The following is a 57,671-nucleotide window of genomic DNA, read 5'->3' as shown; positions in this document are numbered from 1 at the left end:
TTCGTCGCGGGCGGCATCGGCATCACGCCGATCCTGCCGATGCTGCGGGCCCTCGAAGCCCGGGGCGCCGACTGGCGGCTGCTGTACGCGGGCCGCACGCGCGCGTCGATGCCGTTCCTGGAGGAGGCGGAGAAGCTCGGCGGCGAGCGGGGCCGGGTGCGCGTCGTCGCCGAGGACGAGGACGGGCGCCCCGATCTGGCCGGCCTGCTCGCGGATTCGGCGCCGGACACCGCGGTCTACTGCTGCGGGCCCGAAGGGCTGATGGAGGCGGTGGCCGCGGCGCTTCCCGGCCACTGCGAGCTGCATCTGGAACGGTTCGCCCCGCACACCTCGGCCGACGGGAACGGGCCGTTCGAGGTCGAACTGCGCCGCAGCGGCCGCACCGTCCCCGTACCGGCGGGCACTTCGGTGCTCGCGGCGGTGCGCGCCGAGGTGCCGAACGTGTCGTACTCCTGCGAGCAGGGGTTCTGCGGGACGTGCCAACAGCGGGTCCTGGAGGGCGAGATCGACCACAGGGACGAGCTGCTCACGGACTCGGAGCGTGACGACTCGATGCTGATCTGTGTCTCCCGGGCGCGTGGGGAGCGCCTCGTGCTCGACCTGTGACCGGCCCGTGCGGACGTGCTCCGCACGAGGCCGGAATCGCTCGGTAGGGTGTTCGTATGACAACCGGGGTGCGCCGCAGGATGGGAGTCGAGGAGCGGCGGCAGCAGTTGATCGGGGTCGCACTCGAACTGTTCAGCCACCGCTCCCCCGACGACGTCTCCATCGACGAGATAGCCGCGGCCGCGGGCATTTCCCGGCCGCTGGTCTACCACTACTTCCCGGGCAAACTCAGCCTGTACGAGGCGGCGTTGAGGCGCGCGGCGGACGATCTCGCGCAGCGCTTCGAGGAGCCGCAGGACGGTCCGCTCGGGGCCCGGCTCATCCGGGTCATGGGGCGGTTCTTCGACTTCGTGGACGAGCACGGGCCCGGCTTCTCGGCGCTGATGCGAGGCGGGCCCGCCGTTGGCTCGTCGACGACGAACGCGCTCATCGACTCGGTCCGGCAGGCCGCGTACGTCCAGATCCTCACGCACCTCGGCGTCACCGACCCGCCGCCCCGCCTCGAACTGGTGGTGCGGTCGTGGATCTCGCTCGCCGAGTCCACGGCGCTGATCTGGCTGGACGGGCGGCGCATCCCGCGCGGTGAGCTGGAGGCGCAGCTCGTGCACGACTTCGCGGCTCTCGCCGCGGTGAGCGCCGCGTACGACGAGGAGATGGCGGGTCTGCTGCGCCACATCCTGGCGGACGAGCCGGCCGACGGGACGTTCGGCGACCTCGTGGGCCGCCTGGTCGCGCTCGCTCCGGCGCCCCTACGCTGATCTTCGTGACGGCACAACTGACGTTCCGCAGGGCGGACGAGGACGATCTGGGCACGCTCGTCGGCCTGTACGACGAGGCGGCGCGCTGGATGGCGAAGCGGGGCATCGACCAGTGGAAGCCCGGTGAGAAGACCGAGGACCACTTCCGCCTCCGGATGAAGGAGGGCGAGGTCTGGCTCGCCCACGACGGCCCCGCCGCGTGCGGCGCGTACGAACTGTGGTGGGACGACGAACCCGCCTGGGGTGTGCGGCCGCCCGACGCCGGCTATGTGCACCGCCTGATGGTGCGGCGCGGCGCCCCGGCCGGCACGGGCCGCGCCCTCCTGTCGCACGGCGAGGAGCGGATCGCCGCCACCGGGCGTGACCTGTGCAGGCTGGACTGTGTGTCGACGAACCCCCGCCTGCGGGCCTACTACGAGTCCGCGGGCTACGCGGTCGTGGGCGAGCAGCCGTTCAAGGCGGGCGCGGGCGGGAGCAAGTACGCGGTGACGCTCATGGAGAAGCGGCTCGCGTGACCTGCACCCACCCGCGCCCGGACCACTACCGGGTCCCGCGCGTGAAGACCGCCACGGAGCGGGCGGGGACCGTGAACGTCCCCGTCCCCTCCTCGTAGCGGGACGTCTTCACCGTGGGGTCGCCGCCCCCGGCCTGCGCCGGATGCAGAGCGTACGGCGTCCCCGCCACGGCCGGGATCCGCTGGGTCGCGCGCTCGGGTGTGGCGTTGAAGACGACGACGAGGTCACCGAGGCGCATGGTGATCACGCCGGGTGTCTCGTCCTTGCCGGAGAGCGGGAAGGACAGCTCGTCCTGCACCTGCCCGGCCGTCGCGAGACCGAAGGCCTTCTCCGTCGTACGGATGCTGAGCAGGTCGCGGTACGCGGCCGATGTCCGCTCGATGTCGCCGCACTTCGCGACGGGCACCGAGGTCAGCAGAGGTGTGGCGTAGGGCCACTTGTCCTTGTTGTCGGCGGCCGGCGGGAGTCCGCGCCCGAAGCCGTTGCCGTCGCGGCAGTCCCAGTGGATGGCGTTGAACCAGTCGCCGCTGTCGAAGGAGTTGCGGTCGAGGGACTTGGAGCGCAGCAGGTCGGTGCCGGCCTGGGAGAGCGCGGGGCCCTGCGAGAGCGCGGCCGTCGCGAGGGCGAGGACCTGCATGCGCGAGCGGTCCGCGGGGGCGGTGGAGGCGGGCAGTTTGTAGGTGAGCGCGTCGTAGAGCGACTCGTTGTCGTGGGCGTCGGCGTAGGCGAGGGCGTCGCCCGGCGCGTCGGCGTATCCGGCGGGTGCGCCGTTGTAGTCGACGTCCGCGCCCTTGACCGTGCGGCCGTCGCTACCGGTGAAGGTGTAGGCGGCGAGGTTCCCCGTCAGGCCGACCTTGATCAGGTCCTGGTAGTGCAGGAGGCGGGCCTTCTGCTCGGCTTCGGTGCCGTTTGCCTTCGAGGAGTTGGGGTCGGTATAGAGGCCGGAGGCGAAGCCCTGGACGCCGGGGTCGGCGTCGAAGGGGCTGCCGCCGCGCACGGCGTCGCGGGCCCGGTCGGAGAAGGTGGCGATGCCGGTGCCCGCCATGTTCTTCTGCGTGGCCTGCACGAAGCGGGCGTCGTCGGCGACCTCGCCGAAGTTCCAGCCCTCCCCGTAGAGGATGATCTTCTTCCCGTCGACGCCGTCCTTCTCGACGGTGAGCGCGTCGAGGGCCTTCCTGACGGCGAGGATGTTGGCCTTGGGGTGGTGTCCCATCAGGTCGAAGCGGAAGCCGTCGACCTTGTACTCCTTGGCCCAGGTGACGATCGAGTCGACGACGAGCTTGCCCATCATCGCGTTCTCGGGCGCGGTGTTCGCGCAGCACGTGGAGGTGGCGACGGAGCCGTCGGCCAGGAGGCGCTGGTAGTAGCCGGGCACGATGCGGTCGAGGACGGACGTCTTCGCCTGGCCGCTCGCGGCGGTGTGGTTGTAGACGACGTCCATGACGACGCGCAGCCCGTCCGCGTTCAGGGACCCGACCATCTTGCGGAACTCGACGGTGCGTGCGGTGCCGTCCGGGTCACTGGCGTAGGAGCCTTCGGGGACGGTGTAGTGGTACGGGTCGTAGCCCCAGTTGTAGGCGTCCTTGGCTGCGCTCTTGGCGACACACTCCTGCTGCTGCTCCGAGGCCGCCCCGTACGAGGTCAAGTCGCAGTCGGGGGTGGCCTGTTCGGACTTCTTCTCGGGGATCGTGGCGATGTCGAAGGCGGGCAGGAGGTGGACGTACGAGGTGCCGGCCTTCGCGAGTTCGCGCAGGTGCCGGCTGCCCTTGCTGTCCTTGTCGGTGAACGCGAGGTAGGTGCCGCGGTGCTTGGCGGTGCGGTCCTCGACTGAGAAGTCGCGGATGTGGAGTTCCTGGATCTGCGCGTCGCGCAGCGGTACCGCCTTCGGCTTCTTCAGGGCCGACCAGCCGGACGGGGCGAGGGACTTGGCGTCGAGGTCGACGACGAGGCTGCGCTCGGAGTCGGCGGTCAGGGCGGTGGAGTACGGGTCGGTGACCTTGTTGGTGACGACCTTCTGGACGCTGGGCGCCCACACCTTCACGGCGTAGCGGTACTGCTTGCCCTGCCAGGAGCGCGGGCCCTTCACGGACCAGACGCCGGTCGCGCTGTCGCGGCGCATGGCGACGGTGTGTCCGTCGAGGTCGAGGGCGACGGACTGGGCGGTGGGCGCCCAGACCGACAGGGTGACCCCGCCCTTGGTGAAGACGGGTCCGAGTGACGCCTTGCCGGCCTTCTGCGCGTACAGGTCGTCGAGAACTCCCGCTGTCTGTACGCCCGTTGCGGTGACGAGCGCGCCGTTGGCGATGCGGCGGGTGAGGATCAGCTGGCTCTTCAGGGCGTCGCCGACCCGGTCGCGGTCGCGGGGGTCGACGGTGTAGGCGTCGTACTTCTTGAGCTGCGGGAAGCGGGCGAGCTGGGCGTCGGTAAGCCCGCCGGCGGCCTTGTTCAGGCGCAGCCACCGCCCCTCGCTGCTGAGCGCTCCGCCCTTGACCGTGATGCCGCCGTCCTGGGCGTAGACGAGCTGGGCGGACAGGGCCGCCGTGCCGTCCGACGGCAGGGCGACCGTGTCGCGGTCGATCCACTGCGCCTCGGACTTCGCGAGGTCGAGGTCGGGCGCTCCGCCGGTCTGCGGCAGGACGGGGCGGGGCTGTCCGGCGAGGAGCCAGACCTCGTTGCCGTTGGCCGCGAGGTCGAGGGACTGGTCGGTGGGCAGGTCCTTCTCGTCACCCTTGTGAAGGATGTAGCTCAGTGAGGTCGCGCCGTCGGCGAGCGGCACCTCGAAGGTGACGCCGTACGCGTCCTTCTTGACAGGCTCCAGGGGCTTGGACCAGTCGGTGGGGTTCTTGGCGCCGGTCCAGGTGTGCATCCCCCAGCCGTCGTAGTCGCCGTCGGCGCGCTGGTAGTGCAGGACGGCCTTGGTCTTGTCCTGCGGCGGGTAGGTGCCGTCGGGGGCGGTCGTGGCCTGGCCGTCCTTGCCCTGCTCGACCCAGACCTCACCCGTCTTGGCCAGGTCGATGGTCCGCTGGGGCCCGTCGGCGGTCCCGCTCTTCTCGACGGTGTACGTGACACTGGCGGGGCTGTCGCCGAGCTTCACCCAGGCGAAGGCGCCGTACGCGTCGCGCCCGGTGAACTCCCCTGTTCCCGCCGGGGACTTGAGCTGCCAGCCGTCGTAGTCGCCGTCCGCCCGCTTGTAGTGCACGACGGCGTAGGCGCGGTCGACGGCGCTGGGCTTCTCGGGCGCGGGCGCGTTGCCCGCCGTCGAGGTGGCGAGGTCACTGGCGGTGCTTCCGGCGCTGTCCACCACAACTGCCTTGTACCGCAGGGGGGTTCCGGCGGCCACCGTGTCGGGGATGTGCTGCGTGATCCGGTACGGGGCGTGGTCGACGGAGCCGAGGGTGCGCCAGGCGCCGTTGCCGGTCTGGGCGGCGAAGACCACGCGGTTGAGCTGTCCGCCGCCGGTGTCGGCCTGGAGGGTCACGGTGCCGGTGGCCCCGGCGGCGGGGGCGTGGAGGGTGACCGAGGGCTTGGCGGCGGGGGCGGGCAGCGGCTTGGCGGCCCTGTAGACGACGGCGGAACCGGCCGGGACGGTGACGGTGACGTCCTTGTCGGAGCCGCTGGTCACGGCCTTGTCGGTGCCGTACACGCCCTCGAAGCGGGTGCCGGACGAGCCGGTCGCGAAGGTGGCGTCCTTGGCCTCGGCGGCGTTGTTGAGCGCCACGACGTACTCGGTGCCGGTCTTCGCGTCCGTACGGGAGAACGCGTACACGGAGCCCTTGGCGTAGCGCTCGGTCTGGACGCCGTCGGCGAGGGCCGGGTTGTCCTTGCGGAGCTTTCCGAGAGCGGCGATCTCCTTGTAGAGCGGTGCGCTCGTGTCGTAGGAGTCCTCGGCGTGGGTGCGGTTGGTGCCCAGTTCGTCGTCGTCGAGGTAGTCGTCGACCTTGGAGGCGAACATGGTCTGCCGGGCGTCCTTGTCGCCGCCGGAGCCGGTGAAGCCCTGCTCGTCGCCGTAGTAGACGACGGGGTTGCCGCGCGACAGGAACATCACGGCGTTGGCGAGCCTGTCGCGGCGCACGAGGTCGGCGTCGGACGCCTTCGGGTCGTCGGCCTTGAGGAAGGAGCCGATGCGGCCCATGTCGTGGTTGCCGAGGAACGTGACCTGCTCGTACGCGTTCGCCTTGCCGGAGGCGTACTTGTAATCGTCGGCGAAGACCTTGGCGAGCCGGTCGGCGGAGGCGCCCTGGGAGGCGTAGGCGCGGGCCGCGTCCTGGAAGGGGAAGTCGAGGGTCGCGTCGAGGCGGCCGCGGGTGACGTACGGGGAGGTGACGTCGGTGTCGGCGGAGTACACCTCGCCGAACATGAAGAAGTCGGGCCTGCCGTGCTTCTTCGCGTACGCGTCGAGTGCGGTGGCCCACTGGGTCCAGAAGTCCAGGTCGACGTGTTTGACGGTGTCGATGCGGAACCCGTCGATGTCGAAGTCCCGTACCCACCGCTCGTAGATCTTCTCCATGCCGGAGACGACCTCGGGCCGCTCGGTCCACAGGTCGTCGAGCCCGCCGAAGTCGCCGTACTCGGCGCTCTCCCCGGCGAAGGTGGAGTCGCCCCGGTTGTGGTACATCGCCGGGTCGTTGAGCCAGGCGGGCACCTTCTGGCCGGTGTTCTTCGGGGTGTACGGGAAGGAGTCGGCGTCGACCTTGCGCATGCCGTCGCGGTCGCCGAAGGGGCGGCCCTGGGTGTCGAGGTAGGGGTAGGCGCCCTTGGGGCGGTAGCCGTACTCCTTCTCGGCGTAGTCGACGGTGTCGGCGGTGTGGTTGGTGATGACGTCGAAGAAGACCTTCATGCCCTTGGCGTGCGCGCGGGCGATCAGCTTCGTAAGGTCCGCGTTGGTGCCGAAGTGCGGGTCGACCTGCGTGAAGTCGGTTATCCAGTAGCCGTGGTAGCCGGCGGAGGCGTCCTTGCCCTCGCCCTGGACGGGCCGGTTCTTGAAGATCGGGGCGAGCCAGATGGAGGTGGTGCCGAGGCCCTTGATGTAGTCGAGCCGCTCGGTCAGGCCCTTGAGGTCGCCGCCCTGGTAGAAGCCCTTGTCCGTGGGGTCGTAGCCGGTCGCCGAGCGTGAACCGGTGAGCCCGCCACGGTCGTTGGAGGTGTCGCCGTTCGCGAAGCGGTCCGGCATGACGAAGTAGAACTGCTCGCGCGTGAGGTCGTGCCGGGCGGGTTCGGCGGCGAGCTTGGCGTCGGACGGCGGCGCCGGCGGCTTCTCGGCGGCGGCCGCGAGCGGCAGGGCCGGGGCGAGCGCCGCGCACAGGGCGACGGCGACGACGGCCGCGGTTCTTCGCGGCATCGGCAGCGGCCGGGCGGGGCGTTTCGGGGCAGGGCGTATCACGGGAACTCCTCGACGGGAGGGCGGCGGGAGGGACACAGGGGTGCGCGGACATGGCCGCCCGGCGCGAGCGGGGAGGACGCGCCGGGCAGCCGGAACGGGGGTTACTGGGAAAGGGGCGGGGTCGGGATCCGGGTCAGCAGCCGGACTTGCCGGCGTACAGCGCGAGGGCCGTGTTCGACCCGAGCGTCGCCGTGAACTGGCCCGAACTGTTCACGCTCACCGCCTTGTTGCTCTGCACATCGCAGTACGTGCCCGCGGCGAGCGACGTCTGGTAGGTGCGGGTGAGCGCGGACGACTCGTGGTTGATCGCGACGTAGCCCTTGCTTCCGCGGCCGAAGGCGATCGCGTCGGCGCCGTTGTCCCACCAGTCGGTGACGGACTGGCCGCGGGTGGTGTTGCGGAAAGCGACCATGGACTGGATCTCGGGCCAGGCGTGCTGGCACTTCCAGCCGTCCTGCCAGCAGGCGTTCACGGTCCCGCCGTTGGGCGGTCCGGCGTCCTTGTCGGTCCATTCGTAGCCGGAGTTGATGTCCGGCGATCCGTAGGGCCAGGCCAGCATGAAGACGTTCGCCAGGGTGTAGTCGGCGCGGTTCTTGTAGTTGAGGGTGTCGCCGCCGCGCTCGGTGTCGTGGTTGTCGACGAAGACGGCGGACTGGCCCGAGGCCATGTAGCCCCAGCCCTCGCCGTAGTTCTTGAGATAGGCGAGGTTCTCGTTCTGGAAGACGCGCTTGAGGTCGCGGGCGTAGCGGAACTCCTGGACGTCGCCGGTGCCGAGGTACTCGCTGGGCGAGACCGCCTCACCGGCGCCGTAGATCGCCTCCTGCTTCCAGTAGGCGTTCGGGTTGCTGAGCCGCGACTTGATGTTGGCGAGGTCGGCGGCCGCGATGTGCTTGGCGGCGTCGATCCGGAACCCGTCGACGCCGAGCGAGAGGAGGTCGTTCATGTACGTGGCGATGCGGCCACGCACGTACTCCTCGCCGGTGTCGAGGTCGGCGAGGCCGACGAGCTCGCACTCCTGGACGTTGAAGCGGTCCTGGTAGTTGCTGATCTGCGCGGTGCAGTTGTCCATGTCGGCGGCCGAGTAGGTGCCGGGGTAGTCGTACTTGGAGTACGCGGAGCCGCCGGTGCCGGTGCCCGATCCGGCCGCCATGTGGTTGATCACGGTGTCGGCGACGACCTTGACGCCGGCCGCGTGACAGGTGTCGACCATGTTCTTGAAGGCCGTACGGTCCCCGAGCCGGCCCGCGATCTTGTAGCTGACGGGCTGGTACGAGGTCCACCACTGGGAGCCCTGGATGTGCTCCTGGGGCGGCGAGACCTGGACGTATCCGTAGCCCGCGGGGCCGAGCCGGGCGGTGCACTCCTTCGCCACCGAGTCGAAGCGCCACTCGAAGAGGACGGCGGTGACGTCCTTGGTGCCGGGCGGGGCCGCCTGTGCCGTCCCGGCGGACCCCAGGCCGGAGCCTATGAGGGTGCCTGCCGCGAGGGCGAGCGCGACTGCCCGCGATCTGATAGCCATGTTTCCTCCTGCACGTCGGTGTGCTGATGAGGTGTCCCTGCCAATCGCAGGGGGCTGTGGGGGGATGCTCTCCCCGGCCGCGCGGGGGCCGGGGAGAGCGGGAAACGCGTCAGACGGTGAACCACACGGTCGTGTCGGCGGGCACGAGCGCCTCACCGCCGGCGGACTCGATCCCGGCGGCCGGGTCGGGCACGGCGGCGCTGGTCAGCAGGACACGGCCGGCCGCGGGCACGCGCACCCGTACGTCCGCGCCCGTCGTGTTCGCGACGCACACGAACGCCTCGCCGTCGCCGCGCGGCTCCCGCCGGAACGCGAGCACGCCCTCGGGCGCCTTCAGCCACTCGACGGAGTCACCCGCGCCGAGCGCCGGGTGCGCGCGCCGCACGGCCAGCGCCGAGCGGTACATCTCCAGGGTCGAGCCGGGCACCCCGGTCTGCGCCTCCACGCTCAGCGCGCCCCAGCCCGCGGGCTGCGGCAGCCACGAGCCGCCCGCCCCGAAGCCGTACGAGGGCCCGGCGACGGTCCACGGGATCGGCACCCGGCATCCGTCGCGGAAGCCGTCCTGCCCGGCCGCGCGGAAGAACGACGGGTCCTGGCGCACCTCGTCGGGCAGGTCGACGACATCGGGCAGGCCGAGCTCCTCGCCCTGGTAGACGTACGCGGATCCGGGCAGCGCCAGCATGAGCAGGGTCGCGGCGCGGGCGCGGCGCAGGCCGAGCGCGGGGTCGGCGGCGACGCGCTGCTGGGTGCCGAGGCCCGGCGGGTTGGCGTAGCGCGTCGTGTGCCGGGTGACGTCGTGGTTGGACAGGACCCAGGTGGCGGGGGCGCCGACGGGACGCATCGAGTCGAGCGAGCGGTCGATGATGTCGCGCAGCTCGGTCGCGTCCCAATACGAAGACAGGTACTGGAAGTTGAAGGCCTGGTGCAGCTCGTCGGGGCGCACGTAGTGCGCGGTGCGCTCGACGGTCGGGGTCCACGCCTCGGCGACGAAGATGCGCTCGCCGGCGTATTCGTCGAGGATCAGACGCCAGGCGCGGTAGATGTCGTGCACGCCGTCCTGGTCGAAGAACGGCATGACGTCATTGCCGAGCAGCTTCAGCTGTTCGTGCGCGCCGAGGTCGGGCAGGCCCTCGGCCTTGACGAGGCCGTGCGCGACGTCGATGCGGAAGCCGTCGACGCCCATGTCGAGCCAGAACCGCAGGATGGAGCGGAACTCGTCGCCGACGGCGGGGTGTTCCCAGTTGAGGTCGGGCTGCTCGGGCGCGAAGAGGTGGAGGTACCACTCGCCGTCGGCGACGCGGGTCCAGGCGGGGCCGCCGAAGATGGACTCCCAGTCGTTGGGCGGCAGTTCACCGTTCGCGCCCTTGCCCGCCCGGAAGTGGTAGCGCTCGCGCAGCGGCGATCCGGGTCCTTCGGCGAGGGCCCGCTTGAACCACTCGTGCTGGTCGGACGAGTGGTTGGGCACGAGGTCGACGATGACGCGCAGGCCCAGGCCGTGCGCGTCGCGGATCACGGCGTCCGCGTCGAGGAGGGAGCCGAACATCGGGTCCACGGCACGGTAGTCGGCGACGTCGTAGCCGGCGTCCGCCTGCGGGGACGCGTAGAACGGGCTGAGCCACACCGCGTCCACGCCGAGGTCTCTGAGGTGCGGGAGCCGGGCGCGGATGCCTTCGAGGTCACCCATGCCGTCGGCGTTGCTGTCGGCGAAGCTGCGCGGATAGACCTGGTAGATCACCGCGTCGCGCCACCAGCCGGTGGACGCCTGCGCGGGAACGGAGGTCGAGGCGGAGGTCGTGGGGGCCTGCGCCGTGTCGGCAGTGTGCTGACTCATGGTGTCCTTGCTGCGTCAGGGGTTTGGGTGCGTACGGAGGGGGCGGGGGCTCAGCCCTTGGTACCGCCCGCCGTGAGGCCGGTGACCAGGTTCTTCTGGACAAGGTAGAAGAACGCGGACACCGGGATGGCGATCAACACCGCGGTCGCCGCCATGTAGTTCCACTGCGCGTCGTGCTCGCTGACGAAGCTGCGCAGGCCCACGGCGAACGTGTACTTGGAGTCGTCGAGCATGAACGTGGAGGCGAAGGCGACCTCGCCGAACGCCGTGATGAAGCTGTAGAAGGCGGCCACCGCGAGGCCGGGCCTGGCGAGCGGCAGGATCAGCCGGGCGAACGTACCGAAGGGCGAGAGGCCGTCGATGCGGCCCGCCTCGTCGATCTCGAAGGGGATCGTGTCGAAGTAGCCCTTGAGCAGCCAGGCGCAGTACGGCACCGCGGTCGAGCAGTACACGAGGACCAGGCCCAGGTACGAGTCGATGAGGCCGAGGTCGCCGAGGATCTCGTACATCGGCACGATCAGGACGGCGATCGGGAACGCCTGCGTGAGCAGCAGGACCCACATCAGCTTCCGGTAGCCGGGGAAGCGCATGCGCGAGACCGCGTAGCCGGTGGTGGCCGCGAACAGGACGCCGATGACCGTCGTGCCGAGGGACACGATCATCGTGGACTTGAACCACGCGAAGAAGTTGGTGTGCTCCAGGACGAACGAGTAGTTCGTCAGCGTCGCCTTGTCGAAGATCCGCGCGGGGTGGAGGTAGTCGTCCTTGTCCGGGCCGAGCGACAGATAGACCAGCCAGGCGATCGGGAACAGGGCGATCAGGCTGGCGACGCTCAGTACGCCGTGCGAGGCGAACGTCGCGAGGCGGCTGCGCTCTCCGCGCCGGCGCACTCGGCGCGGGCGCACGGATTCGGTGCTCGCGCGCGCGTCGGGGACCGGGGTGTCGACGGTGGTCGTGGTGCTCATGGGGGCGGCTCCTGCGGCGTCAGGCGAGCTGCTCATTGCGGTTCAGCCAGCGGTAGTAGAAGGACGTGAAGACGGTCAGGATCGACAGGAGCAGCACGCCGTACGCGGCGGACTGGGCGAAGTCGCGCGGCTGCTGGCCGAAGCCCAGGTAGTAGGCCCAGGTGACGAGGATCTGGGCGTCCGGGGCGGTGTTGCCGAACAGCAGGAAGATGACGGCGAACTGGTTGAACGTCCAGATGACGCCGAGCAGGACGACGGTGGAGCTGACCGGCCTCAGGCCCGGCAGGGTCACGTGTCGGAAGCGCTGCCAGTTGCTCGCGCCGTCCATCTCCGCGGCCTCGTAGAGCACCGGGTCGATCGCCTGGAGGCCGCCGAGGAGCGACACCATCATGAACGGCACGCCGCACCAGGTGTTGACCATGATGGCGGCGGTGCGCTGGAAGAAGGTGTCCTCCAGCCACTGCGGCTGCGGCAGATGCAGCGAGCCGAGCACGGAGTTGATGAGCCCGGAGTCGGAGAGCATGATCCGCCACGAGAACACGGTGACGAACGTCGGCACGGCCCACGGCAGGATGAGCAGCAGCCGGTAGAAGGTGCGCCCGCGCAGCTTCTGGTTGAGCAGCAGCGCGAGGCCGAGCCCGATGACGTAGTGCAGGGCGACGCACAGCGCCGTCCACACGACCGTCCAGATGAAGTGCGACCAGAAACGGTCGTACGACGTCGGTCCCCACAGGATGTCGGCGTAGTTGTCGAGGCCGATGAACTTGTAGGTGGCGTCGATGTGGTTGACGCCGATCGTGCGGGCCGAGTTGAGGCTGTTGGCGTCGGTGAGCGTCAGATAGAAGCCCCGCACCAGGGGGTAGAGCACGAGGACCCCGAGCACGACGACGACCGGGGCGATCATCGCGTACGCGTACCAGTGCTTCTGGTACGAGCGCCGCAGGCGCCCGAACGGGCCGGGGCGCGGCGCGCGGCCGCCGCGCGTCTTGGCGGCCGTGCTGTCGACGGCGACTGTCATGGTTCGGCACCTTCTGGGGAGTGGCTCGGGGAGTGCGGCGCTGCGCCGGCGGTTCCGCCCGCCCCCTCGCGGGCGGAACCGACAGCGGCTCGGGCAGGGCTACTTGCTGAAGTCGGGGACCAGCTTCGCGTACGCGTTCTGCGCGTTGCCGATGCCCTTGTCCAGGGACTCCTTGCCGGTGGCGACCTTGGGCCACTCGGTGTCGAGCGGGGCCCACAGCGAGCTGTACTCGGGCAGTTCCGGGCGCGGCTGGGCGGCGGTGAGGACCTTCTGGAAGCCGGCGATGCCCGGGTCGGTGACGACCTTCGTGGTGTACGCGTCGTCGCGCGTGGGCAGCGTCGAGTTCTTGAGTGCGATCTGCTCCTGCGTGGCCGCGGAGGTCATCCACTTCACGAACTTGAGCGAGGCCTCCTGGTGGGCCTTGTCCGAGCCGGCGTAGACCGAGAGGTTGTGGCCGCCGGTCGGGGCGCCCGCCTTGCCGGTGGAGCCGGCCGGGACGGTCGCGATGCCCAGGTTCTCCTTGTCCTTGAACGCGGAGCCCTTGTAGAAGTTGGTGATCTCCCACGGGCCCTGGATGATCGCGGCGACCTTGCCGTTCACGAACGCGTCCTGGATGTGGGCGTACGCGTCGGCGGTGGCGTCGGCCTTGTGCAGGCCCTTGCCGTCGAAGAGTCCCTGCCAGGCGGTGAGGCCCTTCTTGGCCTCGGGCGAACCGATGGTGATCTTCTTCGCGGAGGCGTCGACGGTGTCGCTGCCCTCGCCGTACAGGTACGGCATGGAGTAGTAGCCCTGCGTGGAGCCCCAGTAGCCGTCGACGCCCGTCTTCGACTTGATCTTGGCGGCGTCGGCCTTCAGGTCGGCCCAGTTGGCGGGCGGCAGGTCGATCCCGGCCTTCTTGAAGAGGTCCTTGTTGTAGACGAGGGCCAGGGTGTCGGTGACCAACGGCGTGCCGTAGGTCTTGCCCTCGAACTGGGCCTGCTTGATCAGGCTCGGCTGGAACTTGTCCTTGTCGGCGAGGGCCTCGGTGCCGTCGAGCGGCAGGAGGTAGCTCTTCTTCGCGAAGGCCGGCGTCCAGCCGACCTCGGCGCGCAGCACGTCGGGGGCACCCTTGGAACCCGCGGCGGTGTCGAACTTGTTCTGTGCCTGGTCGAAGGGGACGTTGACGTATTTGACCTTGATGCCGGAGTTCGCCTTCTCGAACTCCTTGACCAGGGCCTTGTACGTCGGTGCCTCGTTGGTGGCGTTCGACGTGTCCCACCACGTGATGGTGACGGGCCCCGACGCCTTGTCGCTGCCGCTGTCGCTTCCGCCGCAGGCCGTCGCCGCGAGGGCGAAGGACGCCACCAGCGCGGTGGCCGCTATGCCACGCCGCATGAGATCTCCTAGAGGGTGAAAGCCCGAAGTGGTGGGAGACGGTCCCGCCCGTACCCCTTGCCGACTCGCCGACCGCACCGTTGCCGCCGCCGGGCGACGTGAACGTAACAGCGTTGCAAGCACGGCGAAAGACCTTGCAGAAAAATATTGCAAGGAGATCCAGTCGGTTATCGGTCCGTGACCTGCACTCCGGAGCGTGCGGGCGCGTTGACGGGTCTGACAGGCCACGGATGCCTTGTGCAAGAATCTGCAAGCTCTTGCTACACCGGGCCGGCGCGGGGATCATCGGAACCCCATGGGCCCCACGCGAGCCACATGCCAGTCAGACGAGGGAGCGCCATGACGCAGCAGTCCGCAGCGGGCCGTTCAACTGCCCGCACGCGGCGACCGGTTGACGGTGGGCAGTCCGACGCACGACCGGTACAGTCCCATCCCGTGACCGCGCGACTGGCCGACATCGCAGCGCAGGCGGGGGTCAGCGAGGCGACGGTCAGCCGGGTGCTCAACGGCAAGCCGGGGGTGGCCGCTGCCACCCGCCAGTCCGTGCTTGCCGCCCTCGACGTCCTCGGCTACGAGCGGCCCGTGCGGCTGCGCCAGCGCTCCGCCGGACTGGTCGGCCTGATCACGCCGGAGCTGGAGAACCCCATATTCCCGGCGCTCGCCCAGGTCATCGGCCAGGCACTGACCCGCCAGGGCTACACCCCGGTCCTCGCCACGCAGACCCCCGGCGGCTCCACCGAGGACGAGCTCACGGAGATGCTCGTCGACCGGGGCGTCTCCGGCATCATCTTCGTCTCCGGGCTGCACGCCGACACCTCGGCGGACATGCAGCGCTACGAGCAGCTGCGCGCGCAGGGCGTGCCGTTCGTGCTGGTCGACGGCTTCTCGCCGAAGGTGCAGGCACCTTTCATCTCGCCGGACGACCGGGCCGCGATGCAGCTCGCCGTCACCCACCTCGTCTCGCTGGGCCATACGCGGATCGGGCTCGCCCTGGGCCCGAAGCGGTTCGTTCCGGTCCAGCGGAAGATCGAGGGGTTCGTACGCACGATGCAGGACCTCCTGCCCCTGTCCCCGGAGGAGATCGAGCGCGATCTGGTGCAGCACTCGCTGTACACGCTGGAGGGCGGCCAGGCCGCGGCCACGGCGCTCATCGAGCGGGACTGCACGGCGATCGTGTGTGCCAGCGACATGATGGCCCTCGGTGCCATAAGGGCGGCACGGCAGCGGGGCCTCGACGTCCCGTCCGACGTCTCGGTGGTCGGTTTCGACGACTCCCCGCTGATCGCCTTCACGGACCCGCCCCTGACCACGGTGCGCAAGCCGGTCCCGGCGATGGGCCAGGCGGCCGTCCGCACGCTCCTCGAGGAGATCGGCGGGACGCCCGCGCCGCACAGCGAATTCGTCTTCATGCCCGAACTGGTGGTCCGCGGTTCAACCGCTTCGGCCCCAGGGGACCGTCTGGCGCGCCCAGGGGGTGTCTGACGGTTCCCCGCGACGCCGCGGGGAGTCGTCAGACACCCCCTAGGTAATCGGTCCTCCGCAGGACGTAGAGCGTGCGTGGATGACCCACCCGGGGGATGATCGAGCGAGGGGTCGGTATCTGGCAGACTCTGTCTCTATGGGTGAATCGACCGTGACGACACTGGAAGGCCAACAGGGGCCCACCACCTCACCCATGGCGGATGACCGCCGCGATGGGCGGGGACTCCTCGGCCGTATACGCGCACCGCGTCGCCCCAGGCTCTGGTTCGAGATCCTGCTGATCGCGGTGAGCTACTGGACGTACTCCCTGATCCGCAACGCCGTTCCGGAGCAACGGTCGCAGGCTCTGAGGAACGCCGACTGGATCTGGCGCATGGAGCACCATCTCTCCATCGCCGTCGAGCAGAGCGTCAACCACGCCGTGAATTCGGTGACATGGCTCATCGTCGGCATGAACTACTACTACGCGACACTGCACTTCATCGTCACGCTCGGTGTGCTCGTCTGGCTGTTCCGCTGCCATCCGGGCCGCTACGCGGCGGCCCGGATGGCGCTCTTCGCGACGACGGCGGTCGCCCTGGTCGGCTACTACCTGTACCCGCTCGCCCCGCCCCGGCTGATGAACGGCGGCCACTTCGTCGACACGGTCGCGGTCCACCACACCTGGGGCTCGATGGCGTCCGGCGACCTGAAACACATGTCGAACCAGTACGCGGCGATGCCGTCCATGCACATCGGCTGGTCCCTGTGGTGCGGCCTGACGATCTTCGCCCTGGCCTCGGTGCCGTGGGTGCGGATCCTCGGACTCCTGTACCCGGCACTGACCCTGGTCGTCATCGTCTCGACCGCGAACCACTTCTGGCTGGACGCGGTGGGCGGCATGGTGTGCCTCGCGTTCGGCTTCACGGTGGCGCGGCTCTGGTACGGGGCGCTGCCCTACACCATGCCGCGCCTCGTGCCGGCGCTCGCCACGTCCGGGGTCAGGCCCCCCGGTACGTGACGTGACCGCCGACCGCCGTCAGGCGGACCGGCGCCTCGGCCACCTCGTCGGCCGGGGCCTCGACCGGGTCGATACCGAACGCCGTGAGGTCGGCCCGCAGACCGGGGGCGATACGCCCGGCGTCCTCACCGGCGGCCAGCGCCGCGTGTGACGTGCAGCCCTCCAGCGCCATGAGCCCCGTGAGCCCCTGCCCGGGCCCGGCGGCGCCCTCGGGGACCCGGGCCATGGACAGGACCCGGCGCACGTCGTAGTGCGCGATCGGCCAGTCCGAGCCCAGCGCGAGCACGGCGCCCGCGTCGCGCAGGTCCCTGATGCGCCAGGCACGCGAGGCCCGGTCCGTGCCGAGCCGCTTCGACCACTCGTCGCCGTGGTCGCCGCGGGTGTACGCGGTGTGCGGCGGTTGCATCGACGCGGCGACGCCCAGCGCGGCGAACCGCGGGATCGTGTCGTCGGGGACCGTCTCGATGTGCTCGATCCGGTGCACGCCCCGGCCGCTCTCGCCCAGGGATTCGACGGTGTCCAGGACGTGCCGGACGGCCGCGTCCCCGATCGCGTGGGTCGCGGTGCCGACGCCCGCCGCGTGCAGGTACCGCACCGCGTCCGCGTACGCCTTCGGGTCCGGCCAGAACGCGTCGGTGCCCTGGCCGTGGCAGTCCGCGTGCTCCAGCCACGCGGTGCCGCCCTCGACGGTGCCGTCCATGAAGAACTTGACCCCGCCGACCCGCCAGTGCCGCCCGGCCTCGCGCTGGACGGCGATCAGCTCGTCCAGGCCGGCCTTGTCGACGCCCGGCATGCACCAGGGCGCGAGCCGCAGCCGCAGCGGCAGCACGGCCTCCTCCTCGACCGAGGCGAGCAGCTGCGGGACGTCACCGTGGCCGAGGTCCATGACGTGGGCGCCGGTCAGGCCCGTGGCGGCCATGTCGGACAGCAGGGCGAGCAGCCCGGCGCGGCGCTCGGCGAACGAGGGCCTCGGCATGACGGCGAGCATCAGGTCCATCGCGGCGTGCTCGACGAGGTGCCCGGTCGGGCGGCCGTCCGCGTCGCAGACGATCTCGGCGCGCTGGACGAACTCGCGCGGCCCGGTGATCCCGGCCGCCGCGAGCGCGGCCCCGCTGGCCAGCGCGGAGTGCCCGTCGTAGAGGCGGACGAAGGCGGGAGCGCCGTCGAGGACGTCCTCGATCAGGGCGCGGTCGACGGCGCGGCCGCCGAACGCGTTGTGGTCGAGCCCCCAGGCGACGACCCAGCCGTCGACGCGGGGCGCCGAGCGCAGGGCCGCCCGCAGCTCGTCCAGGTTCTGTACGCCGGACAGATCCGTTCCGGTCGCCATCTCCAGGCCCCACACCGGGTGGCTGTGCGCGTCCACCAGGCCGGGCACGAGGGTCGCGCCCGTGAGGTCGACGCGTTCCGTGCTCGGTCCGCTCCAGTCGCGTACGACGTCCTCGGTGGCGCCCACGGCGGCGATCAGACCGTCGCGGACGGCCACGGCGGTCGCCTCGGGGAGCGCGGGGTCGAGGGTGCGGACGCGGGCGCCGGTGAGGAGGAGGTCGGCTGCGGGCATGGGGGTGAACTCCGTTCGGGGTGGGGCTGTGTTCCGTAGGGGCGGGCTCTGCGGCCTACGCGTCGGCGGACGGTTCCGCCGCGAAGCGCTCGTACACGTCGGGCTTGGTGCGGCGCAGGCGCCGGGCGAGGCCGATGCCGAGGACGAAGACGGCGGGGGCCACGGCCATGAGGATCATGTTGACCAGGGAGGACGCACCCGTGAAGAGGTCGAGGTGGGTGCAGACCAGCACGATGGCGATGCTGAGGAGCACCGTCGCCGCGATCGGCGCGACGACCGTGCGCAGCACGCCCTCCTCGTGGGTGATGCGGCGGAAGTAGAACGGCACGGCGATCGCGGCGAGCAGCTGGAGCGCCATCAGGCCGATCATGCCGGGGGTGTTCACCCACAGGAGCAGCTGCGCGTACGGGTCGGCACCCGCGGCCCAGAAGGCGAGGACGACGGCCGCGCCGAGCACGGTCTGCGCGACGCCCGCGAGGTACGGGGAGCGGTGCTTGGCGTGGACCGTGCCGAACACCTTCGGCAGGACGCCCTCCTCGGCGAGCGCGAGCCCGTAGCGGTTGATCGCGTTGTGGAAGGCGAGGAGCGAGGCGAGGACGCTGGTCACGATGAGGATGTGCATCAGGTCGGCCGCCCAGCCGCCCACGAAGGTGGTGATGGCGGAGAAGAACAGGCCGGCCGGGTCGCTGCCGGCCGCCTGGACGACGTGGGCGTCGCCGAAGGCCTGGATGACGGTCCAGACGATGAACGCGTAGAACAGGCCGAGGAAGGCGACCGCGATGTAGGTCGCGCGGCGCACCGTGCGGCCGGGGTCGCGGGCCTCGCGGCGGTAGATGACGGTCGACTCGAAGCCGGTGAACGCGGCGAAGGCGAAGGCCAGTACGGCGGCGGTGCCCGGGACGAGCACGTTGCCCGGCGCGAAGGACGCGGCAGACAGGCCGTGCGCGCCGCCCTTGAGGAGCACGCCGCCCGCGAGCAGGACGAGGATGCCGGTCTCGGCGCAGAGCAGGACGCCGAGGAGTTTGGCCCCGAAGTCGATGGACCGGAAGCCGCCGTACCAGATGAGCACGAGCCCCGCGAGGGACACGGGCAGCCAGGGGATGTCGATGCCGAAGAGGGCGTGCAGGGTGTCCTGCGTGGCGGTGCCGAGCAGGCCGTAGACGCCGATCTCCATGCCGTTGTAGCCGACCATGGCCAGCAGGGCGGCGCCGATGCCGACGGAGCGGCCGAGGCCGCGCGTGATGTACGCGTAGAAGGCGCCGGCGCTGCGGACGTGGCGGCTCATCGTGGTGAAGCCGACGGCGAAGACGGCGAGCGTCAGGCCGGCGAGGAGGTAGCCGACGGGGGCGCCGATGCCGCCGAGCGCGATGGCGAACGGGGCGACGCCCGCCATGACGGTGAGCGGGGCGGCGGCGGAGACGACGAAGAAGGCGATGTCGGCGGTGCCGAGGGTGCCGGCGCGCAGGGTGGGCTCCGCGGCGGTCGCGGTCGCGCTGTCCTGCGTCTGCGGTGAGGTTACGGGCATGGGGAGGGAAGCCCTTCTGGCGGCGGGGGACGGGGGTCCCGGAGGCGTCGCCCCGGTGGCCGGGAAGCGAAACCTAAAGGCTTTCGGTTTCGGCAATGTAGCCTCCCGTTGGGCATTCGGGAAGACCTCAGATTCGGAGAGCGCACGATGGGACGGCCGAGCAAGCCACTGCTGGACAGGGAGCGGATCACCACGACCGCACTCGAACTCGTCGACGAGAAAGGCGACTTCAGCGTTCCGCGGATCGCGAAACGGCTCGGGGTCCAGACGGGATCCGTGTATCACCATGTGGACGGCCGGGACGGGATCGTGGAGCTGCTGCGCGAGCGGGTCGCCGCCGCGATCGACCCCGCGACGCTCGCCCGCGACGAGCGGCCGTGGGCCGAGGCGCTCGCGGACTGGGCCCGCTCCTACCGGGCCGCCTTCGCCGCCCACCCCAAGGCGATCCCGCTGCTCACGACGTCACCCGTGCGGGCCCAGCGCGTCCTCGACCAGTACGAGCTCGCGGCCGGGGTCCTGCTGGACGCCGGGTTCGCCCTGCCGGACGTGATGCCGGTGATCATCGGCCTGGAGAACGTCGTACTCGGCTCCGCCCTGGACATGGCGGCGCCGGAGGCGATGTGGGAGCTGGCCGACGAGACGGCGACGCCGCGCCTGGCGGCGGCCCTGGCCGCGATGGGCGCGGGCCGCGCCGACGCGGCGTTCGAACTGGCGCTGACCGGGTTCCTCGCCCACGTGTCCACGCTGCGGAGGTGACCCGCGGGGGCTACGCCCCGTAGAAGCGCTCCTCCATCACCGCGCGCGCCCGGCGCGTCATGCGGCGATAGTCCTCCAGCATGTCGCCGACGTGGCCGGGGTCGTAGCCCAAGTACCGTCCCACCGCCGCGAGCTCACGCCCGTCGGACGGGAACGTGTCGCCCGGACGGCCGCGCACCAGCATGACCGCGCCGCGCACGCGGGACGCGAGGATCCATGCCTCGTCGAGGATCGCCGCCTCCTCGCCCGGGATCAGCTCCGCCGCGCACGCCGCGGCGAGCGCCTCCCGGGTGCGGGTCGTGCGCAGGCCCGGCTCCACCCACCCGTGCTGGAGCTGGAGGAGCTGGACCGTCCACTCGACGTCGGAGAGCCCGCCGCGGCCCAGCTTCGTGTGCAGCGTCGGGTCCGCGCCGCGCGGCAGCCGCTCGGACTCCATACGCGCCTTGAGCCGCCGGATCTCGCGCACGGCGTCCTCCCCGAGCCCCTCGGCGGGGAACCGCAGCGGGTCGACGAGGTCGATGAAACGCCGGCCCAGGTCCAGGTCGCCCGCGACCGGTTCGGCCCGCAGGAGCGCCTGCGACTCCCACACCAGGGACCACCGCCGGTAGTACGCCTCGTAGGACTTGAGGCTGCGCACGACCGGCCCCGACTTGCCCTCGGGCCGCAGGTCCGCGTCGATGAGGAGCGGCGGATCCGCGCTCGGCAGGGCGAGCAGCCGCCGCATCTCGGACACGACGCGGTTCGCGGCCTTCGCCGCCTCCTGGTCGTCGACGCCCTCGCGCGGCTCGTGCACGAACAGCACGTCGGCGTCCGACCCGTAGCCGAGCTCGTGCCCGCCGAACCGCCCCATGGCGATGACGGCGAACCGGGTGGGCAGCTCGTCCCCCCACCCCTCGCGCACGACGGCCCGCAGCGTCCCGGCGAGGGTCGCGGCCGTGATGTCGGAGAGCGCGCCGCCGACCCGGTCCACCAGGGCGCCCTGGTCGGCCTCGGCGGGCGTGTCCTCGGTGCCGTACGAGGCGATGATGTCGGCGGCCGACGTACGGAACAGCTCACGCCGCCGCACGCCGCGGGCCGCGGCGACGGCCTGCTCGGCGCCGCCCGCGCGCCCGACCGCGGCGAGCACCTCCTGCTCCAGCTGGGCGTGCCCGCGCGGTTCGAGGCCCCGCTGGTCGCCGAGCAGGGCGACGGCCTCCGGCGCGCGCATCAGCAGATCGGGCGCGAGCCGGCCGGCCGAGAGCACGCGCGCGAGGTTCTCCGCGGCCGCGCCCTCGTCCCGCAGCAGCCGCAGGTACCAGGGCGTCTTGCCCAGCGCGTCGGACACCTTGCGGAAGTTGAGCAGCCCGGCGTCCGGGTCGGCGGAGTCGGCGAACCAGCCGAGGAGCACCGGGAGCAGCGTCCGCTGGATCGCCGCCTTGCGGGTCACGCCGGACGCCAGCGCCTCCAGGTGCCTCAGCGCGGCAGTGGGGTCGTGGTAGCCGAGGGCGACGAGCCGTTCGCGTGCCGCCTCGGTGCTCAACCTGGTCTCGCCGGAGGCGAGTTGGGCCACGGCGTCGAGCAGCGGCCGGTAGAAGAGCTTCTCGTGCAGGCGCCGCACGACCGAGGTGTGGCGGCGCCAGGCCCGGTGGAGTTCGGTGATCGGCTCGGTCCGCATGCCCATGGAGCGTCCGGTGCGCCGCAGGTCCGCGTCGCCCTCGGGGACGAGGTGCGTACGCCTCAACCTGTAGAGCTGGATGCGGTGTTCGAGGGTGCGCAGGAAGCGGTAGGCGTCGTCGAGCTGGACGGCGTCGACCCGCCCCACGTACCCGCCGTCGGCGAGGGCGGCCAGCGCGTCCAGGGTGGTGCCGCTGCGCAGCGAGAGGTCGGCCCTGCCGTGCACCAACTGCAGGAGCTGTACGGCGAATTCGACGTCCCGGAGTCCGCCGGGCCCCAGCTTCAGCTCCCGGTCGACCTCACCGGCGGGGATGTTCTCGACGACGCGCTTGCGCATCTTCTGCACGTCGGGCACGAAGTTCTCGCGCTCGGCGGCCTGCCAGACGAGGGGCGAGAGCGTCCTGACGTACGCGTCGCCGAGTTCGAGGTCACCGGCGACGGGCCGCGCCTTGAGCAGCGCCTGGAACTCCCAGGTCTTGGCCCACCGCTGGTAGTAGGCGAGATGCGAGGAGAGCGTCCGCACGAGGGGGCCGTTGCGCCCCTCGGGACGCAGGTTGGCGTCGACGGGCCAGATCGTGCCTTCGACGGTCGTGTCGGAGCAGATCCGCATCATGTGCGAGGCGAGCCGGGTCGCGGCCTGGATCGCCTTGCCCTCGTCGGCGCCCTCGACGGCCTCGCCGACGAAGATGACGTCCACGTCGGAGACGTAGTTGAGTTCGTGGCCGCCGCACTTGCCCATCGCGACGACTGCGAGCCGGCACAGCGCGGCGTCCCCCGGCGCGTCCGCCTGCGCCATGGCGAGGGCCGCGCGCAGGGTGGCCGTGGCCAGGTCGGCGAGTTCGGCGGCGGTCTGGGCGATGTCGGTCGTCCCGCACACGTCACGGGCGGCGATCGACAGGAGGCAGCGCCGGTAGGCGACCCGCAGGGAGTTCGGGTCGACGGCGTCCGCGAGGCCCCGCTCGAACTCCGCCACACCGGGGTGCAGGTCGGACGGCTCGTAGGTGACGAGGGCCTGCCAGTCCAGCGGGTGCCGGGCCAGATGGTCGGCGAGCGCCTCGGACGCGCCGAGGACACCGAGGAGCCGGTCGCGCAGGGGCTTGGCCGTGATGAGCGTGTCGAGGAGCTCCCGGCGCTCGGGGTCACCGGCCTGCGCCTCGACGAGCCGGACGAGCCCGAGGAGGGCCAGATCCGGGTCGGCGGTGGCGCCGAGGGCGTCCAGGAGCAGCGGGTCGGAGCGCACGGCGGAGAGGCCCGGCACGTCGAGGAGCCGCTCGGCGGCGGAGGGATCCGTGAAACCGTGCCGCAGCAGCCGCGTGAACGTACTGCTCCTGCGCCCTTGCGGCACCGACATCGCACGGCCTCCTGTTCGATCACGCACTGGTCCAGAGCCTAGAGCCTGTCCGGCGGATCAGGCCGGTTTCAGGTTGCCGGAAACAGACCCCGCTCGCCTGCATGATCCGCCGGACAGTCCCCAGGGCTTCGCCGGTGAGTTCCGCCCGCGTGCGGGGTCTGCCCTTTGACGGGAGCATCGGGAGAGCGGGAGGCGGCTCATGACGAACGCGCACCCCCTGGCCCAAGTGCACGGCCGGCACACGGTACGGCCGGACGGGCGCCGGCGCTTCGCGCAGCCGGCACACACTCTCGTCCGAGAACGCAGTCGAAAACCGCAGCCGGAAAGGGAGCACCCATGGAATGGACCCTCGAAGTGGTCGTCGTGCCCGTCACGGACGTCGACCGGGCGAAGGACTTCTACGCGAAGCAACTCGACTTCAAGGTCGACGTGGACCAGGTCGTCACGGAGGGCGTCCGCATCGTGCAGCTGACGCCGCCCGGGTCGCGCTGTTCGATCGCCCTGGAGCAGGGCCTGCCGGGCGCGCCGGGGCAGCGGCCGATGCAGCCGGGCTCGCTGACCGGCATCCAGATGTGCGTGACGGACATCGACGCCGCGCGGGCCGAGCTGCTGGAGCGGGGCGTGGACGTGAGCCCGGTGCAGCACGTGGGGGCCAAGGGCTGGGAGGACGGGCCCGGCGACGTCTGGAACTCGTTCATGTTCTTCGCCGACCCGGACGGCAACGGGTGGACGGTGCAGCAGGCGCCGGCCCCGCTCTCGGAGCGCTGAGGGTTCACCCGCCCTTCACATGTGCGTGGGACAGGGGCATCTTGGCGTGTGCATGCTCTAGCCGCACCGCCGCCGTCTCTCCCCCCACCGGAGGTCTCACGTGCTTGGCAGATCACTGTTCCGACGTGGCCGCACCGCGGCGCTCGCGTCGGCCTTCGCCCTGACCGCCGCCGCGGTCGCGCTCTGGTCCGGCGTGGGCGGCTCGTCCGCGCAGGCCGCGGCGGGCGTCCCCACCCCGGACCACACCGTGGTCGTGGTCTTCGAGAACCACGCCTACAACCAGGTGATCGGCTCCTCCAGCGCCCCCTACATCAACAGCCTCAAGACGAACGGCGCCAGCCTCTCGGCCTCGTACGCGCTGACGCACCCGAGCCAGCCGAACTACTTCGCGCTGTTCTCCGGCGCCACCCAGGGCATCACGGACGACAGCTGCTACACGCCGGGCTTCTCCTCGCAGCCCAACCTGGCCTCCGAGCTGATCACGGCCGGCAAGACCTGGGGCAGCTACAACGAGGGCCTGCCGAGCCAGGGTTCGACCACCTGCTCGTCCGGCGACTACGCCCGCAAGCACAACCCGTGGTTCGGGTTCAGCAACGTCCCCACCTCCACGGCGAAGACGTTCGCGCAGTTCCCCTCGGACTACTCGACGCTCCCCCAGGTCTCCTTCGTGGTTCCCGACCTGTGCAGCGACATGCACGACTGCTCGGTGTCGACCGGTGACACCTGGCTGAAGAACAACCTCTCCGCCTACGCGACCTGGGCGAAGACGCACAACAGCCTCCTCGTCGTCACCTTCGACGAGGACAACCGCCTGGCCGGCAACAAGATCCCGACGGTCCTCTACGGCCAGCAGGTCACCGCGGGCTCGACCTCGTCGACCACCTACAACCACTACGACGTCCTGCGCACGATCGAGGACATGCACGGCCTCCCGCACGCGGGCAACGCGGCGTCGGGCAAGGACATCACGGGCATCTGGACGTCCTGACATGTACGTAGCGGACAGCCGCGCCGCGGCGTCCGCGGAACCCGCCGCCCGGCCACCGGCCGGGCGGCGCGGCACCGCGATCGCCCCCACGGTCCTGGCCCTCGGCTCGGTCAGCCTGATCACCGACGTCTCGTCCGAGATGGTCACGGCGGTCCTGCCGCTCTACCTCGTCGCGGGACTCGGCCTCTCCCCCCTCGGCTTCGGCCTCCTGGACGGCGTCTACAACGGCTTCTCGGCGCTGGTGCGCCTCGTCGGCGGCCACTTCGCGGACCGCGGAGGCGGCCGCCACAAGACCGTCGCCCTGTTCGGCTACGGGCTCTCGGCGCTCTGCAAGCCCCTGCTGCTGCTGGCCGCCACGCTCCCCACGATCGGCATGGTCCTGGCGGCCGACCGCACCGGGAAGGGCCTGCGCACGGCGCCGCGGGACGCCCTGATCTCCCTGAGCAGCACCCCGGCCACCCGCGGCAGGGCCTTCGGCGTGCACCGGGCGATGGACACGACGGGCGCCCTCCTCGGCCCTCTCGCGGCCTTCCTGATCCTGCGCGCGACGACGGACGGCTACGACGCCGTCTTCACCGTCAGCTTCTGCGTCGCGGTATTGGGCGTACTGGTCCTGCTGCTCTTCGTCCCCCGCCGCCACGAAGCCGAGCAGGTGACCGCCGAGGACAGCCGCCCCGCACCCGCACAGGAGACCACCAAGGACAGCCGCCCCGCACCCGCGCGCCCCACCCTCCGGTCCGCGCTCGCTCTCCTGCGCCGCCGCGAAGTGCGCCGCACCACGGTCTGCGCCCTGCTCCTCGGCCTCGCCACGGTCAGCGACTCCTTCATCTACCTGCTCCTCCAGCGCCGCCTCGGTGTCCCCGACCAGTGGTTCGCGCTGCTCCCCCTGGGCACGGCGGCCGCGTTCCTGCTCCTGGCCGCGCCCCTGGGCCGGCTCGCGGACCGCCTCGGCAGCTGGCGCGTGTTCCTCGCCGGCCACGCCGCGCTCCTCGCCGCGTACGGCCTGCTGCTCTCGCCGTGGCACGGCACCGCCCTGCCGTACGCGGTCCTGGCGCTGCACGGCTGCTTCTACGCGGCGACGGACGGCGTCCTGATGGCGGCGGCCTCCACCGCCATCCCCCAGGAGCTGCGCTCGTCGGGGCTCGCCGTCGTCCAGACCGGCCAGGCGCTGGCGCGCTTCGTCTGCTCGATCGGCTTCGGCGCCGCCTGGACGGCGTGGGGCGACCGCACGGCTCTGGGCGCGGCCACGGTCGCGCTGGCGGCGGGCGCGGCGGTGGCGTACGCCTTCCGGCCCACGGCCCCCACCCCCGCGGAGGTAGTACCCGCATGACGACACGTAACAGGCTGCTCGTCCTCGTCGCCGCGGTCATCGCCCTGGCGGCCGTCGCGACGGCCTCGGTCTGGCACGCGGCAGCGCGCGCCGACCGCAGGAACGAGGCGCACGCGGGCGGCCCGATGGTCACGGCGGGCCGGGTGACCCTGCCGGCCGGGGCCTCCGACGTCCCCCGCCACCTCGTCTTCCGCAACATGGCGTGGGGCCCCCACCGGGACGAGCTCACCACGGTCCCGGCGGGCCGACCGGACGCGCCCCGCACCGCGTCGGGCGTCAAGTGCCTGCGTTTCTACGCCGCTTCGGGCACGGCCGTCTGCCTGCGGGCCGAACGGGGCGCGATGCAGGACACGTACACCGCGCGCGTCCTGGACGCACGGCTCAAGGAGAAGGCCCACTACGCGCTGCCGGGCATCCCGTCCCGCGCCCGCGTGTCGCCGAGCGGGCGCTACGCGGCGTGGACGGTGTTCGTGGGCGGCGACAGTTACGCGGGCACGAACTTCTCTACGCGGGCGGCGATCGTCGACACCCGCACGGGGCACCTCACGCCGACGCTCGAGGACTTCCGGGTCGTCAAGGACGGCCGGACCTACCGCGCGGCGGACATCAACTTCTGGGGCATCACGTTCGCGGCGGACGACCGCCACTTCTACGCGACGCTCGCGACGCACGGGAAGACCTACCTCGTACAGGGCGATCTGCGCACCCGCACGCTGACCACCGTCCACCAGAACGTCGAGTGCCCGTCCCTCTCCCCCGACGGCACCCGCATCGCGTACAAGAAGCGCGTGAAGGGCCTTTCTGCGGACGCCCCTTGGCGGCTGTACGTACTCGACCTGCGCACGCTCCACGAGACGCCCCTGGCGGAGACGCGCAGCGTCGACGACCAGGCGGTCTGGAGCGACGCGCACACGCTCACGTACGCGCTGCCGGGCGACTACGGCGCGGACCTCTACACCGTCCCGGCAGACGGCACAGGCGCTCCGCACCGCCTCACGAAGGCCGCGGTGTCACCGGCGTACCTGTGACCGCTCGCGATCCGGATCCGCACATACAGGTGGCAGGCGGGTCCGCGACCCGCAAGGCTGAGGCCCATGGACATGACCCTCGAAGTGATTCAGCTGCCCGTCTCGGACCTGGACCGGGCGAAGGACTTCTACGCGAACAAGGTCGGATTCGGCGTCGACGTGGACCGCGAGGTGATGCCGGGCGTCCGGATCGTCCAGCTCACCCCGCCCGGCTCCGGCTGTTCGGTGACGCTCGCCGAGGGCGTCCCGAACCCCACGGGCACCCCGCAGCCGGGCACGTACCACGGCCTGCAGCTGGTGGTGGCGGACATCAAGGCGGCCCACGCGGAGCTGACGGCGCGCGGCCTCGACGTCTCGGAGCCCCAGCAGTACGCCCCGGACGACGGCGGCACGTTCATGTACTTCACCGACCCGGACGGCAACGGCTGGGCTATCCAGGAGTACCGCCGGCGCGCCACGCAGCCGCTGCACGAGCTGCTGCGCGACCAGCACACGCCGGCTGACGGCTGACCCGGCTCACGGCTGACCCGGCTCACGGCTCCGGGATCAGCCGCACCACCGTCACGACCAGGATCGACCCGGAGACGTAGTACCGGACGATGACGCCGCGCACGGTCGCCTCCCTGCGGTCCGCCCACCGGCCGATGGGGAGGGACCCGTGCCCGTACGGGTCGACGCCGAGGGTGTGTTCCAGCTCCGCCCTGAACGGCACGGGTCCCGCCATCTTCGCGAGGGTGTCGTCGGCGGGCGGCGCGTACGAGATGCGGTGGCGGCGGCGATGACGGTGGCTCACTCGGCTCCGGCCCTCTCCGCTTCCTCGCGGGCGAGCCGGTCCATGATGGCGTCGGCGGCCGGGTCGGGCACGGCCTCCAGCATCCAGTGCCGCATCACGGCGTGGATCTCGTGCACCCCGGCCGCGTTGATCTCCCGGTCGAACTCGTCACGCCGGTGCTCCGGCAGGGCGTCGCGGATGGCGGGGATGCTGTTGGGCACCTCGACCTCGACCCCGTCGACGAGGGTCTTGAGCGGCTCGGCCATGATGCGCTCCCTTCTCGCTCCCCGACCACGGTAGCGACCGGCACAACGCCAAAGGGGCGGGACGCGTGACGCGCCCCGCCCCTCGGACCCAAGTGCCTTACAGCACCGGCAGGTTCTTCCGCGACCTACGATGCCGCAGGACCGTGGAAAGCATGTACAGCGGCAAAACTGTCATGTAGGTCAACGCCTGCCGCAGTAGAGCTGTCCCTAATCATCAAGGTTCCCTACATTGTCTGCGGGACCGGGCGAGCCCTTCGTATGGTTGGCCCACCCAGGGGCGTCGGGTGTGGCTTTCAAGGAGGTGCCCTTTGGCGTCCGACTCCGACCTTGAAGGGTCAGTGATTCGGAGGCCGGAGCGACTTCCCCAATGCCACCCCGGCGGGGGCGTTGCCAACGGGGATCGGGGAGCCCACGACCGCGTTGGTCCTGGTGTCGATCACCGACACGCTGTCCGAGCCGGAGTTGGTCACGTAGGCGCGACCGCGGAGGGCGTCGGTGGCCACCCAGGCGGGGCCGTAGCGGACGGGGATCGGGGAGCCGACGACCGCTTTGGTCCTGGTGTTGATCAGCGACACGGTGTTCGAGTCGGAGTTGGTCACGTAGGCGCGGCCTCGGAGGCTGTCCATGGCCACCCCGAGGGAGAGGTTGCCGACGGGGATCAAGGGCCCGACGACCTTGTTGGTGTTGGTGTCGATCACCGACACGGCGTACGAGTGGGCGTTGACCACGTAGGCGCGACCGCGGACGCCGTCGATGGCCACCCCGGCGGGGCCTTTGCCGACGCGGATCGGGGAGCCCACGACGGTTTTGGTCTTGGTGTCGATCACCGACACGGTGCCCGAGAGGGAGTTGGTCACGTAGGCGCGACCGCGGACGCTGTCGACGGCCACCCCGGCGGGGCCTTTGCCGACGCGGATCGGGGAGCCCACGACGGTTTTGGTCTTGGTGTCGATCACCGACACGGTGCCCGAGTGGGCGTTCACGACGTAGGCGCGACCGCGGACGCCGTCGACGGCCACCCCGGCGGGGCCTTTGCCGACGTGGATCGGGGAGCCCACGACGGTTTTGGTCCTGGTGTCGATCACCGACACGGTGCCCGAGCCGGAGTTGGTCACGTAGGCGCGACCGCGGACACTGTCGACGGCCACCCCGGCGGGGCCTTTGCCGACGTGGATCGGGGGGCCGACGAACGCGTTGGTCCTGGTGTCGATCACCGACACGGTGCCCGAGCCGCCGTTGACGACATAGAGGCGATCACTGCGCAGGTCTTTGTGCGGCGCTGCAAAGGCGCGAGGAGCCGTGGCGGACAGGAGGGCGATGGAGAATGCCGCCAGGATGACGCTCAACCGGTCAAGCCACTGGCGCCGTGCGCTACGGCGTGGGGATGCGGGGACGTCGCCTGGCAGAAGCTCAGGGAGAGTTCGGGACATTCTTCCTCCAGGCCGGTCGACTCTTGGGGGCCGTCATGATGAGTGCGACGGCTGAGCAGCCAAGAGCGTCCACGACCGTCACAGCACATCCTTTGGTCCGCCACGGTGATCTGCCAGCCGGACTGCGCTGAACGTGACCGCTTGCCGGGACTTCTCCCATGAGCTCAGGAGCCGAGGCCGCGGCCGAAGGCAGCGGGCCGATCCCAGCCGAGCCCCTCGAAGCGTGGCAGCGAACAGTGCCGCAGGCCCGCGCGCTGCTCGGCGATGTGGACGTCACGCAGTACGAGCAGGAGTCGTGCGACCTCAGCCACTCCGACACCTCCCGATGGGCGTCCCTGGCCAAGCCTCGGAGCACGCAGCTGAGGCCCTGGTCCGGTTACCCCTGTGCCGCTTAAGTGATCCAGGAGGCCTGTCCGGTGGGCCGATCCGACGGCCCACGGCCCACAGACGGCCCAGCCCCCGACGCACGCGACGGGGCCGCCGGTCATAGACCAACGGCCCCAGAGGCTCGACGCGGCACGAAACCGCTCTGGCCTGCCCTTACAGCACCGGCAGGTTCTTCCGCAGTTCGAACGCGGTCACCTCGGAGCGGTACTCCTCCCACTCCTGCTTCTTGTTGCGCAGGAAGAAGTCGTACACGTGCTCGCCCAGTGTCTCGGCGACGAGTTCGCTGCGTTCCATGAGGGCGATGGCCTCGCCGAGGTTCTGCGGCAGCGGCTCGATGCCCATGGCGCGGCGCTCGGCGTCGGACAGGGCCCACACGTCGTCGTCGGCGCCCGGCGGGAGCTCGTAGCCCTCCTCGATGCCCTTGAGTCCGGCGGCGAGCAGCACGGCGTACGTCAGGTACGGGTTCGCGCCCGAGTCGATCGAGCGGACCTCGACGCGCGCTGAGCCGGTCTTGCCGGGCTTGTACATCGGGACGCGGATCAGGGCCGAGCGGTTGTTGTGGCCCCAGCAGATGTACGAGGGGGCCTCGCCGCCGGCGCCGGCGGTGCGGCCGCCGCCGCCCCAGATGCGCTTGTAGGAGTTGACCCACTGGTTGGTGACGGCGGAGATCTCGGCGGCGTGCTTGAGCAGGCCGGCGATGAAGGAGCGGCCGACCTTGGACAGCTGGTACTCGGAGCCGGACTCGTAGAACGCGTTGCGGTCGCCCTCGAAGAGGGAGAGGTGCGTGTGCATGCCGGAGCCGGGGTAGTCGGAGAACGGCTTCGGCATGAAGGTGGCCTGCACGCCCTGCTCAAGAGCCACCTGCTTCATGACGAGGCGGAACGTCATGATGTTGTCGGCCGTGGAGAGCGCGTCGGCGTACCGCAGGTCGATCTCCTGCTGGCCGGGGGCGCCCTCGTGGTGGCTGAACTCGACCGAGATGCCCATGGATTCGAGCATGGTGATCGCCTGGCGGCGGAAGTCCATGCCGACGTTCTGCGGGGTGTGGTCGAAGTAGCCGGAGTTGTCGGCGGGGGTGGGCCGCGAGCCGTCGAGCGGCTTGTCCTTGAGGAGGAAGAACTCGATCTCGGGGTGGGTGTAGAAGGTGAAGCCCAGGTCCGAGGTCTTGGCCAGGGCCCGCTTCAGCACGTAGCGCGGGTCCGCGAACGACGGGGAGCCGTCGGGCATCAGGATGTCGCAGAACATGCGCGCGGTGCCGGGGGCCTCGGCGCGCCAGGGCAGCACCTGGAAGGTCGACGGGTCCGGCTTGGCGATCATGTCCGATTCGTATACGCGGGCGAAGCCCTCGATCGCGGAGCCGTCGAAGCCGATGCCCTCGTCGAAGGCCTGCTCCAGCTCCGCCGGGGCCACGGCCACCGACTTCAGGAAGCCGAGGACATCCGTGAACCACAGGCGGACGAACCGGATATCCCGCTCCTCGAGCGTCCGGAGCACGAATTCCTGCTGCTTGTCCATCTTCCGATTCCACCCATCCTTGCTGGTCAGGCCGCCTGCGTCCGCGCCCTGCGGGACACCGTCGGCAGGCTCCTGAGCATCCCACCACATCACCGTTTCGTGCGCGTTGCCGACCTTGATCGACTGGCCGACCCGGGCCCGACACATCGTGCGAACGGCAGATGTATACGACTCCGTGCCCATAGTGCCTGCTGGGGCCCCTCGTCCCATAGTCCCTGCCGCGCGGAGCACCGGCTACACGGCATGGCAACGGCCCCCCGCTCCCCACTACGATCAGCGGACCCGTTCAGCCGTCCCGTCCCTTTCCCAGAAGGACTCACCATGGGTTCCGCCAAGAACACCGGCTCCGCGACGCGCAAGGCCCGGATAGAGGAGATGCGCCGCGCCGAACGCTCCCGCGAGCGCCTGCGCCGTGTCCTCGTGATCGTGGTGAGCGCCGTCGTCGTCGTGTGCCTCGCCGGATTCGGGGCGTGGGCCCTCATGAAGGGTGACGACTCGAAGGGCGGGACGGACGCGAAGTCGGCGGCCGGGTCGTTCAAGACCGGCTCGGACGGTGTGAAGACCTGGACGGGGAAGCTGGCCCGCAACCACGTCGCGAAGAAGGTGACGTACCCGATGACGCCGCCGGTGGGCGGGGACCACAACCAGGTCTGGATGAACTGCAACGGCGACGTCTACAAGAAGCCGATCCCGAACGAGAACGCGGTGCACGCCCTGGAGCACGGCGCGGTCTGGGTGACGTACACGGACAAGGCCGACCCGGGCGACGTGCAGAAGCTCGCGGCGAAGGTCCGCCAGACGCCGTACTCGCTGATGAGCCCGGACCAGGACCAGAAGGACCCGATCATGCTGAGCGCCTGGGGTCACCAGCGGACCGTGAAGAGCGCCACCGACCCGGACGTGGCCTCGTTCTTCTCGACGTTCGTCCAGGGCAAGCAGACCCCCGAGCCGGGTGCCGCCTGCACCAACGGCCTGTCCCAGTGAGGCGCGCGGCCTGGATCGCGCCGGCCGTGGCGGCGGTGCTCGTCGCGGCCGGGGCGGTCACGTACGCGGTCGCCGACGGGGACGGCGGCGGTTCGTCGGCCGTTCGGGTGCCGGGCGCCGAGTCCGCCGACGCCGGGTTCGCGCGGGACATGGCGGTCCACCATCAGCAGGCCGTCGAGATGTCGTACATCGTGCGCGACCGCACCGATGACGAGGAGGTGCGCCGCCTCGCCTACGACATCGCGCAGACGCAGGCCAACCAGCGGGGCATGCTGCTCGGCTGGCTCGATCTGTGGGGGCTGCCGAAGGTGTCCGCGAAGCCGCCGATGTCCTGGATGGGCATGGGTGACATGCCGCCGGGACAGGACGGCGCACTGATGCCGGGCATGGCCACGAACACACAGCTCGACGAGCTCCGCAAGGCGAACGGCAAGCGGGCCGAGGTGCTGTACCTCCGGCTGATGACCGCGCACCACAAGGGCGGTGTCCATATGGGCGAGGGGTGCGTCGAGCGCTGCGGGGTCGGGGTGGAGAAGCGGCTCGCGGCGGGCATGGTCGCCTCGCAGAAGTCGGAAATCGGCCTGATGGCGGGGATGTTGAAGGACCGGTCGTAGGCAGGGGGACCCGAGGGGACCCCCGCCCCGATCACGTACCGCCCCAAATCGCCCTCGAACGGCGTTCCTTGGGCTCTTCTTGGCGCTTCCATTCCCCTTGCATGAACGGTTCGGCGCAACAGTGATCAGTTGCGTGCGCAGCTCGACCGGCGCACGCGCATCACAGTCGCCACACGCGACGAACCACATCGCAGGGGGTTGTATGAGATCCACCCGTGCCGCGGCCCGCGCCGGGCTCAGCCTGGCAGCGACACTGCCACTGCTCGCCGGCGCGCTCGCCATCGCAGCACCCGTCGCCCAGGCCGACCCGAACCCGGGCGCCCGCGACGCACTGACCGGCACCAAGCCGCTGTGGGCAACGGCCAAGGCCGACCAGGGTGCCGCGTCGAACAGCTCCACCGTGCACGCCCGCGTCTACCTCGCGGGACGTGACGCGGCGGGCCTCGCGGCGTACGCGAAGGCCGTGTCCGACCCGCAGTCGGCGTCGTACGGCAAGTACCTCAGCGCCAAGCAGGCCCAGGCCCGCTTCGGCGCGACCAAGGCCCAGATAGCCGAGGTCACGAAGTGGCTCGAGTCCTCGGGCCTCACCGTGACCGACGTCAGCAAGCACTACATCTCCGTCTCGGGCGAAGTCGCCGCCGCCGAGAAGGCGTTCGGCGCCCAGCTGCACAACTACGCCAAGGGCGCGCACACCTACCGCGCGCCCACGGCCGCCGCCACCGTGCCCGCGTCCCTGGACGGCGCCATCCTCACGGTGACCGGCCTGGACAACGCGCCGCACAAGGCGAACCACGACGAGACGCTGCCGCCTCCGGACGCCGTGTTCCACAACGCCGGCCCCTTCTCCTCGTACTTCGGCTCGAAGACGGCGAGCAGCCTGCCGTCGGCGTACGGCCAGAAGGCCCCGTACGCCATCAAGGGCTACACCGGCAAGCAGCTGCGGGCCGCCTACGGCGCCGGCAAGAAGACCGGCAAGGGGGTCCGCGTCGCCATCACCGACGCGTACGCCTCGCCGACCATCGCGAAGGACGCGGCCACCTACGCCAAGCGCAACGGTGACGCGGCCTACCGCAGCGGCCAGTTGAAGCAGGTCCTGCCCGCGGACTACACCAAGACCGAGGAGTGCGGGGCGTCCGGCTGGTACGGCGAGGAGACCCTCGACGTCGAGGCCGTGCACGCCGTGGCTCCCGCGGCCGACATCACCTACGTCGGCGCCGCGTCCTGCTACGACGACGCACTGCTCGACTCGCTCGGCAAGATCGTCGACGGCCACCTCGCCGACATCGTGTCGAACTCGTGGGGCGACATCGAGGCCAACCAGACCCCCGACCTCGCCGCCGCGTACGACCAGATCTTCCAGTACGGCGCGATCGAGGGCATCGGCTTCTACTTCTCGTCCGGCGACAACGGCGACGAGGTGGCGCACACCGGCACGAAGCAGGTCGACGTGCCCGCCAACTCGGCGTGGGTGACGTCCGTCGGCGGCACGTCGCTGGCCGTCGGCAAGGGCGACACGTACCAGTTCGAGACCGGCTGGGGCACGCTCAAGTCGAGCCTGTCGGCGGACGGCAAGAGCTGGGCCGCGTTCCCTGGGGCGTACACCTCGGGCGCGGGCGGCGGCACGAGCAAGACGGTGAAGCAGCCGTTCTACCAGCGCGGTGTCGTCCCGAACACGTTGGCGCGCGCCAACGGCGGCGCGCAGAAGATGCGTACGGTGCCGGACATCTCCGCGGTGGCCGACCCGAACACCGGTTTCCTCGTCGGCCAGTCGCAGACGTTCCCCGACGGTTCGCTCAAGTACGACGAGTACCGCATCGGCGGCACGTCGCTGGCGGCCCCCGTCATCGCGGGTGTGCAGGCGCTGGTCCAGGAGGCCCGCGGCGGGCACGCGCTCGGCTTCGCCAACCCGTCGATCTACGACCACTTCGGGTCGAAGATCTACCACGACGTGACGGACAAGCCGACCGGGACTGACCTCGCGGTCGTCCGCGTGGACTACGCGAACGGCTTCGACGCGGCCGACGGCCTGCTGACCTCGGTCCGCAGCCTCGGCAAGGACAGCTCGCTCAAGGCCGTCCGCGGCTACGACGACGTGACGGGTGTCGGCTCGCCGGCGCCGGGCTATGTGACGTCCTTCGGCCGTCGCTGACCGCCACGCACCACAGATGGCGCCCGCCCCCGGGGAGATCCGGGGACGGGCGCCGACGCACATACCTGTACGCGCGCTACTGCTTGACGATCCGCAGGTCGTCGCACCAGCCGCTGCCCGTGCCGGTACGGGTGTAGCAGTACAGGGTCGCCGAGGTGTTCGTGGCACCCGTGGTGAAGGTGATGCTGCCGGTGCGCCATCCGAAGGCGCTGAAGGCGGGAATCCGGGTCTCGGACCCGCCGAAGTTCTTCACTCCCACGGCGAGTTGGGTGTCGTACGCGTCGACGCGCCCCCAGCCGGAGAGCGTGTACGTGGTGTTCGGCGCGACGGTGATCTTCTGCTCGGCGGTGCTCGGGGTCCCCGAGACGCGCAGGCTGTAGCCGCCGCTGTGCGGGTTCGCGGAGTCGGCGGTGACGGTGCCGGAGGGCGCCCAGGGCGCGACGGAGCCCGTCTCGAAACCGGGGTTGGCGACCAGGTTGGTGCCGCCCGAGCAGGCCGCGTCGTCGAACGCGGACGCCTGGTGGGCGCCGATGTCAGGGCGGCAGGCGACGGGGGCGGGGCCTCCGAAGTAGTCTTTGCCGCCGGAACCCGTGGTGACCTGGCCTGCGCCGCGCGCCGGGGATCCGGCCTTCAGCTTGTACCCCGCGGGATCGGCGGAGCCCGGGTCGGCGAGGAGCGGGTCGGCGGTCACCTTGCCGGGGTCGGCGGGCTCGGAGGCCGGGTGGTTGCCGTACATCACGTTGTTGCGCCAGGTGTGCTCGGCGGGCTTGCCGCCGTAGCCGCCGGTGCCGAGGTTGTAGATGATGTTGTTGCTCCACAGCGTGGTGGAGGCGCCACCGCTGCTCTCCACGATGGCCGTCGTCGAACCAGCCCCCATGTAGAAGGTGTTGTTGAGCATCTGGGCGGCAGCGTCGCCCACGGCGTACAGAATCCGGGAGCCGTCGTTGACGGAAAGGTTGTAACGCGCCACCGTGCCCGCCGTGTTGGCTCCTCCTCCGCAGGCCCCGCACAGCAGCAGGAAGCCGCCCTCGTTGTCGTGGCTGTAGTTGTACTGGAAGACGGCGCCGCGGGTGCCGAAGTCGGCGTCGAAGGCCATGCCGTCGTTCAGGCCGGGCCGCCGCACATGGTGGACCTCGTTGTACTGGAAGACGGTGCCGTCGCTGTTGATGGTCCAGAAGCCGGCGTTGTTGCCCGCGGAACGCATCCAGATGTCGTAGCCCTCGTTGTGCTCCACGAGGGCGTCACGGGTGGCGCGGACGACCATGCCGTCGCCGCCGATGTCATGGATCTTGTTGCCGCGGAACACGACACGCGTACTCGCCGTCCACGCGGGCCCGCTGGTGCAGCCGTAGATGGCGCGGCAGTTCCAGCTGGACTGGGTGGTCAGGCCCTCGCGGTCGACCTTGTAGACCTCACTGTTCTCGACGAGTACGTCGTCGAAACGGGTCGGCGTCACCGTGCCCGAAACCCGGAACTGGATGCCGTTGCTGCTCTTGGTGTGGCCGCCGTTGACGTCATGGACGTAGACGTCATCCAGCACGTAATGCGTACCGGTGCCGTGATCGGCGAGCTCGACGAGGATGCCGTTGCGCTCGGCGTCCATGGCGCCCTTGTTGGTGACCTCCAGACCACGGATCTCCCACTGCTCGACATTGAGCAGATGGACGGCGGCGTAGACGGTGCCACCGCCCTCGATCACGGGCCGAGCGCCGCCGGAGCCGTAGGGGGCGACCCTGACGGGGGCGGCCGCGGAGCCCGATCCGGTGGGCTTGAGCTGACCGCGGCAGGTGGCTCCGCGCTTGAAGTAGAGCCGGTCGCCGGGGCCGTAGGTGACGGCGTTGGCCGCGGAGAGGCTGTTGTAGGGCGCGGCGAGGCTGCCGTCGCCGTTCGCGGCGGCGGCACAGTCCACGTAGTAGGGGGTGCTCGCGGACTGCAAGGGGTGGGGCGGATGGCCGGGGTCCGCGGACCCGGCGGCCTGGGCGCCCGGCGGGGAGACGAGGGCGGAGGCGGCGAGCGCGAGACCGGCCGCGAGCGTGGTGCAGGCTCTTCGGAGCCCGGATGTAACCGGTGCCATTCTTGCTCCTGGGGATAGGAGAGGAGTTCGGCAAGTACCGTGCCCAGCAAGGCGGTTGAGGTCAATGCCCCGGACAGGAAACGGTTACATTCACTAGTCGAACCCCCACCCCCGACACTCCCCCCACACCCCCGCCGCCCCCTAGATGAGCCGAGCCCCACCCCCTCAGGCGAGCCGGGCGAGATCCTCCCGCCGAAGCCGCCCGAGCAGCTCCTCACCGCGCGCGAACCGCTCGGCCTCCTCCACCGCGTACAACCCCAGCCGGCGCACCTCGCTGCCCTGCGCGCCCGCCATGTGCGGGGTGACCAGGACGTTGGGAAGGGTGAGCAACGGGTGGCCCGGGGGCAGCGGTTCGGGGTCGGTGACATCGAGAAACGCGTCAAGCCGGCCGGCGGCGCACTCACGAGCCAGCGCCTCGGTGTCGACGAGCGAGCCCCGGGCCGTGTTCACGACGACACCCCCGTCCGGCACGAGCTTCAGCATCTCCTCCCCCAACAACCCACGTGTCTCCGGCAGTTGGGGCGCGTGCACGCTGACGATGGAGCTGCGCCGGCACAGTTCGGGCAGGCCGACGAGTTCGGCGCCGAGGGCGGCGGCGTCGGCCTCGGTGACGTACGGATCGGTGAGCAGGATCCGGTACCCGGCGTCCGAGGCGCGGAGCCCGGCGATGACGCGGCGGCCGATGCGGGAGGCGCCGATGATCCCGACGACGCGGCCGTCGGCACCTTCGCGCGCGGTGAAGCCGGGCCAGCCGCCGGAGTAGCGGGCGGCGACGGGCAGCGCCTTCTTCGCGGCGAAGGTGATCGCGGCGAGCGTGAAGGCGACGACGGGACCCCCGTTGGCGTCGGCGGCGGAGGACACGGTGATGCCGGGCCGGTCCCACAGGGCGTCCGAGACGACGGGCTTGACCGATCCGGCGGCGTGCACGACGGCGCGGAGCCGGGGCGCGTGCGCCAGGACGTCCGAGGTGAGCTGCGGGCAGCCCCAGCCGGTGATCAGCAGCTCGGCCCCGGAGAGGACCGCGCGGGCCTCGGGGGTGCCGAGCGGTCCGGTCAGCGGCACGGGCGCGAGGTCGGCGCACCGCCCGAGCCGTTGCCGCAGGTCCGACGGGATGACCCGGTCGAGCACCTCGGCGTCCATGGCCAGTGCCGCGATCGGTCGGTGTGCTGCCACGCGCTACCACCCTCCAGCTGCAGATCTCTAGTAACCGGTTACCTCAAGATGTCAGGAGGCTAGGCCCAACGCTGAGAGATGGTCAAGAGATCGCGGAGACAGGGGGGTTGACCCAGCGTAGTAACCGTTTTAGATTCCCGCTCACCTTGTTCCAACGACGGAGGGGTTTCCGTGCCCACGGTGGCGAAGGACAGGCCCGAGACCGAGGCGGTGAAGCCCCCCGGCACCCCGGGCAGCGGGTCAAAGACGCACAAACCCAGGCAGGACAGCTTCGGGAAACGGTTTCGGAGCAGCCGCACCTTCCTGCTGCTCATGGTCCCGGGGCTGGCCTACTTCCTGCTGTTCCACTACGGCGCCTTCGTCGGCAACGTCGTGGCGTTCAAGGAGTACGTCCCGTTCGACGGCCTCTGGGCCAGCCCCTGGGTGGGCTTCGAGAACTTCACCCGGATGTTCGGCGACGCGGACTTCTGGCACGCGACGTGGAACACCTTCTACATAGCGGTGCTCCAGCTGACGTTCTTCTTCCCCATCCCCCTGGCCATCGCCCTGCTCCTGCACAGCCTGACGTCGGACTTCCTGCGCCGCTTCGTCCAGTCCGTCGTCTACCTGCCGCACTTCCTGTCCTGGGTCATCGTGGTCGCGCTCTTCCAGCAAGTCCTGTCCGACACGGGCTTGTTGAACTCGTTCCTGGGCGACTCCGGGATCCACACGGTCGACATCATCGGCAACCCGGACGCGTACCGTCCGCTGGTGGTCGCCGAGGTGGTCTGGAAGGACGCCGGCTGGGGCACGATCATCTTCCTCGCGGCGCTGATGCAGGTCGACGAGCAGCAGTACGAGGCGGCGGCGATCGACGGCGCGGGCCCCTGGCGCCGCTTCTGGCACGTGACGCTGCCGTCCATCCGCCCGATCATCGTGCTGCTCCTGATCATGCGGCTCGGCGACATCCTGTCGGTCGGCTTCGAACAGATGCTGCTCCAGCGCCAGTCGGTGGGCCCGGAGGTGGGCGATGTCCTGGACACCTTCGTGTTCTGGCAGGGAATCGTCGGCGGCGACACCGGATACGCGGCAGCGGCGGGCCTGTTCAAGGGCCTGGTGGGCGCGGTGCTCGTCTTCACCGCGAACCGGGTGGCGCACAAGCTGGGCGAACAGGGGATCTACAAATGACCACAGCCGTAAACGCCAAGACCCCCCAACGCCCGGCCTGGAAGGAGAATCCCAAACCAGCCACCCAAGCAGCCAAAGCCGTAGCGATCGCAGTCGTCCTGGCCCTGGTCCTGATCCCGTTCCTGGTGATCATCTCCACGTCACTGGCCTCGAACAAGGAAGTAGTGGCCAACGGCGGCTGGGTCCTGTGGCCCACTGACCCGACGCTGCGCGCGTATCGCAACATCCTCAGCGGCGGCATCGTCACCAAGGCCTTGGGCGTCAGCATCGGCGTAACCCTGACAGGCACCCTGGCCTCCCTGGCCTGCACCTCCTTCCTGGCCTACGCGCTCAGCCGCCCAGGAGTCCTGGGCGGCAAACCGATCCTCCTGATCATCCTCTTCACCTTCCTCTTCCCCCCGGGCATGATCCCGGCGTTCCTCCTGGTCAAGGGCCTGGGACTGCAGAACATGTACGCGGCACTCATCGCCCCCGTCCTGATCAACGTCTTCAACCTGGTGGTCCTGCGAGGCTTCTTCCAGGGCATACCGGAGGAGCTGTACGAGGCGGCGCGCCTGGACGGTGCGGGCGACTGGACGGTGTTCTGGCGGATCGTGCTCCCGCTGTCCAAGGCGGCCCTCGCCGTAGTGGGCCTCTTCTACGCGGTGAGCTACTGGAACGCCTGGTTCAACGCCTCGATCTACCTGGAGTCCGACCACTGGCCGCTCTCCCAGGTCCTGCGCACCTATGTGATCGGCGGCGCGCAGATCAGCGACACGGGTCTCAGCGAGGCCGGCATGGTTTCGGCCCCGCAGACGACGCAGATGGCGGTCCTGGTGATCGCCACCGTCCCGATCCTCCTCGTCTACCCGTTCCTCCAGAAGTACTTCACCAAGGGCGTGCTCACCGGCGCCGTCAAGAGCTAGCCAGCTGCCCACCTTTCCCGAAGGGTCCACTCACGTGTCCGGTTCCTCGATGTCGCGTCGCACCCTGCTGCGTTCCATAGCCGTCGGCGGCGCCGCCCTGGCCGCCCCGTCCTTCCTCACCGCCTGTTCCACCGACTCGGGTGGCGGCGGCTCGGTCTCCAACGCGGGCAAGAAGGCGGCCGCGTGGCCGACGTACACCCCCGCCACCGGCGCGAAGCCAGACCTGGCGGCCACCGCGGAGGGCGTCCAGGCGGGCTACACCACATACCCGGCGAAACTGGTCAAGGCCGTCGCCGAGAAGCCCGGCACGGGCAAGGAGAAGATCAAGGTCCTCTCCATCACGTACGGCACCCCGCCGAAGCCGGCGGCGCAGAACAAGCTGTGGGCGGCGATAAACAAGGCCCTCGGCGTCGAGGTCGAGTTCACAGTCGTCCCGGACGCGGACTTCCGCACGAAGATGGCGACGCTGTTCGCGGGCGACGACCTGCCGGACATCATCAACATCGGCGGCGGCTACGTCCTGCCGCGCGAGGCACAGTTCGTGAAGTCCCGCTGCGAGGACCTCACCGAGTACCTGTCGGGCGACGCGGTGAAGGACTACCCGAACCTGGCGGGCATCCCGACGTACGCCTGGCAGGGCATGGGCCGGATCTCGGGCCGGATCTTCGGAGTCCCGGTGGAACGTCCCAAGCCGCAGGACACGCTCTACTTCAACAACCAGGCTTTCACGAAGGCGGGCTACAAGCCGGGCATGTCGGCAGAGGACTTCGCGGCGATGGCGAAGGAAGCGACAACAGCCAAGAAATGGGCCCTGGGCGCCTCTGCCACCGCCTTCTTCGGCTTCAAGACACACGCCACGTGGCACGGCGCACCGAACCAGTGGCGCATCAAGGACAACAAGGCGACGTTCTTCGCGAGCACGGACGAATTCAGGACCACGCTCGAGTTCATGTCGAACCTGCGCAAGGCCGGCGCGTACTACCCGGAAGCAACATCCGTCTCGCAGGTGGACCTGAAGACGCAGTTCTGGAACGGCACGGTCCTCTCCATGACGGACGGCTTCCTCTCCTACCCCGGCTCGGCACAAGGCATCAAGAACGCCTTCGACCTGGACGCGCTGGTCCCCTACACCCCCAAAAACACCACACCCGGCTACCAGCAGTCGCAGGGCATCTTCGGCTACACGGTGATCAAGAAGGCATCGAAGGACCGCGTCAAGCTGATGCTGCGGATCCTCGACTACCTGGCCTCACCGTTCGGGACCGAGGAGTACGAGCTGGTGCACTTCGGCCTGGAGGGAACGCACTTCAAGCGGGACAAGGACAACAACCCGATAGCGACACCGCTCGGCCTCGTCGAGTCGAAGGTGAACCTGCCGTTCGTGTACCTGAGCGACGCACCCCAGGTCCTGTACGCGCCGGGCTACGGAGACCTCGTCAAACGCCTCCACGCGTGGCAGCAGAAGGTGATCCCGATGATGGTGCCGAACGACCGCTGGGGCCTGCAGTCGGACACGTACAACAAGCAGGGCGCGACGCTGGACCAGATCATCACCGACGGTGTGACGGCCACAGTCACCGGCCGCCAGAAGCTCTCCGACTGGGACTCCGTGTACAAAAAGTGGCTGAACCAGGGCGGACAGCAGGCACTGGAGGAATTCGCCAAGGAGTACGAGGCGGCGCACTGACCGTACGGCATCGTCCATGATGGTCCGGGGCGGCATCGCCCGCCCCGGACGGGCAAGTTGAGGAGACACAACAGTGGGTGAGCGGGTCACCATCCGTGATGTGGCCGCGCGCGCGGGCGTCTCGGTCGCGACTGTTTCGCGGGTCCTGGCGGGCAACTACCCGACATCGGCGGCCTCGCGCGCCAAGGTCCAAAGAGCGGTCAAGGACCTGGACTACGTGGTCAACGCGCACGCCCGAGCCCTCGCCGGCGCCGGACGCAAGACGATCGCGGTCCTGATGTTCGACGTGGTCAGCTCGTTCTACGCGGCCGTGGCGCAGGGCGTGGAGATGGAAGCGGCCCAGCACAACAGACTCACCCTGGTCTGCTCGACGGGCGGCGACCCGGCCCGCGAACTGGCCCTGGTCCAGATGATGCGCGAACAAGCGGCGGAGGCCGTGGTCCTGGTCGGCGGGGTCATCGAGGACGACGAGTACCGCGAGCGGATGGCGCACTACGCGCAGGCACTCGCGGCGGCGGGCTCGCGCCTGGTCCTGTGCGGCAGACCGGCACCGGCACCCGACGTCCCCGCACTAGTAGTCGAATACGACAACGGAGCGGGCGCACACGCGATAACCAGCCACCTGCTGGGCGCCGGCCACCGGAAGATCGCGATGATCGGCTACCAGCCGGGCAACACCACGGGCGAGGACCGAGTGACGGGCTACCTCAGAGCCCTGGACGACCACGGGGTCCCCCGCTCCGACGCGATCCTGCACGGCATCGGCTTCGGCCAGCAACACGGCTACGAGGCGATGCGCGACCTGCTCGACAAGTGCAACGGCAAGCCGGACTTCACGGCGGTCTTCGCGGGCGACGACCGAGTGGCGGCAGCGGCGATCCGCGCACTGGCGGAGGCGGGCCTACGGGTCCCCGAGGACATCTCGGTGGTCGGCTACAACGACGACCCGGTAGCAGCAGACATCACCCCCGGCCTCACCACGGTGCACATCCCGGCAGCGGAGATGGGCCGCACGGCCGTAAGACTGGCCCTGACAGGCACGTCTCGCCCGGGCCAGCAACGCCACCTCCTGGGCACACACATAGTGATCAGAAACAGCGTCCGCCCCCACCACCACTGAGCGCGCCGATCAGCCGCGTACGGACAGGGAAAGCAGCCCCACCGAACGACCGCCCGCGCACGAGACGCGGCCGCGCAGGCAGCGAGTCCCACCGGCGATCAGCCGCGTACGAAACGGGAGGGGACGTGGGGGCATGTGCGCGCGGAGCCACCAGCACCACGTACAGGCAATCAGCTCGCCAACGTGCACCCGTAGAACAGCGAGCACGTACATGCCCCCGCGGCCCCGCACCCGAAAACACAACGGCCAACGACACCCCGCACCCAAGAACGCACCCCCACCCACCACCCATCCACTCCACAGATCAAGACGACATCGCGTCAATCAGACGATTAAACTGACCCCGTGCCTCAACTACGTCTCGCCCTGAATCAGATCGACTCGACCGTCGGAGATCTCGCCGGGAACGCCGAGGCGATCATCCGCTGGACCAAGCACTCCGCCGAACAGGGAGCGCACCTGGTCGCGTTCCCCGAGATGGTCCTGACCGGCTACCCGGTGGAGGACCTCGCCCTGCGCGAGTCCTTCGTCGAGGCATCCCGCAAGGCCCTCGCCACGCTCGCGGCGCGCCTGGCAGACGAGGGCCTCGGACACCTCCCCGTGATCGTCGGCTACCTGGACCGTTCCGAGAAGGCCCAGCCCCGCTACGGCCAGCCGGCGGGTGCCCCCCAAAACGCGGCCGCGGTCCTCCACAACGGCCGCGTAGCCCTGACGTTCGCCAAGCACCACCTCCCGAACTACGGCGTCTTCGACGAGTTCCGCTACTTCGTGCCGGGCGACACGATGCCCGTGATCCGCGTACGCGGAATCGACGTGGCGCTCGCCATCTGCGAGGACCTCTGGCAGGACGGCGGCCGCGTCCCGGCCACGCGCTCCGCCGGCGCCGGCCTCCTGATCTCGATCAATGCGTCGCCGTACGAGCAGAACAAGGACGACACGCGCCTGGAGCTGGTGCGCAAGCGCGCCCAGGAGGCGGGCTGCACGCTGGCGTACGTCGCCACGATCGGCGGCCAGGACGAGCTCGTCTTCGACGGCGACTCGATCGTGGTGGACGCGGCGGGCGAAGTGGTGGCCAGGGCACCCCAGTTCGCGGAGGGCTGTGTGGTCCTGGACCTGGACCTCCCGGCGGCCGAGCCGGACGCCCCGACGGGGACGGTCGACGACGGCCTGCGCATCGACCACCTGACGATCTCCGAGGACCACGTCCCGGCGTACGAGCCGGAGCTGACCGGCGGCTACGCGGACCGCCTGGACGACGACGAGGAGGTCTACTCGGCACTGGTCGTGGGCCTGCGCGCCTACGCCGCGAAGAACGGTTTCCGCTCGGTGCTGATCGGCCTGTCGGGCGGCATCGACTCGGCCCTGACGGCGGCGATCGCGTGCGACGCGCTGGGCGCGCAGAACGTGTACGGCATCGCGATGCCGTCGAAGTACTCGTCGGACCACTCCAAGGGCGACGCGGCGGAGCTGGCCGACCGTACGGGCCTCAACTTCCGTACGGTCCCGATCGAGCCGATGTTCGACGCGTACATGGGGTCACTGGGCCTGACGGGCCTCGCGGAGGAGAACCTCCAGTCAAGGCTGCGCGGCACGATGCTGATGGCGGTCTCCAACCAGGAGGGCCACATCGTGCTCGCGCCGGGCAATAAGTCCGAGCTGGCGGTGGGCTATTCGACCCTGTACGGCGACTCGGTGGGCGCGTACGGCCCGATCAAGGACGTGTACAAGACGTCGATCTTCCGGCTGGCCGAGTGGCGCAACCGGGCGGCGGCGGAGCGCGGCCGTACTCCCCCGATCCCGGAGAACTCGATCACGAAGCCGCCGAGCGCGGAGCTGCGCCCGGACCAGGTGGACACGGACTCGCTGCCGGACTACCCGGTGCTGGACGCGATCCTGGAGATGTACGTGGACCGGGACAAGGGCGCGGACGCGATCGTGGCGGCCGGGTTCGACGCGGACCTGGTGACGAAGACGCTGCGGATGGTGGACACGGCGGAGTACAAGCGGCGCCAGTACCCGCCGGGCACGAAGATCTCGGCGAAGGGCTTCGGCAAGGACCGCCGCCTGCCGATCACGAACAGGTGGCGGGAGTCGGCGCAGTAGTCACCGCCCCCCGAACCCCAACCCCCAACCCCCAGCCCCCCGGAGCCCAGCCCCCGGAGCCCACCCGCCACGTCACGCCACGTCCCGCCACATCACGTCACGTCACCGACGACGAGTGGGCTCCCCCGCGTCCGGAGCCGAAACGACGTCGGGCAGATGCGAGGCGACGAGGAGCCCATGCCCCGTCGTGGCGGAAGCGGCAACGGCAAGGGCCCGGGAGCGACGCACGTCAACCCCGTAGGCAACCCCGGCGACCCCGATCCCGAGGACGGCGAGCCCGGCCCCGGCGACCGCAGGTGACGTGAGCCCGAACCCGGCGGCGAGGGCGAGCCCGCCGATCCAGGCGCCGCCGGCGTTGGCGAGGTTGAAGGCGGCCTGGTTGGCGGAGGAGGCGAGGGAGGGCGCGGCGGAGGCCTTCTCCATGACCATGAGCTGGAGCGGCGACCCGGTGATGAAGGCGGCCATACCGAGCAGCACCACAGCGATCGCGGCGCTCCACTCGGCACGCATCAGCACAGGGAACAGCGCCAGCACCACACCGAGCGAGACAAGCCCACCGAACAGCGTCCCGCGCAGGGACCGATCGGCGAGCCGCCCGCCGAGCAGGTTCCCGGCGGTGGCGCCGACGCCGAACAGGGCGAGCAGCAGCGTGACACTGGCCTCGGCGAACCCGGCGGTGCCGGTGAGCATCGGCGTGACATAGCTGTACGCGGCGAAGAGCGCGCCGAACCCGGCGACGGTGGTGCCGAGGGAGAGCCACACGGGCAGGGAGCCGAGGGCCTTGAGCTCACCGCGCAGCCCGCCGGACTCGCCGTGGCCGTGGTCGGCGGGAACGAGCAGCAGGAGTGCGGCTATCGCGGCGAGCCCGATGGCGCTGACGGCGAGGAACGTGGCGCGCCAGCCGAGCTGCTGGCCCATGAGCGTGGCGATGGGGACGCCGATGACGTTGGCGACGGTGAGCCCGAGGAACATCAGGGAGACGGACCGGGCCTTGCGCTCGGGCGCGACGAGCGAGGTGGCGACGACGGCGCCGACGCCGAAGAAGGCGCCGTGCGGCAGCCCGCTGACGAAGCGCGCGGCCATCAGGAGGTGGTAGTCGGGCGCGGCGGCGGACACGGCGTTGCCGGCGACGAAGAGCACCATGAGCGCAACGAGGACGCGCCGGCGGGGCATGCGCGCGGTGAGCGCGGCGAGGAGCGGGGCGCCGATGACGACGCCGAGGGCGTACGCGGAGACGAGGTGACCGGCGGAGGGGATGGAGATGTGCAGATCGTCGGCGACGTTGGGCAGGAGGCCCATCATCACGAACTCGGTGGTGCCGATGCCGAAGGCGCCCACGGCGAGGGCGAGCAGGGCCAGGGGCATGAAAAAGGGACCTTCCACGGGAAGACGGGCGGGAGACGCGGGAATCCGTAAGTTTACGTGCGGAACAAACTCTCCCGTGCCAAGTATTCCGTGAGGTGAGGCCCCGGTTTCCACCGAGTCAACAACGGGTGTGGGGAGCGAACGCGGACGTCAGGACCGGGTGAGATCGACCTTCGCCGCGATCGGCAGATGGTCGCTGCCGGTCTCGGGCAGCGACCACGACGTGACCGGCTCCACACCCTTGACCATGATCTGGTCGATACGGGCCATGGGGAACGACGCGGGCCAGCTGAACCCGAAGCCACTGCCTGCGGCACCCTGCGTGGAGCGCATCTGCGACGTCACGCCGTTCAGCGCGCGGTCGTTCATCGTGCCGTTGAGGTCGCCGAGCAGGATGACCTTGCCGAGCGTCTCGTCGGCGATGGCCTCACCGAGCGCGTCGGCGGAGGTGTCGCGCTGGCTGGCGGTGAACCCGGCGTGCAGCTTGACCCGGACCGACGGCAGGTGCGCGACGAACACGGCGACGTCACCCTGGGGCGTGGCGACGGTGGTGCGCATGGCGCGCGTCCAGCCGAGCTGGATGTCGACGGGCCGCGTCGCGCTCAGCGGGTACTTGCTCCACAGCCCGACGGTGCCGGCGACGGAGTGGTACGGATACGTCTTCGCGAGCGCCTTCTCGTAGACGGGAACGGCGTCGGACGTCAGCTCCTCCAGGGCGACGACCTGCGCCCCGGAGGCGGCGATCGTGTCGGCGGTGCCGGTCGGGTCGGGGTTCTCCGCGTTGACGTTGTGCGTGGCGACGGTGAGGTCGCCGCCGCTCGCGGTCTTGTCGGTGAGGAGCCCGCCGAAGAGGTTGAGCCAGACGATGCCCGGGACCAGTACCGCGATCAGGGCCGTCGCGGACTTCCGCACGACGGCCAGGACGAGCAGGACGGGCACGAACACGCCGAGCCAGGGAAGGAAGGTCTCGGTGAGGGAGCCCAGGTTTCCGAGGGTGTTGGGGATCTGCGCGTGGAAGAGCATCACCAGCGCGACCAGAACGGCCAGCACCGCGAGGACCGCCCCGCGGCGCCAGATCCCCCGGTCACGCCACCCGCCGGTCAGGCGGCGCAGCGGGTCTCTGGAAGGCTGGTGCCCCGAGCCGCCGCCACCCGTTTCCGTCCTGAACCCCTGCGCCATACCGTCGTCGCCTCACTGCCCTGCCGTGCACACCGACCTCGCCCTGAAACCCTAGGGGATGATCGGCGCCCTCCTCGCCGTCCACGACGGCCGTACGGGCACGAGGACGAACGCATGGGCGCCCGGGGTTCCGGATCGGCGGTGCGCAGGGGGTCTCTGTGACGAAACGCGCATATTCAGTCCGGTGGCCGCAATCCGGCGAGCGCGCAGTCGACAATCCGCTCCGAGAGGTCGTCGGCGAGCGGCGCGTCGGGCCGGATCATCGTGCGCAGCAGCATCGGCCCGACGATGAAGTCGTTGGCGAGCTCTATGTCGACGTCGGCACGCAGCTCACCGTTCTCGACGCCGCGCCGCAGCACGTCGAACATGACGCGGCGGCGCGGCTCGATCACGGTGGCGTGGTACGCGTCCCAGAGCTTCGGCAGGCTCTTCATCTGCGCGAAGACGTTGTGCAGCAGGGCCGAGGAACGGAGGGACACCCCACGTCTGCGCAGGTGCTCCAGGAGGCTGATCAGGTCGTCGCGCATGGAGATGCCCGGCAGTTCGGGCTCGGGCTCCTCCATGATGCGCAGGACCTCGACGAAGAGCTCCTCCTTGCCGGACCAGCGCCGGTAGATGGTCGCCTTGCCGACGCCGGCGGTGCGGGCGATCCGCTCGATGGACAGCTCCGTGAGCGGGACACCGTCCTCGATCAGCTTGAGGACGCCCTCGACGATGGCCCGCTCGACGGCCTCGCTGCGCGGGCGCCCCCGCACCGCGCGTCCCGCATCCACGTCCACGTCCACGACCACTCCGCCTCTCCGCCTTCCCGCCGCCCGGTGTAGCGGCGATTGTCTCAGCAGGTCACCGACCTGCTGAGACAGCTGCTGTCAGCGACTCACCCCGACGGTCTCCTCGGTGCTCTCCTCGGCCGCTGCACGCGGCGGGCGACCCGGCAGGAACAGGACGGTGACGACGGCGCTGACCAGCGCGATTCCGGCCCCGCACAGGGCGGTCACGTGCATGGCGTGCAGGAAGGAGTCGTTGGCCGCGCCGACCAGCGCGTCGCCGCGCGGGCCGAGCTTCGCCGCGATGCCGAGGGTGGCCTCGATGGACTCGCCGGCCGTGTGCCGCAGCCCGGCGGGCAGCAGGCCGAGCTTGTCCTCGATGCCGCTGCGGTACGCGGTGGACAGCACGGAACCGAGTACGGCGATGCCCAGGGCGCCGCCGACCTGGCGGAACGTGTTACTGAGCGCGGACGCGGAGCCCGCCTTCTCGCGCGGCAGGGCCTGCATGATGACGACGCTGGTGGGGGTCATGACGTGCGCCATGCCCATGCCCATGAGGAAGAAGTTGACTTCCAGGATCCAGATGGGCGTGTCCGCGTCGAGGATCGTGAACGCGGCGAGCATCGCGGCGAGGATCACCAGGCCGCCGGTCGTCACGGCGCGCACGCCGAAGCGGTCGACGACGAGCCGGGCGCGCGGCGCGAAGATCAGCTGGGCGGCGGCGAGCGGCAGCATCAGGAGACCGGTCTGCAGTGGCGAGTAGCCGCGCACGCTCTGGGTGTAGAAGACCGAGAAGAAGGTGACGCCCATCAGCGCGAAGAAGACGAGCGCGATGGCGGCGATCGCCGCGGAGAACGCCTTGTTCTTGAAGTACGAGATGTCGATCGACGGGTGGTCGCTGCGCTTCTCGTACAGGACGAAGCCGACGAGGACGACGAGTCCGGCCGCGATGGTCGCAAGGACCGCCGGGTCCGTGAAGTCGGCGAGCTGGCCGCCCTTGATGATGCCGTAGACGAGCAGGACGAGTCCGACGACGGACAGGGCCACGCCGACGAGGTCTATTCGGCCCGGCTTGGGGTCGCGGGAGTCGGGCACGAGGGCCAGCATCAGGACGACCGCGATGATCACGATCGGCACGTTGACCAGGAAGACCGAGCCCCACCAGAAGTGGTCGAGGAGCAGGCCTCCGGTGATGGGGCCGATCGCGATGGCGAGGCCGACGCCGCCCGCCCAGATGCCGATGGCCTTGGGCTGCTCGTCGCGCTCGAAGACGTTCATGAGGACGGCGAGCGTCGCGGGCATCACGAAGGCCGCGCCGATGCCCATGATCGCCCGGAAGATGATGAGCTGGACCGGCGAACCGGACTCGGCGGCCATGGCGGAGCCGAGGCCGAAGACGACGAGGCCGAAGACGAGCACCTTCTTGCGCCCGAGCCGGTCGCCGAGCAGACCCGCGGTGAACAGCAGTCCGGCGAAGACCAGCGTGTAGGCGTTGATCGCCCACTCCAGCTCGCCCTGCGTGGCGCCGAGGCCCGTGGGGGCCGGGGTCGAGATCGTCTTGATCGCGACGTTCAGGATGGAGTTGTCGAGCACGACGATCAGCAGGCTGAGCATCAGCACGCCGAGGATCGCCCATCGGCGGCGGTGCACAGCCTCGGGTATGCGCGGCGGCGCGGGAACGGCAGGAGTGGTCATGAGGCTCAGCCTAGGGGCATTTCGATACGAGACCGTCTCGTATTGGAAGTCCTTAGGAAGACTTTACGTACCCGACGGGCGACCCGCTCGCGGGGTGACCCGCCCGGCACCCACCCCTCTAGCCATTCCTCGGCACGCGGTGCCACCATGGAGGGGATCCGGGGACGCCGTAAGGGCGCCTCGAGACAACAGAAGGAGCAGTTGCGATGACGCAGCTCTCGGCTGCCCAGAACACCCCCGACAGCAGCAACAAGGCGCTGTACGGGGGCAAGAGCAACCGGCGCATCACGGTGCGCGACATCACGCTCGCCAAGGAACGCGGCGAGAAGTGGCCCATGCTCACGGCGTACGACGCGATGACCGCGTCCGTCTTCGACGAGGCCGGCATCCCGGTCATGCTCGTCGGTGACTCCGCGGGCAACTGTCACCTCGGGTACGAGACCACCGTGCCCGTCACCCTCGACGAGATGACGATGCTCTCGGCCGCCGTCGTACGGGGCACCAAGCGCGCCCTCATCGTCGGCGACCTCCCCTTCGGCTCGTACCAGGAGGGTCCCGTACAGGCCCTGCGGTCCGCGACGCGCCTGGTCAAGGAGGCCGGGGTCGGCGCCGTGAAGCTGGAGGGCGGCGAGCGCTCGCTGGCCCAGACCGAGCTGCTCGTGCAGTCCGGCATCCCGGTCATGTCCCACCTGGGCCTCACCCCGCAGTCCGTGAACACGATGGGGTACCGCGTCCAGGGCCGCGGCGACGAGGACGCGCACCGGCTGCTGCGTGACGCCAAGGCCGCCCAGGACGCCGGCGCCTTCGCCGTCGTCCTCGAACTGGTCCCGGCCGAGCTGGCCGCCGAGGTCACCCGGTCCCTGAACATCCCGACCGTCGGCATCGGCGCGGGCGCCGAGTGCGACGCCCAGGTCCTCGTCTGGACCGACATGCTCGGCCTCACCGGCGGCAAGATGCCGCGCTTCGTGAAGCAGTACGCGGATCTGCGCGGCGTCATGGGCGAAGCGGCGAAGGCCTTCGCGCAGGACGTGGTCGGCGGAACGTTCCCCCAGGAGGAGCACTCGGTCCACTGACCCGGACCACCTGAACCACAGTGGCACCACAGCAGCTCGTCGATCTTCCCCCGTCGGCGGGCTGCTGCCGTTTCCGCCGCCGCTGTCGCCGTTCTGTAGGTGCCGCACAAGGGGCTGTCGGCCGACTGTCGGTGGATTGTCGGTGGCACCTGGCACCTTGTACGTCATGACGCGAATCGACAAGAACCCCCCACACAGTGACGTCGGCGGCCGGACGGCCTCCGTCACCGTGCGGGGGCTGGTCAAGCACTACGGCGAGACCAAGGCGCTGGACGGCGTGGACCTGGACGTGCACGAAGGCACGGTCATGGGTGTGCTCGGACCGAACGGCGCGGGCAAGACCACCCTCGTCCGCTGCCTGTCCACCCTCATCACCCCCGACTCGGGCACGGCGTTCGTCGCCGGGTACGACGTGGCGAAGCAGCCCCGGCAGCTGCGCCGCGTGATAGGCCTCACCGGCCAGTACGCCGCGGTCGACGAGAAGCTCTCCGGCCGCGAGAACCTGTACATGATCGGCCGCCTCCTCGACCTGTCCCGCAAGGAGTCCCGCTCCCGCGCCGACGCGCTCCTGGAGCGGTTCTCCCTCACCGACGCCGCCACGCGCCCGGCGAAGACGTACTCCGGCGGTATGCGCCGCAGGCTCGACCTCGCCGCGTCGATGATCGGCAGCCCGGCCGTCCTCTACCTGGACGAGCCGACGACCGGCCTCGACCCGCGCACGCGCAACGAGGTGTGGAGCGAGGTCAAGCGCATGGTCGGCGACGGCGTCACCGTGCTCCTCACCACCCAGTACATGGAGGAGGCCGAGCAGCTCGCCAACGAGCTGACGGTCATCGACCGCGGCAAGGTCATCGCGGGCGGTGCCATCGACGACCTCAAGGCGAAGGTCGGCGGCCGCACCCTGCGCATCCGCCCGGCCGACCCGCTGGAGCTGCGCCCGCTGGCCGCCGCCCTCGACGACATGGGCCTCACCGGCCTCGCCACGTCGACGGTGGACGCCGAGGCAGGCGCCGTCCTGGTCCCGATCCTCAGCGACGAGCAGCTCACCGCCGTGGTCGGCGCGGTCACCGCGCGCGGCATCACGATCGGCTCGATCGCCACCGAACTGCCCAGTCTGGACGAGGTGTTCCTGTCCATCACCGGCCAGAAGGCCAGTGCCCCGCAGGACGACACCCGTACCTCCGAGCTCGAAGGGGCCGCCGTATGAGCCCCCACCCGTCGCCCACCACCACCCTGAACGAGGCGCTGCGCGCCACCCCTGATTCGACGCTGACGCCTCCCCTGAATCTCGAGGCCGACTCGCGCATCTCCCTGCGCTCCCACATCCGTCATACCGGCGCGCTGGTCCGCCGCAATCTGCTGTGGATCCGCCAGGACCCCGAGTCGATGTTCGACGCGGTCCTGATGCCGATCGTCTTCACGCTCCTGTTCGTGTACGTCTTCGGCGGCTCCATCGGCCAGGCGCTCGGCGGCGGCCAGGACCAGTACGTGCAGTACGTGGTCCCGGGCATGATGGCCATGATGAGCATGAACATCGCCATGGCGGTGGGCACGGGGTTCAACCAGGACTTCCAGAACGGCATCATGGACCGCTTCCGTACCCTGCCGATCGGCCAGGGCTCGGTCCTCTTCGCCAAGATCGTGGTGGAGCTGATGCGGCTCCTCATCGCGACGACGATCATGATGATCGTCGGCATCCTGGTGGGCTTCGACATCACGAACTGGCCCGGCCTGTTCGCTGCCGTGGGCCTCACCGCCCTCTTCGGCACGTCCATCATGTGGATCTTCCTGGTCCTCGGCGTCGTGATGAAGAGCGCCCAGGCCGTGCAGGGCATGGGCTTCCTGGTCCTGATGCCGCTGCAGTTCGGTTCGTCGATCTTCGCGCCGACGCAGTCGATGCCGGGCTGGCTCCAGGCCTTCACCGACTACAACCCGCTCTCCTCGCTCGCGGACTCCGCGCGCGGCCTGATGGTGGGCGGCCCGGTCACGCACGACGTGTGGGTGACGGTGATCTGGTCCGCGGTCCTCACGCTCGTGATGGCCCCGATCGCGATCCACAAGTTCCGTACGAAGAACTGACGTTCAGCCGGATCGGAAGATCAACCGCGATCGCGTCCCAGCAGGGCGGCGGCCTCGTCGAGAGACAGGCCGCCGCCCTCGGCGTATCCGGCGTCGTACGCGCGGTCGCCGATGACGTCACGGATCGCGGACTCGGCGGACGCGCGGGCGTCGCGCTCCAGGTAGGACCGCACGTGCCGGGACGGAAGCTGTCCGTCGGCGGCGCCCATGAGGCGGGCGGCGTCGTGGGCGTCGGCCGTGTCGCCGCTCAGGTTCAGGGAGCGGGCGGCGGTGACCAGGTGCATGGCGGGCATGTGCGGGGCGATCACCAGGGACAGCGGGTCCGATGCCAGCTCCAGCGCTTCGGCGACGCCGGCGAGGGCCTGGTCCGCGAGGCCCTCCTCCGAGTCGAGCCAGGCCTGCATCCCGACGATGAAGCCCCGGAAGACGACGAAGTTCATCGCCTTGAACTCCTCCTGGAGGAGCCGCAGTTGCTCACGCGCCTCGGCGACACGGCCGGTGGATCCGTACCGCCCGGACAGGAACATGCGGGCGGCGGGCCAGGCCTCGTTCGCATGGCGCTTGCCGGGGTCGAGGATGCCGAGCAGCAGCTGCTCGCCGCGCTCGCCGTCACCGTCCTCGATGAGGGCCTGCCCGAGCCGCGCGTTCAGGATCGCCACCTGCGCCTGCGCGCCGAGGCGTTCGGCGCCCTCGATGGCGGCCGTGTAGTCCTCGGCCGCCGCGGCGTACGCGCCGCTGCGCTCATGGGCCTCGCCGCGCGCGGACAGCGCCTCGGCGACGCCCCACCGGTCGCCGAGCCGGGTGAACAGTTCGAGGGCCTCGTCCGCGTCCCGGACGGCGTCGCCCGCCCAGTCGCTGCGGTTGGCGAGGATGTTGGCCCGCAGCTGGAGCGTGAGGGCGAGCTCCCAGGTGTAGCCGAGTTCGCGGCAGGTCCGCACGGTGACGTCGGCGAGGTTCCACAGCGCCTCCATGTCGCCGCTCATCATCACCGCGTAGAACCAGAGGTTGCCCGGCGGGCGGCAGGTCTGCGGGAGGCCCGGACTGTACGCCTGCGCGATGGCGCGCAGCTTCGCGCCGCCCTCCTCCGTCTGCCAGGTCTCCATCTCCATGTCCATGTAGGCGAGGCGGAGCAGATGCACCCCGCGCCGCGCCTCCACGAGGAGTTCGGGGCCGAGCGGCGGCGGGACGTCGGTGCAGCGCTCGTGGAGCGGGGGCGCGGGGGCGGCGGGCGGGGCGAACGGGTCGGGACCGAGCTCGGTGGCCTCCCGCGACCAGTTGCGGGCGTCGACGCGCAGGTCGCGCATCTGCCAGAACCAGCCCAGCGAGAGCACCAGGGAGAGCGTCTCCTGCTCGTCCCGGGCGGCGACGGCGTGCCGCAGGGCGGTGCGCAGGTTCTCGTATTCGCGTTCCAGGCGGGCGATGGCGGCGCGCTGACCATGGCCGCGCAGCTGCGGGTCGGTGGTGCGGGCCAGTTCGCGGTAGTACGTGAGGTGGGCGCGCTCGGCGTCGGCCCGGTCACCGGCCTCGTCGAGGCGGTCGCCGGCGTATTCGGCGACGGTCTCCAGGAGCCGGTAGCGCATGGCGCCGGCCTGGTCGCGGGTGTCGTCCGCGGCGGGTGCGTCGTCTCCTTCGTCTTCCCCCTCAGGCTCGTCGCCGTCCCAAGGGGCCGCCACCACAAGGGACTTGTCCACGAGTGAGCCGATCGCGTCGAGGGCGCCGGGGCCGCACACCGCCTCGGCGGCCGCGAGGTCGCAGCCGCCGCTGAAGACCGACAGCCGGCGCAGGACGGTCCGCTCCTCCTCGTCGAGGAGATCCCAGGACCAGTCGACGACGGCCCGCAGCGTCTGCTGGCGCGGCAGGACGGTGCGGGCGCCCGAGGTGAGCAGGCGGAAGCGGTCGTCGAGGCGGTCGGCGATCTGGCGGGGCGTGAGCATCCGCAGCCGGGCGGCGGCGAGTTCGATGGCGAGGGGCAGTCCGTCGAGGCGCCGGCAGATCTCGGCCGCGGCCCGCTCGTCGTCCCCGACCCGGAACCCGGGCCGCACGGCGGCGCCCCGCTCGCCGAACAGGCGCAGGGCGAACGGCTCCGGCAGCGGCTCCACCGGGTGCAGCAACTCGCCCGGTACGCCAAGGGGTTCGCGGCTCGTCGCGAGGACCGTCACACCGGGGCACTGGCTGAGCAGCTGCTCGGCGAGGTGGGCGGCGGCCTCGATCACATGCTCGCAGTTGTCGAGGATCAGCAGCATGCGGCGGTGCGCGCAGTGCTCGGCCAGGCGTACGAGCGGGTCCTCGCCGTGCCGGTCGGACGCGGCCCGCAGCTCCTCGGCGCCGGCGCCGCGCAGCACGGTCTCGCGGGCCCCGAGCGCCGTGACGACGGCTTCCGGGACGGCGTCCGGGTCCTCGACGGGTGCGAGCTCGGCCAGCCACACGCCGTCCGGCAGATCCATGCCCTCGGCGGCCTCCTGGGACAGCCGGGTCTTCCCGGCGCCGCCCGGGCCGAGCAGCGTCACGAGCCGCACGCGTCCGAGGTCCTCACGGATCGCCCCGATGTCCCCGGCGCGCCCCACGAACGAGGTGAGCCGGGCGCGGAGGTTGCCGGTGGGGGCGGGTGCTCTGACGGGGGCGGACGGGCCGGCGCCTTGCGGGGAGGGGGCGGCGGGGTGCGGCGCAAGGAGGTCGGCGTGCAGGGCGCGCAGTTCCGGGCCCGGGTCGGTTCCCAGCCGCTCCGCGAGCTCGACGCGTACCCCCTCGTAGGCGGCCAGTGCCTCGGCGGTGCGGCCCGCGTCACGCAGGGCGCGCAGCCGCAGCGCCTGGAGCGGCTCGTCGAGCGGATGCGCGTCGCCCAGCGCGGTCAGTTCGGGCAGCGCGGTCTCGGCCCTGCCCAGGGCCAGCGATGCGGCAAAACGCGTGCGGCGGGCGTCGAGATGGAGGGCCTCCCAGCGGGCGGCGTCCGCCGAGCGGTCCGGCAGATCGGCCAGCGCGGGGCCGCGCCACAGGGCGAGCGCGTCGTCGAGGACGGCCGCGGCCTTTCCCGGGTCTCCGTCGGCCAGCGCCCGTACCCCGTCCCTCACGAGCCGGTCGAAGCGGAACAGGTCGATGTCCTCGGAGGTGGCGGCCAGCCGGTAGCCGCCGTCGAGCGAGTGCACCGCGTCGGCGCCGATCGCCCTGCGCAGCCGGCCCACGAGCGCCTGGAGCGCGCCGGTCGCGTCGGCGGGCGGTTCGGCGCCCCACACCTCGTCGGCGAGCACCTGCGGCGGGACGGTACGGCCGGGGCGCGTCGCGAGCACGGTCAGCAGGGCACGCAGCCGCGCCCCGCCGACGGGGACGGCCGTGCCGTCGTCGCGGAGTGCCTGTGTGGAGCCGAGGATGCGGTAGCGCACTGGCCCATTGTCCCCAAACGGGCCGCCGGACCGCGCCCGGGTTTCGGCGGGAGGGCGATCCGGGGCGCGGAGCATGGGTTCCGGCGGCGGCCAGATACCCGTCAGGGCGGGGGCAGTGGGCACATTTTGCCGGTTTCTTCGCCGGTTTCGCGGAACCCGGGGCCTGCCCCGGCACGTTCCCCCCACACCGCACCACCGATACGGTCAGCCCGTCGACCCCGCACCGCACCGCACCAGGCCGCACGCACCCCGGGAGCCATCCTCCATGACCACCGCCGCCACCCGTCGCAGCGATCGCAGGATCAGCCCCGTCTTCCTCGGCATCGCCGCCGTCACCGCCGTCACCGGCTGGGCCGTGTGGACGGACTTCGCCGCGCAGCCCGGC

At 70.6% G+C, this 57,671-nt stretch carries 44 protein-coding genes (2 of these 44 only partly in view); 23 read left to right on the top strand and 21 right to left on the bottom strand.

The features are described from left to right. The 3 genes in view from OHA58_RS26010 to OHA58_RS26000 are tightly spaced (at most 56 nt apart) and all read left to right on the top strand, a layout consistent with a single transcriptional unit that may run on beyond the window. Positions 1-606 carry the 3' portion of a PDR/VanB family oxidoreductase gene (locus OHA58_RS26010; RefSeq protein WP_405481732.1) on the top strand. The gene continues 471 nt to the left of window position 1, outside the view, so 606 of the gene's 1,077 nt are visible here — the last part of the coding sequence; its start codon lies beyond the left edge, outside the window; it ends in the stop codon at positions 604-606. A 56-nt stretch (positions 607-662) separates the two neighbouring features. Then, positions 663-1,364 (top strand): TetR/AcrR family transcriptional regulator, encoded by a 702-nt coding sequence (locus tag OHA58_RS26005; RefSeq protein ID WP_405481731.1) that lies wholly within the window; start codon positions 663-665, stop codon positions 1,362-1,364. Between the two features lie 5 nt (positions 1,365-1,369). Beyond that, positions 1,370-1,879, top strand: coding sequence for a GNAT family N-acetyltransferase (locus OHA58_RS26000; protein WP_405481730.1), 510 nt, complete (start codon positions 1,370-1,372; stop codon positions 1,877-1,879). 25 nt (positions 1,880-1,904) lie between these two features. On the opposite strand, the gene pulA is transcribed toward OHA58_RS26000, so the two are convergent. From pulA to OHA58_RS25970, 6 genes are all read right to left on the bottom strand, one after another. Then, complete coding sequence (gene pulA / locus OHA58_RS25995) at positions 1,905-7,217, bottom strand: pullulanase-type alpha-1,6-glucosidase (protein ID WP_405485188.1); 5,313 nt, start codon at positions 7,215-7,217, stop codon at positions 1,905-1,907. 175 nt (positions 7,218-7,392) lie between these two features. After that, positions 7,393-8,778 carry an alpha-amylase family protein gene (locus OHA58_RS25990; protein ID WP_405481728.1) on the bottom strand — a complete coding sequence of 462 codons (1,386 nt, stop codon included), beginning with the start codon at positions 8,776-8,778 and terminating at the stop codon, positions 7,393-7,395. A 109-nt stretch (positions 8,779-8,887) separates the two neighbouring features. After that, positions 8,888-10,609: a glycoside hydrolase family 13 protein gene (locus tag OHA58_RS25985; protein ID WP_405481727.1), complete on the bottom strand. Its 1,722-nt coding sequence runs from the start codon at positions 10,607-10,609 to the stop codon at positions 8,888-8,890. Positions 10,610-10,659: 50 nt separating this feature from the next. Beyond that, positions 10,660-11,574: a sugar ABC transporter permease gene (locus tag OHA58_RS25980; RefSeq protein WP_405481726.1), complete on the bottom strand. Its 915-nt coding sequence runs from the start codon at positions 11,572-11,574 to the stop codon at positions 10,660-10,662. 19 nt (positions 11,575-11,593) lie between these two features. After that, entirely contained in the window at positions 11,594-12,592 is a 999-nt protein-coding gene (locus OHA58_RS25975) for a carbohydrate ABC transporter permease (protein ID WP_405481725.1), read from the bottom strand. A 99-nt stretch (positions 12,593-12,691) separates the two neighbouring features. Next, positions 12,692-13,966: an extracellular solute-binding protein gene (locus OHA58_RS25970; protein WP_405481724.1), complete on the bottom strand. Its 1,275-nt coding sequence runs from the start codon at positions 13,964-13,966 to the stop codon at positions 12,692-12,694. A gap of 435 nt (positions 13,967-14,401) precedes the next feature. Here OHA58_RS25970 and OHA58_RS25965 point away from each other — a divergent pair, with 435 nt between their 5' ends. Together OHA58_RS25965 and OHA58_RS25960 are read left to right on the top strand one after the other, a co-directional pair. Continuing rightward, positions 14,402-15,448, top strand: a complete 1,047-nt coding sequence (locus tag OHA58_RS25965) for a LacI family DNA-binding transcriptional regulator (protein ID WP_405481723.1) — start codon at positions 14,402-14,404, stop codon at positions 15,446-15,448. A gap of 136 nt (positions 15,449-15,584) precedes the next feature. After that, entirely contained in the window at positions 15,585-16,448 is an 864-nt protein-coding gene (locus OHA58_RS25960; RefSeq protein WP_405481722.1) for a phosphatase PAP2 family protein, read from the top strand. On the opposite strand, the gene OHA58_RS25955 is transcribed toward OHA58_RS25960, so the two are convergent. Together OHA58_RS25955 and OHA58_RS25950 are read right to left on the bottom strand one after the other, a co-directional pair. After that, positions 16,429-18,006, bottom strand: a complete 1,578-nt coding sequence (locus tag OHA58_RS25955) for an amidohydrolase (RefSeq protein WP_405481721.1) — start codon at positions 18,004-18,006, stop codon at positions 16,429-16,431. The genes OHA58_RS25960 and OHA58_RS25955 overlap by 20 nt on opposite strands. Before the next feature lie 55 nt (positions 18,007-18,061). After that, complete coding sequence (locus tag OHA58_RS25950; RefSeq protein WP_405481720.1) at positions 18,062-19,531, bottom strand: APC family permease; 1,470 nt, start codon at positions 19,529-19,531, stop codon at positions 18,062-18,064. Positions 19,532-19,678: 147 nt separating this feature from the next. Between OHA58_RS25950 and OHA58_RS25945 the strand changes: the two genes are divergently transcribed. After that, entirely contained in the window at positions 19,679-20,287 is a 609-nt protein-coding gene (locus OHA58_RS25945; protein ID WP_405481719.1) for a TetR/AcrR family transcriptional regulator, read from the top strand. Between the two features lie 10 nt (positions 20,288-20,297). Here the strand turns inward: OHA58_RS25945 and OHA58_RS25940 are convergent, their stop codons facing one another. After that, complete coding sequence (locus OHA58_RS25940; RefSeq protein ID WP_405481718.1) at positions 20,298-23,291, bottom strand: bifunctional [glutamine synthetase] adenylyltransferase/[glutamine synthetase]-adenylyl-L-tyrosine phosphorylase; 2,994 nt, start codon at positions 23,289-23,291, stop codon at positions 20,298-20,300. 336 nt (positions 23,292-23,627) lie between these two features. Here OHA58_RS25940 and OHA58_RS25935 point away from each other — a divergent pair, with 336 nt between their 5' ends. From OHA58_RS25935 to OHA58_RS25915, 5 genes are all read left to right on the top strand, one after another. Beyond that, entirely contained in the window at positions 23,628-24,059 is a 432-nt protein-coding gene (locus OHA58_RS25935; protein ID WP_405481716.1) for a VOC family protein, read from the top strand. Between the two features lie 100 nt (positions 24,060-24,159). Further along, complete coding sequence (locus OHA58_RS25930) at positions 24,160-25,047, top strand: alkaline phosphatase family protein (RefSeq protein WP_405481715.1); 888 nt, start codon at positions 24,160-24,162, stop codon at positions 25,045-25,047. A gap of 1 nt (position 25,048) precedes the next feature. Further along, the gene (locus OHA58_RS25925; RefSeq protein WP_405481713.1) at positions 25,049-26,377 is read left to right on the top strand and encodes an MFS transporter; all 1,329 of its coding nucleotides are present in this window, start codon (positions 25,049-25,051) and stop codon (positions 26,375-26,377) included. After that, positions 26,374-27,405 (top strand): TolB family protein, encoded by a 1,032-nt coding sequence (locus tag OHA58_RS25920; protein WP_405481712.1) that lies wholly within the window; start codon positions 26,374-26,376, stop codon positions 27,403-27,405. Before OHA58_RS25925 ends, OHA58_RS25920 begins: the two co-directional genes overlap by 4 nt. Before the next feature lie 66 nt (positions 27,406-27,471). Continuing rightward, positions 27,472-27,915: a VOC family protein gene (locus OHA58_RS25915; RefSeq protein WP_405481711.1), complete on the top strand. Its 444-nt coding sequence runs from the start codon at positions 27,472-27,474 to the stop codon at positions 27,913-27,915. 22 nt (positions 27,916-27,937) lie between these two features. Here OHA58_RS25915 and OHA58_RS25910 read toward each other — a convergent pair whose 3' ends face one another. From OHA58_RS25910 to OHA58_RS25890, 5 genes are all read right to left on the bottom strand, one after another. Beyond that, complete coding sequence (locus OHA58_RS25910) at positions 27,938-28,129, bottom strand: hypothetical protein (protein ID WP_405485187.1); 192 nt, start codon at positions 28,127-28,129, stop codon at positions 27,938-27,940. A 65-nt stretch (positions 28,130-28,194) separates the two neighbouring features. After that, positions 28,195-28,443 carry a hypothetical protein gene (locus tag OHA58_RS25905; RefSeq protein ID WP_405481709.1) on the bottom strand — a complete coding sequence of 83 codons (249 nt, stop codon included), beginning with the start codon at positions 28,441-28,443 and terminating at the stop codon, positions 28,195-28,197. 335 nt (positions 28,444-28,778) lie between these two features. Then, complete coding sequence (locus OHA58_RS25900) at positions 28,779-29,789, bottom strand: YncE family protein (protein ID WP_405481708.1); 1,011 nt, start codon at positions 29,787-29,789, stop codon at positions 28,779-28,781. A 248-nt stretch (positions 29,790-30,037) separates the two neighbouring features. Further along, positions 30,038-30,184: a hypothetical protein gene (locus tag OHA58_RS25895; protein ID WP_405481707.1), complete on the bottom strand. Its 147-nt coding sequence runs from the start codon at positions 30,182-30,184 to the stop codon at positions 30,038-30,040. Positions 30,185-30,413: 229 nt separating this feature from the next. After that, positions 30,414-31,775, bottom strand: a complete 1,362-nt coding sequence (locus OHA58_RS25890; RefSeq protein WP_389475805.1) for a glutamine synthetase family protein — start codon at positions 31,773-31,775, stop codon at positions 30,414-30,416. Between the two features lie 321 nt (positions 31,776-32,096). Here OHA58_RS25890 and OHA58_RS25885 point away from each other — a divergent pair, with 321 nt between their 5' ends. From OHA58_RS25885 to OHA58_RS25875, 3 genes are all read left to right on the top strand, one after another. Beyond that, positions 32,097-32,759 (top strand): DUF3105 domain-containing protein, encoded by a 663-nt coding sequence (locus OHA58_RS25885; RefSeq protein ID WP_405481705.1) that lies wholly within the window; start codon positions 32,097-32,099, stop codon positions 32,757-32,759. Continuing rightward, the gene (locus tag OHA58_RS25880) at positions 32,756-33,373 is read left to right on the top strand and encodes a DUF305 domain-containing protein (protein ID WP_405481704.1); all 618 of its coding nucleotides are present in this window, start codon (positions 32,756-32,758) and stop codon (positions 33,371-33,373) included. Before OHA58_RS25885 ends, OHA58_RS25880 begins: the two co-directional genes overlap by 4 nt. Before the next feature lie 202 nt (positions 33,374-33,575). Then, entirely contained in the window at positions 33,576-35,522 is a 1,947-nt protein-coding gene (locus OHA58_RS25875) for a protease pro-enzyme activation domain-containing protein (RefSeq protein WP_405481703.1), read from the top strand. Positions 35,523-35,598: 76 nt separating this feature from the next. On the opposite strand, the gene OHA58_RS25870 is transcribed toward OHA58_RS25875, so the two are convergent. Next, entirely contained in the window at positions 35,599-37,596 is a 1,998-nt protein-coding gene (locus OHA58_RS25870) for a carbohydrate binding domain-containing protein (RefSeq protein ID WP_405481701.1), read from the bottom strand. Positions 37,597-37,761: 165 nt separating this feature from the next. Beyond that, positions 37,762-38,736, bottom strand: coding sequence for a hydroxyacid dehydrogenase (locus OHA58_RS25865; protein ID WP_405485185.1), 975 nt, complete (start codon positions 38,734-38,736; stop codon positions 37,762-37,764). A 345-nt stretch (positions 38,737-39,081) separates the two neighbouring features. Between OHA58_RS25865 and OHA58_RS25860 the strand changes: the two genes are divergently transcribed. From OHA58_RS25860 to OHA58_RS25840, 5 genes are all read left to right on the top strand, one after another. Further along, on the top strand, positions 39,082-39,936 hold the full coding sequence (locus tag OHA58_RS25860) for an ABC transporter permease (protein WP_405485184.1): 855 nt from the start codon (positions 39,082-39,084) through the stop codon (positions 39,934-39,936). Further along, entirely contained in the window at positions 39,933-40,841 is a 909-nt protein-coding gene (locus OHA58_RS25855; RefSeq protein WP_405481700.1) for a carbohydrate ABC transporter permease, read from the top strand. The genes OHA58_RS25860 and OHA58_RS25855 overlap by 4 nt, the downstream gene beginning before the upstream one ends. A 49-nt stretch (positions 40,842-40,890) precedes the next feature. After that, positions 40,891-42,528, top strand: coding sequence for a sugar ABC transporter substrate-binding protein (locus OHA58_RS25850; RefSeq protein WP_405481699.1), 1,638 nt, complete (start codon positions 40,891-40,893; stop codon positions 42,526-42,528). A gap of 73 nt (positions 42,529-42,601) precedes the next feature. After that, on the top strand, positions 42,602-43,648 hold the full coding sequence (locus tag OHA58_RS25845) for a LacI family DNA-binding transcriptional regulator (RefSeq protein WP_405481698.1): 1,047 nt from the start codon (positions 42,602-42,604) through the stop codon (positions 43,646-43,648). Between the two features lie 345 nt (positions 43,649-43,993). Continuing rightward, positions 43,994-45,751 carry an NAD+ synthase gene (locus OHA58_RS25840; RefSeq protein WP_405481696.1) on the top strand — a complete coding sequence of 586 codons (1,758 nt, stop codon included), beginning with the start codon at positions 43,994-43,996 and terminating at the stop codon, positions 45,749-45,751. A gap of 102 nt (positions 45,752-45,853) precedes the next feature. Here OHA58_RS25840 and OHA58_RS25835 read toward each other — a convergent pair whose 3' ends face one another. The 4 genes from OHA58_RS25835 to OHA58_RS25820 form a co-directional block, all read right to left on the bottom strand. Further along, positions 45,854-47,116, bottom strand: coding sequence for an MFS transporter (locus tag OHA58_RS25835; protein ID WP_405481695.1), 1,263 nt, complete (start codon positions 47,114-47,116; stop codon positions 45,854-45,856). A 150-nt stretch (positions 47,117-47,266) separates the two neighbouring features. Then, positions 47,267-48,295 (bottom strand): endonuclease/exonuclease/phosphatase family protein, encoded by a 1,029-nt coding sequence (locus tag OHA58_RS25830; RefSeq protein WP_405481694.1) that lies wholly within the window; start codon positions 48,293-48,295, stop codon positions 47,267-47,269. A gap of 176 nt (positions 48,296-48,471) precedes the next feature. Beyond that, positions 48,472-49,080 carry a TetR/AcrR family transcriptional regulator gene (locus OHA58_RS25825; protein ID WP_372563361.1) on the bottom strand — a complete coding sequence of 203 codons (609 nt, stop codon included), beginning with the start codon at positions 49,078-49,080 and terminating at the stop codon, positions 48,472-48,474. Positions 49,081-49,164: 84 nt separating this feature from the next. Beyond that, complete coding sequence (locus OHA58_RS25820) at positions 49,165-50,757, bottom strand: MFS transporter (protein ID WP_405481693.1); 1,593 nt, start codon at positions 50,755-50,757, stop codon at positions 49,165-49,167. Positions 50,758-50,963: 206 nt separating this feature from the next. Here OHA58_RS25820 and panB point away from each other — a divergent pair, with 206 nt between their 5' ends. From panB to OHA58_RS25805, 3 genes are all read left to right on the top strand, one after another. Continuing rightward, on the top strand, positions 50,964-51,830 hold the full coding sequence (panB, locus tag OHA58_RS25815) for a 3-methyl-2-oxobutanoate hydroxymethyltransferase (RefSeq protein ID WP_405481692.1): 867 nt from the start codon (positions 50,964-50,966) through the stop codon (positions 51,828-51,830). Between the two features lie 166 nt (positions 51,831-51,996). Beyond that, positions 51,997-53,037: an ATP-binding cassette domain-containing protein gene (locus OHA58_RS25810; protein WP_405481690.1), complete on the top strand. Its 1,041-nt coding sequence runs from the start codon at positions 51,997-51,999 to the stop codon at positions 53,035-53,037. Beyond that, entirely contained in the window at positions 53,034-53,909 is an 876-nt protein-coding gene (locus OHA58_RS25805; RefSeq protein ID WP_405481689.1) for an ABC transporter permease, read from the top strand. The genes OHA58_RS25810 and OHA58_RS25805 overlap by 4 nt, the downstream gene beginning before the upstream one ends. 20 nt (positions 53,910-53,929) lie before the next feature. On the opposite strand, the gene OHA58_RS25800 is transcribed toward OHA58_RS25805, so the two are convergent. Continuing rightward, positions 53,930-57,286 (bottom strand): AfsR/SARP family transcriptional regulator, encoded by a 3,357-nt coding sequence (locus OHA58_RS25800; RefSeq protein ID WP_405481687.1) that lies wholly within the window; start codon positions 57,284-57,286, stop codon positions 53,930-53,932. Between the two features lie 265 nt (positions 57,287-57,551). Here OHA58_RS25800 and OHA58_RS25795 point away from each other — a divergent pair, with 265 nt between their 5' ends. Further along, positions 57,552-57,671, top strand: the 5' portion of a protein-coding gene (locus tag OHA58_RS25795; protein WP_405481685.1) for a site-2 protease family protein. The gene runs 681 nt beyond the window's last position; only the first 120 of its 801 coding nucleotides appear in the window; it begins with the start codon at positions 57,552-57,554; the stop codon falls past the right edge of the window.

It is taken from the genome of Streptomyces sp. NBC_00009 (genome assembly GCF_045040855.1).
GTDB lineage: Bacteria > Actinomycetota > Actinomycetes > Streptomycetales > Streptomycetaceae > Streptomyces > Streptomyces aureus.
Note: the sequence above shows the minus strand (reverse complement) of the source record. Positions and strands in the feature narration are given on the sequence as shown.

Excerpts from the sequence above, each read along its gene's own strand:
- OHA58_RS25890 (WP_389475805.1), bottom strand. The coding sequence starts at position 31,775 with ATGGACAAGCAGCAGGAATTCGTGCTCCGGACGCTCGAGGAGCGGGAT.
- OHA58_RS25970 (WP_405481724.1), bottom strand. The coding sequence starts at position 13,966 with ATGCGGCGTGGCATAGCGGCCACCGCGCTGGTGGCGTCCTTCGCCCTC.
- pulA (WP_405485188.1), bottom strand. The coding sequence starts at position 7,217 with ATGCCGCGAAGAACCGCGGCCGTCGTCGCCGTCGCCCTGTGCGCGGCG.
- OHA58_RS25855 (WP_405481700.1), top strand. The coding sequence starts at position 39,933 with ATGACCACAGCCGTAAACGCCAAGACCCCCCAACGCCCGGCCTGGAAG.
- OHA58_RS25940 (WP_405481718.1), bottom strand. The coding sequence starts at position 23,291 with ATGTCGGTGCCGCAAGGGCGCAGGAGCAGTACGTTCACGCGGCTGCTG.
- OHA58_RS25950 (WP_405481720.1), bottom strand. The coding sequence starts at position 19,531 with ATGCCCGTAACCTCACCGCAGACGCAGGACAGCGCGACCGCGACCGCC.
- OHA58_RS25830 (WP_405481694.1), bottom strand. The coding sequence starts at position 48,295 with ATGGCGCAGGGGTTCAGGACGGAAACGGGTGGCGGCGGCTCGGGGCAC.
- OHA58_RS25850 (WP_405481699.1), top strand. The coding sequence starts at position 40,891 with ATGTCGCGTCGCACCCTGCTGCGTTCCATAGCCGTCGGCGGCGCCGCC.
- OHA58_RS25810 (WP_405481690.1), top strand. The coding sequence starts at position 51,997 with ATGACGCGAATCGACAAGAACCCCCCACACAGTGACGTCGGCGGCCGG.
- OHA58_RS25835 (WP_405481695.1), bottom strand. The coding sequence starts at position 47,116 with ATGCCCCTGGCCCTGCTCGCCCTCGCCGTGGGCGCCTTCGGCATCGGC.
- OHA58_RS25805 (WP_405481689.1), top strand. The coding sequence starts at position 53,034 with ATGAGCCCCCACCCGTCGCCCACCACCACCCTGAACGAGGCGCTGCGC.
- OHA58_RS25870 (WP_405481701.1), bottom strand. The coding sequence starts at position 37,596 with ATGGCACCGGTTACATCCGGGCTCCGAAGAGCCTGCACCACGCTCGCG.
- OHA58_RS25860 (WP_405485184.1), top strand. The coding sequence starts at position 39,082 with ATGGTCCCGGGGCTGGCCTACTTCCTGCTGTTCCACTACGGCGCCTTC.
- OHA58_RS25865 (WP_405485185.1), bottom strand. The coding sequence starts at position 38,736 with ATGGACGCCGAGGTGCTCGACCGGGTCATCCCGTCGGACCTGCGGCAA.
- OHA58_RS25985 (WP_405481727.1), bottom strand. The coding sequence starts at position 10,609 with ATGAGTCAGCACACTGCCGACACGGCGCAGGCCCCCACGACCTCCGCC.
- OHA58_RS26005 (WP_405481731.1), top strand. The coding sequence starts at position 663 with ATGACAACCGGGGTGCGCCGCAGGATGGGAGTCGAGGAGCGGCGGCAG.
- OHA58_RS25885 (WP_405481705.1), top strand. The coding sequence starts at position 32,097 with ATGGGTTCCGCCAAGAACACCGGCTCCGCGACGCGCAAGGCCCGGATA.
- OHA58_RS25935 (WP_405481716.1), top strand. The coding sequence starts at position 23,628 with ATGGAATGGACCCTCGAAGTGGTCGTCGTGCCCGTCACGGACGTCGAC.
- OHA58_RS25905 (WP_405481709.1), bottom strand. The coding sequence starts at position 28,443 with ATGGCCGAGCCGCTCAAGACCCTCGTCGACGGGGTCGAGGTCGAGGTG.
- OHA58_RS25910 (WP_405485187.1), bottom strand. The coding sequence starts at position 28,129 with ATGGCGGGACCCGTGCCGTTCAGGGCGGAGCTGGAACACACCCTCGGC.
- OHA58_RS25875 (WP_405481703.1), top strand. The coding sequence starts at position 33,576 with ATGAGATCCACCCGTGCCGCGGCCCGCGCCGGGCTCAGCCTGGCAGCG.
- OHA58_RS25960 (WP_405481722.1), top strand. The coding sequence starts at position 15,585 with ATGGGTGAATCGACCGTGACGACACTGGAAGGCCAACAGGGGCCCACC.
- OHA58_RS25955 (WP_405481721.1), bottom strand. The coding sequence starts at position 18,006 with ATGCCCGCAGCCGACCTCCTCCTCACCGGCGCCCGCGTCCGCACCCTC.
- OHA58_RS25915 (WP_405481711.1), top strand. The coding sequence starts at position 27,472 with ATGGACATGACCCTCGAAGTGATTCAGCTGCCCGTCTCGGACCTGGAC.
- OHA58_RS25820 (WP_405481693.1), bottom strand. The coding sequence starts at position 50,757 with ATGACCACTCCTGCCGTTCCCGCGCCGCCGCGCATACCCGAGGCTGTG.
- OHA58_RS25925 (WP_405481713.1), top strand. The coding sequence starts at position 25,049 with ATGTACGTAGCGGACAGCCGCGCCGCGGCGTCCGCGGAACCCGCCGCC.
- OHA58_RS25920 (WP_405481712.1), top strand. The coding sequence starts at position 26,374 with ATGACGACACGTAACAGGCTGCTCGTCCTCGTCGCCGCGGTCATCGCC.
- OHA58_RS25980 (WP_405481726.1), bottom strand. The coding sequence starts at position 11,574 with ATGAGCACCACGACCACCGTCGACACCCCGGTCCCCGACGCGCGCGCG.
- panB (WP_405481692.1), top strand. The coding sequence starts at position 50,964 with ATGACGCAGCTCTCGGCTGCCCAGAACACCCCCGACAGCAGCAACAAG.
- OHA58_RS25945 (WP_405481719.1), top strand. The coding sequence starts at position 19,679 with ATGGGACGGCCGAGCAAGCCACTGCTGGACAGGGAGCGGATCACCACG.
- OHA58_RS25975 (WP_405481725.1), bottom strand. The coding sequence starts at position 12,592 with ATGACAGTCGCCGTCGACAGCACGGCCGCCAAGACGCGCGGCGGCCGC.
- OHA58_RS25990 (WP_405481728.1), bottom strand. The coding sequence starts at position 8,778 with ATGGCTATCAGATCGCGGGCAGTCGCGCTCGCCCTCGCGGCAGGCACC.